The 54398-nt window shown below is 61.9% G+C and carries 65 protein-coding genes, 1 tRNA gene and 1 pseudogene (1 of these 67 running past the window's edge); 15 read left to right on the top strand and 52 right to left on the bottom strand.

All coding sequences use genetic code 11. The features are described from left to right. The 4 genes in view from ribBA to nrdR are tightly spaced (at most 42 nt apart) and all read right to left on the bottom strand, a layout consistent with a single transcriptional unit that may run on beyond the window. A protein-coding gene (gene ribBA / locus J7573_RS25920) for a bifunctional 3,4-dihydroxy-2-butanone-4-phosphate synthase/GTP cyclohydrolase II (protein ID WP_294341500.1) crosses the window boundary here: on the bottom strand, positions 1-1013 show its 5' portion. The gene continues 79 nt to the left of window position 1, outside the view; only the first 1013 of its 1092 coding nucleotides appear in the window; it begins with the start codon at positions 1011-1013; its stop codon lies beyond the left edge, outside the window. A gap of 18 nt (positions 1014-1031) precedes the next feature. Next, the gene (locus J7573_RS25915; protein ID WP_016497780.1) at positions 1032-1697 is read right to left on the bottom strand and encodes a riboflavin synthase; all 666 of its coding nucleotides are present in this window, start codon (positions 1695-1697) and stop codon (positions 1032-1034) included. Between the two features lie 42 nt (positions 1698-1739). After that, positions 1740-2870, bottom strand: a complete 1131-nt coding sequence (gene ribD, locus J7573_RS25910) for a bifunctional diaminohydroxyphosphoribosylaminopyrimidine deaminase/5-amino-6-(5-phosphoribosylamino)uracil reductase RibD (RefSeq protein ID WP_294341491.1) — start codon at positions 2868-2870, stop codon at positions 1740-1742. A 2-nt stretch (positions 2871-2872) separates the two neighbouring features. Then, a complete protein-coding gene (nrdR, locus tag J7573_RS25905; protein WP_003255402.1) occupies positions 2873-3337 on the bottom strand; it encodes a transcriptional regulator NrdR in 465 nt (154 codons plus the stop codon). A gap of 105 nt (positions 3338-3442) precedes the next feature. Here nrdR and J7573_RS25900 point away from each other — a divergent pair, with 105 nt between their 5' ends. From J7573_RS25900 to trxA, 3 genes are read left to right on the top strand one after another with little or no spacing between them, the layout of a single operon-like run. Further along, on the top strand, positions 3443-3895 hold the full coding sequence (locus tag J7573_RS25900) for a YbaY family lipoprotein (protein WP_294341479.1): 453 nt from the start codon (positions 3443-3445) through the stop codon (positions 3893-3895). Next, a complete protein-coding gene (locus J7573_RS25895) occupies positions 3896-4555 on the top strand; it encodes a 50S ribosomal protein L11 methyltransferase (RefSeq protein WP_294341476.1) in 660 nt (219 codons plus the stop codon). It abuts the gene before it with no gap. Between the two features lie 31 nt (positions 4556-4586). Further along, on the top strand, positions 4587-5459 hold the full coding sequence (gene trxA, locus J7573_RS25890) for a thioredoxin (RefSeq protein WP_294341474.1): 873 nt from the start codon (positions 4587-4589) through the stop codon (positions 5457-5459). Positions 5460-5592: 133 nt separating this feature from the next. On the opposite strand, the gene J7573_RS25885 is transcribed toward trxA, so the two are convergent. Beyond that, on the bottom strand, positions 5593-5928 hold the full coding sequence (locus J7573_RS25885; protein WP_294341472.1) for a hypothetical protein: 336 nt from the start codon (positions 5926-5928) through the stop codon (positions 5593-5595). A gap of 131 nt (positions 5929-6059) precedes the next feature. Between J7573_RS25885 and J7573_RS25880 the strand changes: the two genes are divergently transcribed. From J7573_RS25880 to J7573_RS25860, 5 genes are all read left to right on the top strand, one after another. Beyond that, positions 6060-6635 (top strand): DUF2796 domain-containing protein, encoded by a 576-nt coding sequence (locus J7573_RS25880; protein ID WP_103448789.1) that lies wholly within the window; start codon positions 6060-6062, stop codon positions 6633-6635. Between the two features lies 1 nt (position 6636). Continuing rightward, positions 6637-7347, top strand: a complete 711-nt coding sequence (locus J7573_RS25875) for an ABC transporter ATP-binding protein (RefSeq protein ID WP_294341468.1) — start codon at positions 6637-6639, stop codon at positions 7345-7347. After that, entirely contained in the window at positions 7347-8612 is a 1266-nt protein-coding gene (locus J7573_RS25870; protein WP_294341465.1) for an ABC transporter permease, read from the top strand. The genes J7573_RS25875 and J7573_RS25870 overlap by 1 nt, the downstream gene beginning before the upstream one ends. Before the next feature lie 9 nt (positions 8613-8621). Continuing rightward, complete coding sequence (locus J7573_RS25865) at positions 8622-9188, top strand: DUF3299 domain-containing protein (protein ID WP_294341462.1); 567 nt, start codon at positions 8622-8624, stop codon at positions 9186-9188. A gap of 109 nt (positions 9189-9297) precedes the next feature. Then, positions 9298-9981: an OmpW family outer membrane protein gene (locus J7573_RS25860; protein WP_110637796.1), complete on the top strand. Its 684-nt coding sequence runs from the start codon at positions 9298-9300 to the stop codon at positions 9979-9981. On the opposite strand, the gene J7573_RS25855 is transcribed toward J7573_RS25860, so the two are convergent. Continuing rightward, on the bottom strand, positions 9969-11162 hold the full coding sequence (locus tag J7573_RS25855; protein ID WP_294341458.1) for an MFS transporter: 1194 nt from the start codon (positions 11160-11162) through the stop codon (positions 9969-9971). The genes J7573_RS25860 and J7573_RS25855 overlap by 13 nt on opposite strands. A gap of 103 nt (positions 11163-11265) precedes the next feature. Here J7573_RS25855 and J7573_RS25850 point away from each other — a divergent pair, with 103 nt between their 5' ends. Further along, entirely contained in the window at positions 11266-11709 is a 444-nt protein-coding gene (locus J7573_RS25850; protein WP_294341457.1) for a helix-turn-helix domain-containing protein, read from the top strand. 134 nt (positions 11710-11843) lie between these two features. Here the strand turns inward: J7573_RS25850 and J7573_RS25845 are convergent, their stop codons facing one another. Together J7573_RS25845 and J7573_RS25840 are read right to left on the bottom strand one after the other, a co-directional pair. Beyond that, positions 11844-12776 carry an NAD-dependent epimerase/dehydratase family protein gene (locus tag J7573_RS25845; RefSeq protein ID WP_294341454.1) on the bottom strand — a complete coding sequence of 311 codons (933 nt, stop codon included), beginning with the start codon at positions 12774-12776 and terminating at the stop codon, positions 11844-11846. Then, a complete protein-coding gene (locus tag J7573_RS25840) occupies positions 12769-13653 on the bottom strand; it encodes a sugar nucleotide-binding protein (protein ID WP_294341451.1) in 885 nt (294 codons plus the stop codon). The genes J7573_RS25845 and J7573_RS25840 overlap by 8 nt, the downstream gene beginning before the upstream one ends. 236 nt (positions 13654-13889) lie before the next feature. Between J7573_RS25840 and J7573_RS25835 the strand changes: the two genes are divergently transcribed. Both J7573_RS25835 and J7573_RS25830 read left to right on the top strand, forming a co-directional pair. Continuing rightward, positions 13890-14951 carry a hypothetical protein gene (locus J7573_RS25835; protein WP_294341448.1) on the top strand — a complete coding sequence of 354 codons (1062 nt, stop codon included), beginning with the start codon at positions 13890-13892 and terminating at the stop codon, positions 14949-14951. Positions 14952-14967: 16 nt separating this feature from the next. Further along, on the top strand, positions 14968-15765 hold the full coding sequence (locus tag J7573_RS25830) for a TSUP family transporter (RefSeq protein ID WP_294341446.1): 798 nt from the start codon (positions 14968-14970) through the stop codon (positions 15763-15765). 5 nt (positions 15766-15770) lie between these two features. Here the strand turns inward: J7573_RS25830 and J7573_RS25825 are convergent, their stop codons facing one another. After that, positions 15771-16580, bottom strand: coding sequence for a helix-turn-helix transcriptional regulator (locus J7573_RS25825; protein ID WP_294341443.1), 810 nt, complete (start codon positions 16578-16580; stop codon positions 15771-15773). 178 nt (positions 16581-16758) lie between these two features. On the opposite strand from J7573_RS25825, the gene J7573_RS25820 reads away from it, so the two are divergent. Both J7573_RS25820 and J7573_RS25815 read left to right on the top strand, forming a co-directional pair. Then, positions 16759-18201, top strand: a complete 1443-nt coding sequence (locus tag J7573_RS25820) for a sodium:alanine symporter family protein (RefSeq protein ID WP_159408693.1) — start codon at positions 16759-16761, stop codon at positions 18199-18201. Between the two features lie 72 nt (positions 18202-18273). Continuing rightward, on the top strand, positions 18274-19260 hold the full coding sequence (locus tag J7573_RS25815) for an asparaginase (RefSeq protein WP_294341437.1): 987 nt from the start codon (positions 18274-18276) through the stop codon (positions 19258-19260). Between the two features lie 66 nt (positions 19261-19326). Here J7573_RS25815 and J7573_RS25810 read toward each other — a convergent pair. The 10 genes from J7573_RS25810 to J7573_RS25765 all read right to left on the bottom strand — a co-directional run bounded on the left by J7573_RS25810 (position 19327) and on the right by J7573_RS25765 (position 31302). Continuing rightward, positions 19327-19422, bottom strand: a tRNA-Sec gene (locus tag J7573_RS25810). Positions 19423-19428: 6 nt separating this feature from the next. After that, positions 19429-21351 carry a selenocysteine-specific translation elongation factor gene (gene selB, locus J7573_RS25805; RefSeq protein ID WP_294341435.1) on the bottom strand — a complete coding sequence of 641 codons (1923 nt, stop codon included), beginning with the start codon at positions 21349-21351 and terminating at the stop codon, positions 19429-19431. Then, the gene (selA, locus tag J7573_RS25800; protein ID WP_294341430.1) at positions 21348-22775 is read right to left on the bottom strand and encodes an L-seryl-tRNA(Sec) selenium transferase; all 1428 of its coding nucleotides are present in this window, start codon (positions 22773-22775) and stop codon (positions 21348-21350) included. The genes selB and selA overlap by 4 nt, the downstream gene beginning before the upstream one ends. A gap of 160 nt (positions 22776-22935) precedes the next feature. After that, on the bottom strand, positions 22936-23856 hold the full coding sequence (gene fdhE / locus J7573_RS25795) for a formate dehydrogenase accessory protein FdhE (RefSeq protein ID WP_294341428.1): 921 nt from the start codon (positions 23854-23856) through the stop codon (positions 22936-22938). 4 nt (positions 23857-23860) lie between these two features. Further along, a complete protein-coding gene (locus J7573_RS25790) occupies positions 23861-24517 on the bottom strand; it encodes a formate dehydrogenase subunit gamma (protein WP_294341427.1) in 657 nt (218 codons plus the stop codon). After that, positions 24514-25464, bottom strand: coding sequence for a formate dehydrogenase subunit beta (gene fdxH, locus J7573_RS25785; RefSeq protein ID WP_294341426.1), 951 nt, complete (start codon positions 25462-25464; stop codon positions 24514-24516). The genes J7573_RS25790 and fdxH overlap by 4 nt, the downstream gene beginning before the upstream one ends. Continuing rightward, on the bottom strand, positions 25464-28532 hold the full coding sequence (gene fdnG, locus J7573_RS25780; RefSeq protein WP_294341425.1) for a formate dehydrogenase-N subunit alpha: 3069 nt from the start codon (positions 28530-28532) through the stop codon (positions 25464-25466). The genes fdxH and fdnG overlap by 1 nt, the downstream gene beginning before the upstream one ends. Positions 28533-28677: 145 nt before the next feature. Continuing rightward, positions 28678-29439, bottom strand: a complete 762-nt coding sequence (locus tag J7573_RS25775) for an SDR family NAD(P)-dependent oxidoreductase (RefSeq protein WP_294341423.1) — start codon at positions 29437-29439, stop codon at positions 28678-28680. A gap of 22 nt (positions 29440-29461) precedes the next feature. After that, positions 29462-30247 (bottom strand): TSUP family transporter, encoded by a 786-nt coding sequence (locus J7573_RS25770; RefSeq protein ID WP_099814604.1) that lies wholly within the window; start codon positions 30245-30247, stop codon positions 29462-29464. A 29-nt stretch (positions 30248-30276) separates the two neighbouring features. Continuing rightward, positions 30277-31302 (bottom strand): TauD/TfdA family dioxygenase, encoded by a 1026-nt coding sequence (locus J7573_RS25765; protein ID WP_294341413.1) that lies wholly within the window; start codon positions 31300-31302, stop codon positions 30277-30279. Positions 31303-31728: 426 nt separating this feature from the next. Between J7573_RS25765 and J7573_RS25760 the strand changes: the two genes are divergently transcribed. Then, complete coding sequence (locus J7573_RS25760; RefSeq protein ID WP_294341412.1) at positions 31729-33129, top strand: PLP-dependent aminotransferase family protein; 1401 nt, start codon at positions 31729-31731, stop codon at positions 33127-33129. A gap of 79 nt (positions 33130-33208) precedes the next feature. On the opposite strand, the gene J7573_RS25755 is transcribed toward J7573_RS25760, so the two are convergent. After that, on the bottom strand, positions 33209-33751 hold the full coding sequence (locus tag J7573_RS25755; protein WP_085677073.1) for a single-stranded DNA-binding protein: 543 nt from the start codon (positions 33749-33751) through the stop codon (positions 33209-33211). A gap of 9 nt (positions 33752-33760) precedes the next feature. Continuing rightward, on the bottom strand, positions 33761-35155 hold the full coding sequence (locus J7573_RS25750) for an MFS transporter (RefSeq protein ID WP_294341409.1): 1395 nt from the start codon (positions 35153-35155) through the stop codon (positions 33761-33763). A 129-nt stretch (positions 35156-35284) separates the two neighbouring features. On the opposite strand from J7573_RS25750, the gene uvrA reads away from it, so the two are divergent. Then, a complete protein-coding gene (gene uvrA / locus J7573_RS25745) occupies positions 35285-38119 on the top strand; it encodes an excinuclease ABC subunit UvrA (protein WP_294341407.1) in 2835 nt (944 codons plus the stop codon). A 72-nt stretch (positions 38120-38191) separates the two neighbouring features. On the opposite strand, the gene bfr is transcribed toward uvrA, so the two are convergent. From bfr to J7573_RS25590, 31 genes and pseudogenes are all read right to left on the bottom strand, one after another. Beyond that, complete coding sequence (bfr, locus tag J7573_RS25740) at positions 38192-38656, bottom strand: bacterioferritin (RefSeq protein WP_003257116.1); 465 nt, start codon at positions 38654-38656, stop codon at positions 38192-38194. Positions 38657-38820: 164 nt separating this feature from the next. Beyond that, positions 38821-40260, bottom strand: a complete 1440-nt coding sequence (locus J7573_RS25735; RefSeq protein WP_294341404.1) for a catalase — start codon at positions 40258-40260, stop codon at positions 38821-38823. Between the two features lie 172 nt (positions 40261-40432). Next, the gene (gene rplQ / locus J7573_RS25730; protein ID WP_003255451.1) at positions 40433-40819 is read right to left on the bottom strand and encodes a 50S ribosomal protein L17; all 387 of its coding nucleotides are present in this window, start codon (positions 40817-40819) and stop codon (positions 40433-40435) included. A gap of 42 nt (positions 40820-40861) precedes the next feature. After that, positions 40862-41863, bottom strand: coding sequence for a DNA-directed RNA polymerase subunit alpha (rpoA, locus tag J7573_RS25725; RefSeq protein ID WP_003255452.1), 1002 nt, complete (start codon positions 41861-41863; stop codon positions 40862-40864). 22 nt (positions 41864-41885) lie between these two features. After that, positions 41886-42506, bottom strand: a complete 621-nt coding sequence (gene rpsD / locus J7573_RS25720; RefSeq protein ID WP_027917844.1) for a 30S ribosomal protein S4 — start codon at positions 42504-42506, stop codon at positions 41886-41888. 15 nt (positions 42507-42521) lie between these two features. Further along, positions 42522-42911 carry a 30S ribosomal protein S11 gene (gene rpsK / locus J7573_RS25715; RefSeq protein WP_003255454.1) on the bottom strand — a complete coding sequence of 130 codons (390 nt, stop codon included), beginning with the start codon at positions 42909-42911 and terminating at the stop codon, positions 42522-42524. An 18-nt stretch (positions 42912-42929) separates the two neighbouring features. After that, positions 42930-43286: a 30S ribosomal protein S13 gene (gene rpsM / locus J7573_RS25710; protein ID WP_003255457.1), complete on the bottom strand. Its 357-nt coding sequence runs from the start codon at positions 43284-43286 to the stop codon at positions 42930-42932. A gap of 131 nt (positions 43287-43417) precedes the next feature. Continuing rightward, positions 43418-43534 carry a 50S ribosomal protein L36 gene (gene rpmJ, locus J7573_RS25705; protein WP_002555468.1) on the bottom strand — a complete coding sequence of 39 codons (117 nt, stop codon included), beginning with the start codon at positions 43532-43534 and terminating at the stop codon, positions 43418-43420. Between the two features lie 28 nt (positions 43535-43562). Beyond that, positions 43563-44894 (bottom strand): preprotein translocase subunit SecY, encoded by a 1332-nt coding sequence (gene secY / locus J7573_RS25700; RefSeq protein WP_016393394.1) that lies wholly within the window; start codon positions 44892-44894, stop codon positions 43563-43565. After that, positions 44895-45329: a 50S ribosomal protein L15 gene (gene rplO / locus J7573_RS25695; RefSeq protein ID WP_023382625.1), complete on the bottom strand. Its 435-nt coding sequence runs from the start codon at positions 45327-45329 to the stop codon at positions 44895-44897. A 3-nt stretch (positions 45330-45332) separates the two neighbouring features. Further along, positions 45333-45509 (bottom strand): 50S ribosomal protein L30, encoded by a 177-nt coding sequence (gene rpmD / locus J7573_RS25690; protein WP_003255463.1) that lies wholly within the window; start codon positions 45507-45509, stop codon positions 45333-45335. Positions 45510-45511: 2 nt separating this feature from the next. Further along, positions 45512-46012 carry a 30S ribosomal protein S5 gene (gene rpsE, locus J7573_RS25685; RefSeq protein ID WP_003255465.1) on the bottom strand — a complete coding sequence of 167 codons (501 nt, stop codon included), beginning with the start codon at positions 46010-46012 and terminating at the stop codon, positions 45512-45514. A gap of 3 nt (positions 46013-46015) precedes the next feature. Beyond that, positions 46016-46366: a 50S ribosomal protein L18 gene (rplR, locus tag J7573_RS25680; protein ID WP_003255467.1), complete on the bottom strand. Its 351-nt coding sequence runs from the start codon at positions 46364-46366 to the stop codon at positions 46016-46018. 10 nt (positions 46367-46376) lie between these two features. After that, positions 46377-46910 carry a 50S ribosomal protein L6 gene (gene rplF / locus J7573_RS25675; protein WP_294341383.1) on the bottom strand — a complete coding sequence of 178 codons (534 nt, stop codon included), beginning with the start codon at positions 46908-46910 and terminating at the stop codon, positions 46377-46379. Positions 46911-46922: 12 nt separating this feature from the next. After that, a complete protein-coding gene (gene rpsH, locus J7573_RS25670; protein ID WP_003255471.1) occupies positions 46923-47315 on the bottom strand; it encodes a 30S ribosomal protein S8 in 393 nt (130 codons plus the stop codon). 209 nt (positions 47316-47524) lie between these two features. Beyond that, entirely contained in the window at positions 47525-47830 is a 306-nt protein-coding gene (rpsN, locus tag J7573_RS25665) for a 30S ribosomal protein S14 (RefSeq protein ID WP_009681970.1), read from the bottom strand. Between the two features lie 13 nt (positions 47831-47843). Further along, the gene (gene rplE, locus J7573_RS25660; protein ID WP_003255474.1) at positions 47844-48383 is read right to left on the bottom strand and encodes a 50S ribosomal protein L5; all 540 of its coding nucleotides are present in this window, start codon (positions 48381-48383) and stop codon (positions 47844-47846) included. Between the two features lie 20 nt (positions 48384-48403). Continuing rightward, positions 48404-48718, bottom strand: a complete 315-nt coding sequence (rplX, locus tag J7573_RS25655) for a 50S ribosomal protein L24 (RefSeq protein WP_003255476.1) — start codon at positions 48716-48718, stop codon at positions 48404-48406. An 11-nt stretch (positions 48719-48729) separates the two neighbouring features. Beyond that, the gene (gene rplN / locus J7573_RS25650) at positions 48730-49098 is read right to left on the bottom strand and encodes a 50S ribosomal protein L14 (protein ID WP_008089810.1); all 369 of its coding nucleotides are present in this window, start codon (positions 49096-49098) and stop codon (positions 48730-48732) included. Between the two features lie 23 nt (positions 49099-49121). Then, positions 49122-49388: a 30S ribosomal protein S17 gene (gene rpsQ, locus J7573_RS25645; protein ID WP_008089812.1), complete on the bottom strand. Its 267-nt coding sequence runs from the start codon at positions 49386-49388 to the stop codon at positions 49122-49124. A gap of 2 nt (positions 49389-49390) precedes the next feature. Next, positions 49391-49582, bottom strand: a complete 192-nt coding sequence (gene rpmC, locus J7573_RS25640) for a 50S ribosomal protein L29 (RefSeq protein WP_002555481.1) — start codon at positions 49580-49582, stop codon at positions 49391-49393. Beyond that, positions 49582-49995: a 50S ribosomal protein L16 gene (gene rplP / locus J7573_RS25635; RefSeq protein ID WP_003255479.1), complete on the bottom strand. Its 414-nt coding sequence runs from the start codon at positions 49993-49995 to the stop codon at positions 49582-49584. Before rplP ends, rpmC begins: the two co-directional genes overlap by 1 nt. Positions 49996-50007: 12 nt before the next feature. Beyond that, complete coding sequence (gene rpsC, locus J7573_RS25630; protein ID WP_003255481.1) at positions 50008-50694, bottom strand: 30S ribosomal protein S3; 687 nt, start codon at positions 50692-50694, stop codon at positions 50008-50010. 13 nt (positions 50695-50707) lie between these two features. Further along, on the bottom strand, positions 50708-51040 hold the full coding sequence (rplV, locus tag J7573_RS25625; RefSeq protein WP_003103908.1) for a 50S ribosomal protein L22: 333 nt from the start codon (positions 51038-51040) through the stop codon (positions 50708-50710). A gap of 11 nt (positions 51041-51051) precedes the next feature. Then, entirely contained in the window at positions 51052-51327 is a 276-nt protein-coding gene (gene rpsS / locus J7573_RS25620) for a 30S ribosomal protein S19 (RefSeq protein ID WP_003255482.1), read from the bottom strand. 16 nt (positions 51328-51343) lie between these two features. Next, the gene (gene rplB, locus J7573_RS25615; RefSeq protein ID WP_003255483.1) at positions 51344-52168 is read right to left on the bottom strand and encodes a 50S ribosomal protein L2; all 825 of its coding nucleotides are present in this window, start codon (positions 52166-52168) and stop codon (positions 51344-51346) included. 14 nt (positions 52169-52182) lie between these two features. Continuing rightward, complete coding sequence (rplW, locus tag J7573_RS25610) at positions 52183-52482, bottom strand: 50S ribosomal protein L23 (protein ID WP_003255484.1); 300 nt, start codon at positions 52480-52482, stop codon at positions 52183-52185. Next, a complete protein-coding gene (gene rplD, locus J7573_RS25605) occupies positions 52479-53081 on the bottom strand; it encodes a 50S ribosomal protein L4 (RefSeq protein ID WP_027917846.1) in 603 nt (200 codons plus the stop codon). Before rplD ends, rplW begins: the two co-directional genes overlap by 4 nt. 12 nt (positions 53082-53093) lie before the next feature. Then, positions 53094-53729 (bottom strand): 50S ribosomal protein L3, encoded by a 636-nt coding sequence (rplC, locus tag J7573_RS25600; protein ID WP_027917847.1) that lies wholly within the window; start codon positions 53727-53729, stop codon positions 53094-53096. A gap of 80 nt (positions 53730-53809) precedes the next feature. Beyond that, entirely contained in the window at positions 53810-54121 is a 312-nt protein-coding gene (rpsJ, locus tag J7573_RS25595; RefSeq protein WP_003186070.1) for a 30S ribosomal protein S10, read from the bottom strand. 142 nt (positions 54122-54263) lie between these two features. Next, positions 54264-54398 (bottom strand): annotated as a pseudogene (locus J7573_RS25590) (elongation factor Tu); the annotation flags it as partial.

Below are 54398 nucleotides of genomic sequence, written 5' to 3'. Positions count from 1 at the left end.
CGCATCTTGCGCACGCCGAGGTCGCGCAGGATCTGCGAACCGGCACCGACGGTGCTGTAGGTGGTCGGCGCCTTGGTCGGTGCATCGCCCGCGCTTTCGCGGATGTGCGCCAGCAGCACGTCGCCGTCCAGTGGGTGGCCCAGCAGCAATACCACGCCGCTGCCCGCCTCGGCCACGGCGGCCATGGCCGCGCGCAGGCTCCAGCGGCCCGGCTGCTTGACCAGCAGCAGGTCGCGCAGCGGGTCCATGTTGTGCACGCGTACCAGGGTCGGCTCTTCGGCGCAGATGTTGCCCAGGGTCAGGGCCATGTGCACGTCGCCTTCCACCGCGTCACGGTAGGTGACCAGGTTGAACTCGCCCAGTTCGCTCTCGATCGGCTGCTCGGAAACGCGCTGCACGGTGCGCTCGTGGATCATGCGGTAGTGGATCAGGTCGGCGATGGTGCCGATCTTCAGGCCGTGCTCGGCGGCGAACACTTCCAGCTCGGCGCGGCGCGACATGGTGCCGTCGTCGTTCATCACTTCGCAGATCACGCCGCTCGGCTCGAAGCCGGCCATACGCGCCAGGTCGCAGGCCGCTTCGGTGTGGCCGGCGCGGGCCAGGGTGCCGCCCGGCTGGGCCATCAGCGGGAAGATGTGGCCAGGGCTGACGATGTCTTCGGCCTTGGCGTCCTTGACAGCGGCAGCCTGCACGGTGCGCGCACGGTCAGCGGCGGAGATGCCGGTGGTGACGCCCTCGGCGGCTTCGATCGACACGGTGAACTTGGTGCCGAAGCCCGAACCGTTGCGCGGCGCCATCAGCGGCAGCTTCAGGGTTTCGCAGCGCTCGCGGGTCATCGGCATGCAGATCAGGCCGCGGGCGTGCTTGGCCATGAAGTTGATGTGCTCAGGCAGGCAGCACTCGGCCGCCATGATGATGTCGCCTTCGTTCTCGCGGTCTTCGTCATCCATGAGGATGACCATTTTGCCCTGGCGGATGTCTTCGACCAGTTCTTCGATGCTGTTGAGCGCCACTCGGCACCCCCTTCTCAATCAGGATTTCAAGAAGCCGTTGGCGGCCAGGAAGCTTTCGGTGATGCCACTGCCCTTGCTCGGTTCGGCAGCCTTGTCGCCCAGCAGCAGACGCTCCAGGTAACGGGCCAGCAAGTCGACCTCAAGGTTGACCCGACGCCCTGCGCGGTAGTCGGCCATGATGGTTTCGGACAGGGTGTGCGGGACAATGGTCAGCTCGAATTCAGCGCCATTGACCTCGTTGACCGTCAGGCTGGTGCCGTCGACGGTGATCGAACCCTTGTGGGCGATGTACTTGGCCAGCTCCTTGGGTGCACGCACACGGAACTGGATGGCGCGGGCGTTATCGCTGCGCGAGATGATTTCGCCGACGCCGTCGACGTGGCCGCTGACCAGGTGGCCGCCGAGGCGGGTGGTCGGGGTCAGGGCTTTTTCCAGGTTGACCTTGCTGCCGCTCTTGAGGTCGATGAACGCGGTGCGCTTGAGGGTCTCGACGCTGACGTCGGCCCAGAACCCGTTGCCCGGCAGCTCGACGGCGGTCAGGCACACGCCGTTGACGGCGATGCTGTCGCCGAGCTTGACGTCACCCAGGTCGAGCTTGCCGGTTTCGACGTAGACGCGCACGTCACCGCCCTTGGGGGTCAGGCTGCGGATGGTGCCGATGGATTCGATGATGCCGGTGAACATGGGGACTTCCTCAAAAACGGGTTGCGCGGGGCAAGCCCGGCATTATACGCCGGGCGCCGGCAGAGGGATGGCCGTGACCCGCCAGTCATCGCCCACTGCGCGCATTTCGGTGATTTTCAGCCGCGGTGCCTGGCTCATCTTGTCCAGCGGCCAGTCCAGCAACGGCCGGGCCTGGGAGCCGAGGAAGGTGCCGGCGACAAACAATTGGTACTCATCGATCAGGCCCAGCTGGGCAAAGGCGCCGACCAGGCCGGCACCGGCCTCCAGCAGGATTTCGTTGGCGCCGCGTGCGGCCAGTGCCTGCAACAGTGCCAGCAGGTCTACCTGGCCATTGTCGCCCGGCAGGCTGAGCAGTTCATGGCCCGCAGCGGCATAGCGCGGGTCATCTGCGACGGCGGTGACCACCAGTGCCGGGCCGGCCTGGAAGAACGGCGCGTCCAGCGGCAAACGCAGGCGGCCGTCGACCAGCACGCGCAACGGCGTGCGGCTCAGCGCCAGGGCGGTGGTTTCGGCATCCAGGCCCAGCTCGGCGCCACGCACGGTCATCCGCGCGTTGTCGGCCAGCACACTGGCTGCACTGGTCAGCACCACGCCGGAGCGGGCGCGCAGGCGCTGCACCGCCGAGCGCGCAGCGGGCCCGGTGATCCACTGGCTTTCGCCGCTGGCCATGGCGGTGCGGCCGTCCAGGCTCATGGCCAGCTTGGCGCGAACGAACGGCAGGCCGTGTTCCATGCGCTTGAGGAAGCCGGGGTTGAGGGCACGGGCCTCAGCTTCGAGCACGCCGCTGGCGACTTCGATGCCGGCATCTGCCAAGCGCCGCAAGCCTTGGCCTGCGACTTGCGGGTTGGGGTCCTGCATGGCGGCGACCACCCGAGCAACGCCAGCCTTGACCAGCGCCTCGGCGCACGGCGGGGTGCGGCCATGGTGGCTGCACGGTTCCAGGGTCACGTAGGCGCAGGCGCCGCGGGCCAGTTCGCCGGCCTGACGCAGGGCATGCACTTCGGCATGCGGCTCGCCGGCACGCACGTGCCAGCCTTCACCGACCACCTCGCCATCGCGGACGATCACGCAACCTACACGTGGGTTGGGGTGTGTGGTGTACACGCCCTTGCGCGCCAGCTCCAGCGCGCGGGCCATGTAATGGGCGTCGAGGATCGCGGTCTGGCTGGGCATGCTCACTCTTTAGCCGGCTCGCGGGCCAGGCGGTCGATTTCTTCGCGGAATTCGTCGAGGTCCTGGAAGCGCCGGTACACCGAGGCGAAGCGGATGTAGGCCACTTCATCGAGCTTGCGCAGCTCGGCCATGACCATTTCGCCTACCACCAGCGACTTGACCTCGCGCTCGCCGGTGGCACGCAGGCGGCTCTTGATATGGGCCAGTGCCGCTTCCAGGCGCTCGACGCTGACCGGGCGCTTCTCCAGCGCACGCTGCATGCCGGCGCGCAGCTTCTCTTCGTCGAAGGGCTGGCGCGTGCCGTCCTGCTTGATCAGCCGGGGCAGCACCAGCTCGGCGGTTTCGAAGGTAGTGAAGCGCTCGCCGCAGGCAACGCATTCACGGCGACGGCGCACCTGTTCGCCCTCGGCGACCAGACGCGAGTCGATGACCTTGGTGTCGTTGGCACCGCAAAAGGGACAGTGCATGGTGGCAGGCAACAAAAAAAGGGAGGGCCATGGTAGCGCATTGCACTGGCAAGACAAGCCAAAGGGGTTAACATCCATACAATTCTGCCCGTGAAGGACCCACCCATGCATCTTCGTGCGCTCGTCGTGCTGTGCTGCGCTTCCCTGCTCGCCGCCTGCGGCAGTGACCGCCCCAAGACCGAAGCAGTCCCCGCGCCAGCAGCGGCCAAGGTGGCGAAAAACGCCGAACCGCTTGGCCCGCTGCCGGCCTATCAGCGTGAGCTGAGCGGCACCTTGCTGGAAATCCCCGCCGGCGCCGACGTGGAGCTGGCACTGCTGGTCATCGACGACCGCGACCGCCCGCAACAGCTGCTGGCCAGCAGCAACCTGACCGGCACCGGCCAGGCCCTGCCCTATCACCTGCGCTTCAACCCCGAAGCCTTCCCGGCCGGTGCCCGCGTCGAGCTGCGCGGCCGTGCCAGCAGTTCCGGCCAGCTGATCATGCACTTGCCCCCCGTGCGCATCACTCAGGCACAGACCCAGGCCACCGGCCCACTGCGCTTCGAGAAGACGCCGTAAGTGGCGCCGCTTGCCCTGCAACAGGCCCTCAGCGGCCTGATCGGTGAAGCGCGCCTGGTGGTCAGCGACTTGCCCGAGTGCGAGCTGAAGCTGTGGCTGATCGATGATCAGAACATGGACCGCGCCTTCAGCAGCGAGGAAACCCGGCGCATCCTCGAAGAGCCGCCGTACTGGAGCTTCTGCTGGGCCAGTGGCCTGGCCATGGCCCGCTACCTGGCGGCGCACCCCGAGTGGGTCGCCGGCAAGCGCGTGCTGGATTTTGGCGCTGGCTCCGGCATCGCCGGAATCGCGGCGGCCCGTGCCGGGGCGCTGGAAGTGGTCGCCTGTGATCTCGACCCGCTGGCCCTGGAGGCCTGCCGTGCCAATGCCCAACTCAACGATGTCGAACTGGGCTACAGCAGCGACTTCTTCGCCGAAGCCGACCGTTTCGACCTGATCCTGGTCGCCGACGTGCTCTATGACCGCGCCAACCTGCCGTTGCTCGATGCCTTCCTGGGTCGTGGCCGCCAGGCACTGGTGGCCGACTCGCGTGTGCGTGATTTCAGCCACCCGCTGTACCGCCAGCTTGGCGTGCTCGAAGCCTTGACCCTGCCGGACCTGGCCGAACCGCACGAATTCCGCCGGGTCAGCCTGTACCACGCCAGCCGCGAGCCTTTATAGTGGTGCCATTCACGGATTTGCGAGAGTCGCGATGACCCAGGACACCCCATACATCTTCGATGCAACCGATGCCACCTTCCAGCAACTGGTGATCGAGAACTCCTTCCACAAGCCGGTACTGGTGGATTTCTGGGCCGAGTGGTGCGCGCCGTGCAAGGCGCTGATGCCGCTGCTGGCGAAGATCGCCGAGGGCTATCAGGGCGAGCTGCTGCTGGCCAAGATCAACTGCGACGTCGAGCAGCAGGTGGTGGCCCAGTTCGGCATCCGCAGCCTGCCGACCGTGGTGCTGTTCAAGGATGGCCAACCGGTTGACGGCTTTGCCGGTGCGCAGCCGGAGTCGGCGATCCGCGCGATGCTCGAGCCCCATGTACAGATGCCGGCCGCGCCAGCCGCTTCGCCGCTGGAACAGGCCAAGGCGCTATTTGCCGAAAGCCGCTTCGCCGAAGCCGAGGCTGCACTGAAGGCACTGCTGGGTGAAGACAACAGCAATGCCGAGGCACTGATCCTGTATGCTCGCTGCCTGGCCGAGCGCGGCGAACTGGGTGAAGCCCAAGTGGTGCTGGACGCGGTCAAGACCGACGAGCACAAGGCTGCACTGGCCGGCGCCAAGGCGCAGCTGACCTTCCTGCGCCAGGCCGCGAGCCTGCCGGAAGTGGCCGACCTGAAGAGCCGCCTGGCGCAGAACCCGCAGGATGATGAGGCGACCTACCAGCTGAGCATTCAGCAGTTGGCGCGACAGCAGTATGAAGCGGCACTGGACGGGTTGCTGAAGCTGTTCCAGCGTAATCGTGGGTATGAGAACGGCTTGCCGCAGAAGGCGATGCTGCAGGTGTTCGAGCTGCTGGGCAGTGATCATCCGCTGGTGAGCGTGTATCGCCGCCGCTTGTCTTCGGCCATGTTCTGACCTGCCGGTTTTTGCGAGGGCTTTGCCCTCGTTCGCGGGCACGCCCGCTCCCACAGGGATCGCGCAGCACTTGGGAGCTGTGCAGTACCTGTGGGAGCGGGTTTACCCGCGAAGAGGCCCTAACAGGCAACGTTCACCCCACCCAGTGATACACCGGCGCATCCACGCCACTTTCCACCCTTACCTCACTGCTGTGCCGCAAGCGCACTAGCAGCCGCTTGCCCGCCGCCGTACTCCCGGCCAGCCCTTCCAGCCGGTCGAGCAACTCAGGCCCGCTCATCTGCCCTGCCAGGCGCAGCACCTCACGCGCGGCATGCCACTGCCCATCATCCTGGCGCGGTGCCGCTGCCACGGCTACCGTCTCAGCCACTGGCACCTCGATCTGCCGCCCCAACTGCGCCCACTCCTGCGGCTCCAGCTCGATGGTCAGGTCCACCGGCCAGTCACCAATCTGTCCACGAATTCTCACGATGCGTTCCTTGAGCTCAGGTCAATGCAACCATGCTACCGCAACATGAAACCTGCGCCACGCAGGCTGGCGGCGCGAAGAAAAGTTGTTATAACATAACCGAATCTTCCAGCCCGCTTCCGGAGTCGTCCATGCGTCGTCTGCTGCTCGCCCTGCCCTTCGCCCTGTTGCCCCTGGCCGTGGCCCATGCCCACGACGAACATGACCACGATCACGCCCACGGCACCCTTGGTGCTCACGAGCATGGCGTGGCCAAGCTCAATGCCGTGCTCGATGGCAACACCCTGGAGCTGGAGCTGGACAGCCCGGCGATGAACCTGGTCGGCTTCGAGCACATGGCCAGCAGCGATGCCGACAAGGCCAAGGTCGCTGCCGTGCGCCAGCAGCTCGAACAACCGCTGAAGCTGTTCGCCCTGGCCTCGGCCGCTGGCTGCAAGGAAGACCAGCAAGAACTGGAAAGCCCGCTGTTCGGCGACGCAGCCAAGGCTGATGACGACGGTGACGAGCATGAGAAAGGCCACGTGCACAGTGACATCAATGCCCACTACCAGCTGACCTGCGCCACCCCGGAAAAACTCGCCCAGATCGACCTCTCCCCGCTGTACAAGGCCTTCCCGGCCACCCAGAAGATCAACGTGCAGTTGATCGGCCCGAATGGCCAGAAAGGCGTAGAGACCTCGCCTGCCAAGGCCGTGGTCGCGTTCTGAAATGAGCCAGGCGTTGATTGAACTGCAGGACCTGGTGTTCGCCTGGCCTGGCCAGGCGCCGCTGCTGGATATTCCGGCCTTCCAACTGCAAGCGGGTGAAGCATTGTTCCTCAAGGGGCCCAGCGGCAGTGGCAAGACTACCCTGCTGGGCCTGCTCGGCGGGGTCAACCGGCCGGGTCAGGGGCGTATCCAGCTGCTCGGGCAGGATCTCGCCGTGCTCGGCCAGGGTGCGCGTGACCGCTTCCGAGTGGACCACACCGGATACATCTTCCAGCAGTTCAACCTGCTGCCGTTCCTATCGGTGCGCGAGAACGTCGAGCTGCCGTGCCGTTTCTCGCGCAGCCGCGCCGAACGTGCCAGCCAGCGCCACGGTAGCGTCGACCAGGCCGCCAGCGAGCTGCTCGCGCACCTGGGCCTGGGCGACCCGGCCCTGCTTGCACGGCGTGCCGACAGCCTGTCGATCGGCCAACAGCAACGCGTTGCCGCTGCACGTGCGCTGATCGGCCAGCCGGAGCTGGTGATCGCCGACGAGCCGACCTCGGCGCTGGATGCCGACAGCCGCGAAGCGTTCATCCGCCTGCTGTTCGACGAATGCCGGGCGGCCGGTTCCAGCCTGCTGTTCGTCAGCCATGACCAGAGCCTGGCACCGCTGTTCGACCGTCACCTGTCCCTGGCCGAACTCAACCGCGCCGCCAAGCCCCGGGAGGCCTGATGTACCTGCTCCGCCTTGCCCTGGCCAGCCTGGCCAACCGCCGCTTCACCGCATTCCTCACCGCCTTCGCCATCGCCCTGTCGGTGTGCCTGCTACTGGCCGTCGAACGCGTGCGCACCGAAGCGCGTGCCAGCTTTGCCAGCACTATCAGCGGTACCGACCTGATCGTCGGCGCCCGCTCCGGTTCGGTGAACCTGCTGCTGTACTCGGTATTCCGCATCGGCAATGCCACCAACAACATCCGCTGGGACAGCTTCCAGCACTATGCCCAGGACCCACGGGTGAAGTGGGCGATCCCGATCTCGCTGGGTGACTCGCACCGCGGCTACCGGGTGATGGGCACCACCACCGATTACTTCGACCATTATCAGTACGGCCGCAAGCAGCACCTGGAACTGAGCCAGGGCCGTGAATTCGCCAGCGACCCGTTCGAAGTGGTGCTCGGCGCCGAAGTGGCCGACGCGCTGCACTACAAGCTGGGCGACAAGCTGGTACTGGCGCACGGTGTCGCCGCGATCAGCCTGGTCAAGCATGACGACAAGCCGTTCACCGTGGTCGGTGTGCTCAAGCGCACCGGCACACCGGTGGACCGCACCCTGCACATCAGCCTCGGCGGCATGGAGGCCATCCACATCGACTGGCACAACGGCGTGCCGGCCCGCGGTGCCGGGCGCATCAGCGCCGACCAGGCACGGACCATGAACCTGCAGCCAACGGCCATCACGGCGTTCATGCTTGGCCTGAACAGCAAGATCGCCACCTTCAGCCTGCAGCGCGAGATCAACGAGTACCGCAGCGAACCGTTGCTGGCGATCCTGCCTGGGGTTGCCCTGCAAGAACTGTGGAGCCTGATGGGCACCGCCGAACAGGCGTTGTTCGTGGTGTCGCTGTTCGTGGTGCTGACCGGCTTGATCGGCATGCTCACGGCAATCCTCACGAGCCTCAACGAGCGCCGCCGGGAGATGGCGATCCTGCGCTCGGTGGGCGCACGGCCGTGGCATATCGCCGGGCTGCTGGTGCTTGAAGCACTGGCACTGGCGGTGACGGGCATCGCGGCGGGGCTTGGCTTGCTCTATGCGAGCATCGCCCTGGCCCAAGGTTACGTGCAGGCCAACTACGGCCTGTACCTGCCCTTGGCCTTGCCCACTGCACATGAATGGACGCTGCTGGCTATCATCCTTGGCGCAGCGCTGCTGATGGGCAGCGTACCGGCCTGGCGCGCCTATCGGCAGTCGCTGGCCGATGGCCTGTCCATTCATCTCTGAGTGCGTGTAATGATCCAGTACCTCACTGCCTTTTTCGCGGGTAAACCCGCGAAGGGGCCAGCATTGCTGACGTTGATCATCCTGCTGCTGACAGTGTCAATGCCCTTGTGGGCCGCCGAACCCAAAGAGCTGGACTGGCCTGCGCTCATTCCTGAAGGCGCACCGGTCATCCCGCCACAACTGACGCCGCTGCACGACATGTCGCAGCTGAGCGATGCGCTGTCAGCCGAGTCGGCCCCACCGGCACGCCAGCAAGGGCCCGATGCCCCGGTGGTCAAAAGCCTCGATGGCCAACAAGTGAAGATCCCGGGCTACATCGTGCCGCTGGAGGTGAGCGAAGAAGGCCGCACCACGGAGTTCCTGCTGGTGCCTTACTACGGTGCCTGCATCCATGTGCCACCCCCGCCGTCGAACCAGATCGTGCACATTTTCAGCGAAATGGGCGTGCGTGTGGAGGACCTCTACCAGCCCTACTGGATCGAGGGAAAGATGCAGGTTAGAGCCTCCAGCAGCGAATTGGCCGACGCCGGCTACCAGATGGAAGCGGAGAAAATATACGCTTATGTGCTCAAGTGAGAACTGTTTCGAATTCGTGACGATGCTTCTTTGAGCTGGGTCAAACTTTCGTCTTAGACGCATCCGTACCATTGGACTACTCGATTACTCACGTCCTTTGGGAGCTTCCATGAACAAGTCCTTGCTCGGCGCCTCGCTTGTGGCCCTTGCGCTCGCCGCCCCTGTTGCCCACGCCCACAAGGCGGGTGATGTCATCGTCCGCGCCGGTGCCATCACCACTGCACCCAACGAAAACAGCGGCGACCTGAAATTCGACGGCAACAAGGTGTCGGGCACCAAGGCGACCCTGGACAGCGACACCCAGCTGGGCCTGACCTTCGCCTACATGCTCACCGACCACATCGGCCTGGAGCTGCTGGCCGCAACCCCGTTCAAGCACAGCGTAGGCGTCAAAGGCCTGGGCGGCGGGCTGGACGGCAAGCTGGCCGATATCAAACAGCTGCCACCGACCCTGTCCGTGCAGTACTACCCGATGGAGCCTAACTCCAAGTTCCAGCCCTATGCTGGCGTCGGCATCAACTACACCCTGTTCTTCGACGAAGACCTGACCAGCGAGCGCAAGCAACAGGGCTTCAGCAACCTCAAGCTGCAGGATTCGGTGGGTATCGCCGGCCAGTTGGGCATGGACTACATGATCACCGACAACCTGCTGGTCAACGCCTCGGTCTGGTACGTCGACATCGACACCAAGGCCAGCGTCAACGGCCCGACCGCATTGGGCTACAGCAAGACCAAGGTCGACGTCGATGTCGACCCTTGGGTGTACATGGTCGGCCTTGGCTACAAGTTCTGACCTGAGCACGGCAGGGCGGCTTCGGTCGCCCTTTGTCGTTGCCCCCAAGACCAGTACCCCAGTGCCAGCCCACTGATCGCCATCCCCAGCCCGCATACTGCGGTCCAGCCCCAGCGGGCATACACCCAGCTCGCCAGCACTGCACCCAGGCCGCTACCGATCGAGTAGCAACACATGTAGGCGCCGATCAAGCGGCTAGCCATTGCACCACGACCCGCCAGCAGCAGGCTCTGGTTGGTGACATGCACCGCCTGCACGGCGAAATCCAGCATCAGCACACCCAGCACGAAGACCGTCAGCGAGTGCCCGACGAAAGCTGTCGGCAGCCATGACAGCGTCAACAAGGCCAGCGCCAGCCCGGTGGTGCGCTCGCCCAGTCCTCGATCAGCCAGCCGACCGGCCCGCGACGCCGCCAGGGTGCCGGCGATACCCGCCAGGCCGAACAGGCCGATCTCGGTATGGCTGAGCGCCAGCGGTGGTGCACTCAAGGGCAGCACCATGGCACTCCACAGCACGCTGAACGCAGCGAAGATCAGCAGGCCGAACAGCCCGCGCCGGCGCAGCAGGCTGTCGTTTCGATACAAGGTGAACAAAGAGCCGATCAACTGCAGGTAACCAGACCGTTGCGTGGTAACCCGGCTCGCTGGCAGCCAGCGCCAGAGCACCACAGCCATCAGCATGAGCAGTACCGCCGCCACGAAGTACACGCTGCGCCATCCGGCCAGGTCGGCGAGCGCCCCCGAGACCAGACGCGCCAGCAAGATGCCCAGCACGACCCCGCTGGTGACCGTACCCACCGCCTGGCCCTGGCTGGCTGGGGTAGCGAGGGTGGCGGCGTGGGCGACCATCACCTGCACCATGACCGCCATCAGCCCGACCAGGGCCAGGGCTGCCAGCAGCACCCGCCAGTCCTGTGCCAGGCCAACGCCGATCAGGGCCAGAGCGGCAACCATCAACTGCGCCAGCAACAGGCGTTTGCGCTCGAACAGGTCGCCAAGGGGCACGATCAGTATCAACCCAACGGCATAGCCTGCCTGGGTCGCACCGACCACCCAACCGACCTGCTGCTGCGCCACCCCCAGCTCGCTGGCCATCGACTCGAGCAAAGGCTGGGCGAAATAGACCGTGGCCACGGCCATGGCGCAGGTGGCGGCAAGCAACAGGGTTATCCAGCGATTCATCGGGCTGACTCCTTCGCACCTGGTTTCAAATTGAAACCACATGCTGGATATTTAGCAAATGTGGTTTTAATCTGCAACCAGATAAACCCTACAGGTGCTGCCAATGCTCGATGAAGTGAACGCTCAATGCCCCGTAGCCCGGGCGCTGGAAGTGCTGGGCGACCGTTGGGCGCTGATGATCCTGCGCGATGCCTTCGATGGCCTGCGCCGTTTCAGCGAGTTCCAGAAGAACCTGGGGCTGGCGAAGAACATCCTGGCGTCGCGGCTGAAGCTGCTGGTGGAGAGTGGGTTGCTGGCGTTGCAGCCGGCGTCCGATGGCAGCGCCTACAAGGAATATGTGCTGACCGAGAAAGGGCGCTCGGTGTTTCCGGTCGTGGTGGGGTTGCGCCAGTGGGGGGAGCGGTTTCTGTTCGAGACGGGGGAAACGCGTTCGGAGCTGGTGGACAGTGCCAAGGGGCGGCCGGTCGGGATTCTGCAGGTGCGTTCCGAGGATGGCAGGCTTCTGGCAGCGGAGGATTGCCTGCGCAAGGTTGTGCGGCATTCATGAACCTGGGGCCGCTTTGCGGCCCTTTCGCGACTCAAGGCCGCTCCCACAGGGTTTGCGCAAGTTTTGATATTTGCGCAGATCAATGTGGGAGCGGCCTTGAGTCGCGAAAGGGCTGCGAAGCAGCCCCGGCTATCTCAAGCCCTACCGAGCAGCTTGGCCAAAGCCTCGACCATCGGGGTCGGCTGCGGGAAATCAAAGCGCGCCAGCAAGCGTTGGTTGTCTGCCCGCGAATGGCGAATGTCACCCGAGCGCGCCTGGCCGTAGCTGATCGCCGGCAAGCTGCCCACCACCTGCTCCAGTGCCTTGAGCATCTGGTTCAGCGAAGTTGCCTGGTTCAGGCCGACGTTCACCGCGCCCTCTTCCACCTGCGGCTGCTCCAGCGCCTGCACCATCACCTGCACCAAATCGCCGACGTAGAGGAAGTCACGGGTCTGCTCGCCATCGCCGAATACGGTGATCGGCAGCCCTTGAACGGCCCGTTCGCTGAAGATGCTGATCACCCCGGAGTACGGCGAGGACGGGTCCTGGCGCGGGCCGAAGATGTTGAAGAAGCGGAATACCACCGGCTCCAGGCCATGCTGGCGGCGATAGAAATCCAGGTACTGCTCGCTGGCCAGCTTGTCCACCGCATAGGGCGTCAGCGGCGCCTTCGGCGTGTCCTCGGCAATCGACTCGCCTTCGCCATTGTTGCCGTACACCGCCGCACTCGATGCAAAGAGCACGCGGCGCACGCCATGCACGCGCATGGCCTCGGCCACGTTGAGGGTGCCGATGAAGTTGCTCTGGTGGGTCTTCACCGGATCTTCGACCGACGCCTGCACCGACGCCACCGCAGCCAGATGAACCACGGCAGCGCAACCGGCGGCGGCACGCTGAACCAGCGCAGCGTCGGCCACATCGCCTTCGATCAGTTCGAGGCGCGGGTTATCCAGTTGCAGATTGTCGCGCTTGCCGGTGGAAAGGTCGTCGAGAATACGTACGGCATAGCCCTTGGCCAGCAACGCATCGCACAGGTGGGAGCCAATGAAGCCGGCGCCGCCGGTGATCAGGATGGGGGCATCAGCCATGGCGGTAGAATCGATCCAGTAGTGGCGGCAAGCCCGCGCGCCAGGCACGCGGCTTGATGCCGAAAGTGTGAAGTATTTTCTTGCAGGCCAGCACCGCGTGCTGCGGCTCCTCGCTGGCATCCGGCCGTGCGGCGTGGGCCTGCGCGGTTGGCGCCTGTACGGCCAGCTGACGGTATTGCCCGGCCTCGCTGAGAATCGCCTGGCCCAGCGCCAGCGGCGTGGTCGCCTCGTTGCCGGCGTAATGGTAGGTGCCCCACAGCGGCGCGCTGCAATCCAGCTGCTTGAGCACCGAGAGGATCACCCGTGCAGCATCGTCGACTGGCGTCGGGTTGCCGCGGCGGTCATCGGCCAGCAGCAGCTCCTGCGGTTGCTCGGCGCGGGTCAGGAAGCGGCCCAGGGCACCGTCGATGCTTTCGTCCAGCAACCAGCCGAAGCGCAGCAGCACATGCTGCGGGCACGCCGCGCGCACGCTCTGCTCGATACGCCACAAGGCCTGGCCACGCTGGCCCAACGGTACCGGTTCGTCCTTTTCGGAGTAGGCCGTGGCCCGCGAACCATCGAATACCCGGTAGCTGGAAGGCTGCACCAGGGTGATCTGGTGGTGCTGGCACAACTCCGCCAGCCGCTCCACCGCCCGCTCTTGCAGGGCCAGGCGCTGGTCGCTGACCGCCTCGGCCTGGAACCAGTCGAAGTAGTAGGCCAGGTTGACCAGGGCATCGGGGCGATGATCGTCAAGCAGCTGAGTGAGGCTGGCCGGGGCCCAGCCGTTCTCCGGCGGGCGCGGTGCCAGGAATGCGATGTCCTCCTCGGCCCCGAGACGAATCAGCGCTTGCCCGAGGGCATTGCCACCACCCAACAGCATCAGGCGCATACGCATAGAGTCAGCAGATCCGAACAGGTTGATAGAAGGAAAGGAGTCATTTTGCGGTTTCCGGGCGGGGAAGTCCAACCCTAGGGTGCGCTGCTACCAATGCGCCTCAGAGCCACCACCTCGCAGGAAAATTCCTACGCCTTCGACTGGCCAAGTCCTGCATCCAATATCAAAAATAATTGCCTAAATAGCTCCCGTATCTTCGGAAAGTTCACAACATCCCTACAGACAAGGACAAAACAATGACAGGGAGCTATAGCGAAGCATTACACGATATTGCTCATTTTAACTTCGACCAGGGTCAAGCTCGTAGGCTGGACGAGGCGTGCCTTCGCGTGGCCGCTGAGGGGGGACCTGATGCTTCAGGCACTGCTGCGTTATCCAGGCACTATGCTGAGCGGCTGAAACAGGAGATCACAGCTCAACAGCAGGCACTTCTTGATGCGTTCACATCCGGCCAGGTTTGTGCAATTGAGTTCAGCAACATGCTGCCATTGCCCAGTGACCCTCCCCCAGATGTAATGCCGCCACAGGAAAATCTGAGCACGGCGCCTGCAGTGATTTATTTGGCGTCCAGACATCAGATTCTGCTGAGTCTAGTCGGATACCGATCCTTCGCATTTGATATCGACAACGAGGGGAAACAAACGCGACTTGTGGGTAACTTCAAAGGTGGTGGAAAGGTCCCGCTTGTTGAGGAAAAACAAGACCGAACGGCCGAATTGAACTCCCATGCAGGCGTTAGCCTTGGTCCCCATACGGAGCCCCCTTACAACTGTTCGGTCAAAGCTGAAGACGAACACTCACCAGCACCGAGCGCGCTAATCCTGACCGCAAGATGGAACCCACAGCGAGAACCGACACGGTTGACACCCATGCGCGCAGCCATCAGAAAACTGAACGGTATCGAAGCACTGGCGCTCACATCACGCTCGTTTCGCTTCAGCCGAAGCGAATGCTTCATCAAGGATGACAGCCCGCCTCCTCGTCCAAGTTCCATATTGCAGTTCGACAGAATGGAAGGGTTTACCTTGCGCTACAGCACTTACCGCTATTCGTTGGACTCAGAGGCCTCAGTCCCTGCGCAGCATGCATTCAAGGCATTAGAGGGATTAGTCAGCGAAATAGAACCCACAGTATTTGTGCTGGACTCAAGTTCAGCGCTTTTGATCAACAACAGCCAGGCCCTGCATTCTCGGGACACCATTCTTGATAACAGAAGGCTTCTGGTTCGGTTGTTTGCATATGCACCTCACACGGAGCCTCTGGTACTTCAACCAGACCCACTCGTCGTTCGCGGATAAGACTGGATAACCAAGTATGGAAATCGAAATTTCAACTTTGTTGATCCTTGCCGCCACTGCATTGCTGGCAGGCTTCTTCGACGCCATCGCAGGCGGCGGTGGTTTACTCACGCTTCCGGCGCTATTCATTGCCGGAGTCGATCCGCTAGCGGCAATGGCTACCAACAAGTTCCAGGCCTCCTCGGCCAGTTCTTCAGCAGTCTGGGCGTTCGCCCGCAAGCGAATGATCCAATGGCGAACAGACTGGCCAATGGCTTTGCTGTCATTCGCAGGTGGTTTTGCAGGGGCCTTGTCGATCAGCTTGCTCGACAGAGCGGTCCTTGAATCAACTGTGCCGTTCTTGCTGATTGCGGTCGCTACCTACTTTGCACTCAGCCCCAAGCTCGAGGATCAGGACCGCAAGCGGCGGCTGTCGTATTTCTGCTTTGCGCTCTTGGTTGCTCCAGGCATTGGCTTCTATGACGGCATTTTTGGCCCGGGTACCGGTTCATTCTTCATGGTCGCCTTCACACTGCTGCTGGGGCAGCACCTCATGCAGGCAATCAGTAGCAGCAAACTGCTCAACGCATCCTGCAACCTTGGAGCATTGTCGGTATTTGCCTACGGTGGAGCCATCATATGGCCTTTGGCGCTGGCCATGGCGGCCTGCGCCATCATCGGCGCTCAACTCGGCGCTCGTTGCGCCCTCTACTTCGGACCGCAACTGGTCAAGCCACTGTTGATCACGGTGTGTTGCCTGATGGCGGCGAAGTTGTTGCTTGGTGATGGTCATCCGGTAGGTGAATGGCTGCGCGCTTACACGGTGCTGCGCTAAATATTTCATTCAATCTCGAACAAGCTGTTCCGCAACGGCCCCACACTCAACCGCTCACGCACATCGTCATCGATCCGTGGATCATCCGGCCGGTACAGCCTGACCTGCCGATAGGCATTGATGCGGTTGATCTCCTCCCCCAGGTATTCCCACACCACCCGGGTGCAGGCCGGGTTGCGCCGGTCGCCGCTGGACACCCCGGACTTCAGGCCGTTGAGGCGGGTGATGCGGCTCTTGAAGCTGGGGATGAGGATGGTCTGGCTCATCTCGTTGAAGGTCAGCGACTCGTAGTCGATGAGGAACACCCGGTCCTGCAACTGGAACGCCGCGCCCAGGTAGCGGCAGCGCACCTCGGCATGCTGGTCGGTGGCGCTGGAGCGCTCCTGGCGTTCCTGGCGCTCGAACAGGAAGCGGCCGCGTTCTTCCCACAGGTGCACCAGCGACACCAGGATGGTGCCGGGTACCGACATGCAGTTGGAATACTCGAAGTAATAGCCGCAATAGCGCGACAGATTGCCGGCGTGTTCGTGGAGCGGGCGGAACAGTTCGCTGATCGGGTCATCGGGCTGGTCGGAGACTGTCGACACGCGCGCGCCGATCAGTCGGGCAAACTGTTCGGCCGGCAAATTCAGTTCGTAATCCTCGACGCCGAAGAAATCACCGATGCGCTTGAGGTTGAACGGCGTCGGGCGGCTCTGGCCGCTCAGGTACTTGTTGAATTGTGCGCGGTTGATCGACAGCTGGCGGCAAACTTCCGAAATAGAGCGGTAGTGACTGCAGGCCAGTTTCAGGTTGGTAGCGAAGTGATCGCTCATGGCAGGGGGCTCAGGTGACGCGAATGATGCCAGTCTAGCATCAAGTCGCGCCAACTCAGAGCAACACGCGAAATTGTAACCACCCTTGTCATGGCCAACCATGCGCCCCAACGCATAGCGGTGCGCCTGCCGTCCGCTGTCTTTTCACACGAAGAATAAGAATCGAGGTCATTTTCCAATGCTCGAAGCACTCAACGATTTCCTTTCGGGGAAACTCCTCATCGTGCTGATCGTCGGTCTCGGCGGTTACTTCACCATCCGTTCGCGGTTCGTTCAGTTCCGCCATTTCGGCCACATGTTCGCCGTATTCAAGGAGTCGCTGCGTGGCCAGGCAGGCCAGCTGAGCTCCTTCCAGGCCCTGATGCTGAGCCTCGCCGGCCGCGTGGGTGCCGGTAACATCGCCGGTGTCGGCATTGCCGTGACCCTGGGTGGCCCAGGCGCGGTGTTCTGGATGTGGGTCACTGCCCTGGTCGGCATGGCCAGCAGCTTCTTCGAATGCACCCTGGCCCAGGTCTACAAGCGCGCCGACGGCGACGGCCTGTACCGTGGCGGCCCGGCCTACTACATCCAGCACGGCCTGAAGCGCAAAAGCATGGCCATCGTGTTCTCGATCCTGCTGCTGGTCACCTACGGCTTCGCCTTCATCGGCCTGCAGTCGTACACCGTGACCCACTCGCTGCAGAACGCCTTCGCCTTCGACCCGCGCCACACCGGCATCGTCCTGGCCGTGCTGCTGGCCATCACCTTCCTCGGTGGCATCAAGCGCATCGCGGCGGTGTCGGACCTGCTGGTACCGATCAAGACCCTGGCCTACATCGGCGTGACCCTGTACGTGATCGGCACCCAGATCGAGCACGTACCGGCCATGCTGGAAACCATCTTCAAGAGCGCCTTCGGCCTCGACCCGGCATTCGGCGGCCTGCTCGGCAGCGCCATCGTCATGGGCGTGAAGCGTGGCGTGTTCGCCAACGAGGCGGGCCTGGGCAGTGCGCCGAACGTGGCTGCCGTGGCCGCCGTGAAGCACCCGGGCGCCCAGGGCGTGGTCCAGGCGTTCAGCGTGTTCCTCGACACCTTCGTGATCTGCACCTGCACCGCGTTGCTGATCCTGCTGTCGGGCTTCTACACCCCGGGCTTCGAAGGTGACGGCATCGTCCTGACCCAGAACTCGCTGGCCGCCGTGGTCGGTGACTGGGGCCGCCTGTTCGTCAGCGTGGCACTGTCGCTGTTCGTGTTCACCTGCATCCTCTACAACTACTACCTGGGCGAGAACAGCCTGCAGTTCCTCAGCCGCAACCGCGTGGTGCTGCTGGCGTTCCGCGCCCTGGTACTGGCGCTGGTGGTGTGGGGTTCGATGCAGGACCTGTCGACCGTGTTCGCCTTCGCCGACATCACCATGACTTGCCTGGCCTTCGTCAACCTGGTGGCCCTGGCCCTGCTGTTCAAGGTCGGCCTGCGGGTGATGCGCGACTACGATGACCAGCGCAAGGCCGGCATCAAGCAGCCGGTGTTCGACTCGTCGAAGTTCGCCGACCTGGACCTGGACCGCAACGCCTGGCCTGCCAATCCACAGGCGGAAACAGCCACTGACAAAGCCGTCGGCCAAGCTCAGCCGCAGCGCTGATATCCTGCCCTGCCCAGCCGCCCCGTCCGTGGGCGGCTGCTCTACCTCCGCTCACCGCTACGGATGATTTCCATGCGTGCAGTCAAGAATCTCCTCGTCCTCTACACCGGTGGCACCATCGGCATGCTCGAAACCGCCGAAGGCCTGGCGCCGGCCGGTGGTTTCGACGCGCGGATGCGCGAACACCTCGCCCAGCTGACCGATGCGCCCCAGGTGCAATGGACGCTGCAGGAAATGAACCCGCTGCTCGATAGCGCCAACATGCAGCAGCACAACTGGCTGGCGATGCGCGATGCCATCGTCGCGGCGGTGGACGCTGGCCATGACGGCGTGCTGGTGCTGCATGGCACCGACAGCCTGGCCTACAGCGCCGCGGCGCTGTCGTTCCTGCTGCTGGGCCTGCCGGTGCCGGTGCTGCTGACCGGCTCGATGCTGCCGGCCGGCGCACCGGGCAGCGATGCCTGGGACAACCTGTGCGGGGCCTTGCGCCTGGTCGAACAGGGCCTGGAAGCTGGCGTGCAGCTGTACTTCCACGGCCAGCTGCTGCATGGCTGCCGGGCCTCGAAGCTGCGCAGCGAAGCCTTCGATGCCTTTGCCGCGCTGCCGCGCCATCGTGAAGGCGAGCGTGCCGCCGAACTGCCTGCCGCCCTGGGTTATCGCCAGCAGCGCCAGCCGGTCAACCTGGCGGTGATGCCGGTGTTCCCGGGCCTGCAGGCCGGGCATCTGAAGGGACTGCTCGACAGCGGCGTGCAAGGGCTGCTGCTGGAGTGCTATGGCAGCGGTACCGGGCCGTCGGATGACCAGGCATTGCTGGAAGTGCTGCGTGAAGCGCGCCAGCGTGGTGTGCTGTTGGCTGCCATCAGCCAGTGTCCGGAAGGGTCGGTGGTTTTCGATACCTATGCGGCGGGCAATCGCCTGCGTGGGGCCGGGCTGGTGAGTGGTGGCGGCATGACCCGTGAGGCGGCGCTGGGCAAGATGTTTGCGCTGCTGGGGGCGGGGCTGGATGTGGATGCTGCAGAGCAATGGTTTGCTCTGGACCTGTGCGGGGAGCGGGCCTAGGTTTCAGCCTGACAGGGGCCCCTTCGCGGGTAAACCCGCGAAGAGGCCCTGATAGGTAGAAAGAAATGGCGGAAGGCAGCGGGAGTCGAACCTGCCCGGGAACGGCTGCCGTCCCCAACCGGGTTTGAAGCCCGGCCGCGCCACCGGGCGCGATTGCCTTCCTTGAACTCAGTGCCTGGCCTGCTGTTGGGCCAGGGCGCTGTCGGCGCGGATGTAGCGCTGGTCGGCCACCCGCCGGGTCAAGCCGATGCGGTCGAAGTATTCGAGAATCTGCACACTGCGCTTGCGACCGATGCCCAACATATCGCGAAACGCCGCAACCTGCACTATCGACGTCTCGCTGGCCTGCCCCAGCAGCAGCTCTGCCATGCGCCCTAGCGTCACCTCAGGGTAGAACAGGTCGCGCACCACCTGATGCACCAGGCCCAACCGGGCCAGCTTGCGCAGCAGCAGGCGCACATCCGCCTCCGCACAGTTTTCTTCAGTGGCCAACGTCCGGACCCAGGGTGGGTCATATTGCCCTGCCAGCAACTTCGGCTGCAGTCGTTCCCACAGCGCACTGTCGGCGGCGCTCAGCTGCACCTTGTGATCAGGCAAATGCAGCCATGGCCCGCTGCTGGCTATCACCTGCTCATTGAGCAGTTCATCGAGCAGGCTGACAAACGCCGGGCGCTCCAGCGGCAAGGCGGCGAAGCGGCGCAGACGGTCGCGGTCCGGGCCGAGCTGGTCGGGCTCCTGTTCGTGAAAACGCGCCAGTTGCTCCAGCACCTGATGCCGCAGTGCAAGCCATTGGCCTTTGGCAAACAGCAGCGGGCCCTGGCGCGTGGCCACCACCAGCACATCATTGGGCAACAGCCAGGTTTCGCGCTGGCGATTGAACTGGCGCTCCAGGCGCTGCGGGTCGAGGCCACCGAGCGCGCTGGCGAGCAAGGCCGGCAGTGCCTCCTCCAGGCCCTCTGCATCACGCAGCACCTGCAGCTGGCGCAGGCGTTCTTCACTGCGGCGCTGCCGACTCGGCGCGAACGGGTCGAGCACCTTGCCGCCACCAAGGGTGCGCTGGGCACGCTGGTCCCGTAGCACCAGGCGGTCACCGTGCACCGCCTGCAACGGCGCGTTGAGCAGCAACTGGGCAAACATGCGCTGGCCGGCGGCCAGGGTTTCGCCTTCGAGCAAGGCCACCCGGGCCGTTACATCCTGGGTGCCGAGGTGCACGTGAACGGCACTGAAATGCTCGAACATGCGGGTTTCACCGGGTAGCAGGCACAGTTCAATGTCCACCCGCACGCTGGGCGCATGCAGCCATTCGGGCACCAGCCAGTCGCCTCGGTGCACCTGCTCTACCGCAAGGCGTTCGGCGACGATGTTCAACGCCACCCGCTGGCCGGCCTCGGCCACCAAAGCCACCTGGTTCTGCGCGTGCAAGCCACGCACCCGTACTGGCTTGCCAGCCTTGCCCAGCAGCAAGGTGTCGCCGGTACTGACACGCCCGGCCAGTGCCGTGCCGGTCACGACTATCCCGGCGCCGGTCACGGCGAAGGCGCGATCGACCGCCAGGCGAAAGCCACCGCGCACGCTGCGCTGACGCACCCGTACTTCGGCCTCCAGCAAGGCCCGGCGCAACACCTCGATACCCTGCCCGGTGACGCTCGACACGGGGAATTGCCGAGCCTTGGCATAAGGCCCCTCTGCCATTAACGCCCTGACTTGCGCCTGCACCTCGGCCAGCCGTTCGGGCTCGACCCGGTCGCATTTGCTGATCACCACCAATGCCTGGGGAATACCCAGCAGCTCGATGATTGCCAGGTGCTCGCGAGTCTGCGGCATCACCCCGTCGTCGGCGGCCACCACCAGCAGCACCAGGTCGATGCCGTGGGCGCCGGCCAGCATGTTGTGGATAAACCGCTCATGGCCCGGCACATCGATGAAACCGGTCAACGCCGCCCCTTCGGCCAGCGCCGCGTAGCGGTAGCCGAGGTCGATGGTCATGCCACGGGCGCGTTCTTCCTGGCGCTGGTCACCGGCCTGGCCAGTGAGGGCCTGAAGCAGCGCGGTCTTGCCGTGGTCGATGTGGCCGGCGGTGCCGACGATCATTGCACGGGCCCCAATTGCAAGGCCGGCAACTGCGCCAGCCATTGGGCCTCATCGTCGAGCTGGCGCAGGTCGAGCCACAGGGCGTCGTCAGCGATGCGCCCGAGCACCGGCACCGGCAGGTCGCGCAGGGCCCGCTCCAGCACATGCAGGCTGCGCCCGCGCAGCTTCTTCGACACCTGCGGGCGCAGGCACAGCGCCGCACTGGGCAGGCGCGCCACCGGCTGGCTGCCGCTGCCGATCATGCCCAGCGCTGGCTCGGCGCTGACCCGCCATTGCTCACCCAGGTGTGCCTTGAGCTCGGGGGCCAGCCGCTCGGCCTGGGCCTGGATCTCGGCCTGGCTGCGGGTCAGCAGACGCAGGCTCGGCAGGCGTTCGGCCAGGCGATCGGGGTTGCGGTACAGCGCCAGCACTGCCTCGAGTGCCGCGAGGGTGATCTTGTCGACGCGCAGTGCGCGCTTGAGCGGGTTTTTCTTGATCCTGGTAATCAGCTCCTTGCGACCCACGATGATCCCGGCCTGAGGGCCGCCCAGCAGTTTGTCACCGCTGAAGGTGACGATATCGGCGCCATCGCCCAGAGCCTGGCGCACCGTCGGTTCGGCGGGCAGCCCCCAGCGCGTGAGATCAAGCAGGCTGCCGCTGCCGAGGTCTTCAAGCAGTGGCAGTTCATGCTGGTGGGCGATACGCGCCAGTTCGCCAGTCGGTACCTGATGGGTGAAGCCCTGAATGCTGTAGTTGCTGCAGTGCACGCGCATCAGCAGGCCGGTGCGCGGGCCGATGGCGGCTTCATAGTCACGGGCATGGGTGCGGTTGGTGGTGCCGACCTCGTGCAGTTTCACCCCGGCCCTGGCCATGATGTCGGGGATGCGGAACGCACCGCCGATCTCGATCAGTTCGCCACGGCTGATGATGCCCTCCTTGCGCGTGCCCAGGCTGTTGAGCGCCAGCAGCACGGCGGCGGCATTGTTGTTGACCACGGTGACGGCCTCGGCGCCGGTCAGCTCGCGGATCAGGCCTTCGATCAAGTCATCACGGTCGCCGCGCTTGCCGGTGGCCAGGTCGAATTCCAGGTTGAGCGGGTAGCGGGCGGCAGTCTGCATCGCCTCGACCGCTTCCTCGGGCAGCAGCGCACGGCCGAGGTTGGTGTGCAGCACGGTGCCGGTGAGGTTGAACACGCGGCGGACCTGGCTGCGTTGCTGGATCGACAGGCGTTCGCCAGTACGGCCAAGGAGGATTTCAGCAGCCAGTTCGGCGCTGCTGAGTTCGCCGTTGCGGGCGGGGTCACGCAGGTCGTCAAGCAACTGGCGCAAGGTGTTCAGGACGGCGTCGCGGCCGTGACGGTCGATCAGCGGGAGGCAGGCCGGGTGGCGCAGGAGGGTGTCGATGGAGGGCAGGCGTGGGGTGTCGCTGGCTAGGCTGGAGGACATGCAGTACTACCTTGGACTGATCCGTTGTCTGTGCTGGCCCTTTCGCGGGCTCGCCCGCTCCCACAAGGTCCGCGCAGCTTTTGAGGCTTGTGCAGTACCTGTAGGAGCGGGCGAGCCCGCGAAGCAGGCGACTCGGTATTACAGTGTAGACACTCAGCCACTACCCGGGCGCGAGCATCAGGTTGGGTGCCAGGCGATGGAAGCCCTCCTCGTCCAGGCGGATATCCAGCGCCAGGCTGGCCAGGTCGTCGGCCAGCGGCTCGGCCGCCGCATCGTTTTCCAGGTAATTCTGCTTCAGGTAGCTCTCGCATGCCGGACAGCACTCGGCGCGCAGCGGCGCCTTGCCCGGTGCATGGCGGTCGTCTTCAAGGCTGGTATAGCGCAAATCCTTGCTCGACTCGCAATACACGCACTTGACCCGCACCACATGCCACTCACAGGCACACAGCGAACAGGCCAGATAACGCAGGCCGTTGTGCTTGCCACGGTTGCGCACCACCCCGGCCATCGCTGGCGAACCACAGGCCGGGCATTGCGCCAGGCTACCGGCGGGCTTCAGTTCAGGGGCAGGCAGCGCCAGCAACCAACTCGACCAGGCGGCCTGCAAGGCGGCGCCAATGAACGGTACCAGCGCCGCCGGCACCGCATCGTATTGCCCGGCGAGCAAGGCGATACCCCAGCCCTTGCGCTGGCTGTCGTCACTGTCGCGCAGGGTTTGCAACGCCTCGCCCAGCGCGCCACTGGCCTCGCTATCGAAGTGCATGAGCAAGGCCTGCAACCAGACCAGCCATGGCCCTTCACGCACCAGGCTGTCGGCTGCCAACGGTGGCAGGCCATGACTTATGCACAGGCGCTGACGCTCCTCGGCTACCGGCAACCCGCCGGGAGGGTTATCCACAAGCTGCTGCTGGACGCGGCACAACTGGGCGATCAGCCGCAGGTAATCACCCAGGGCATTGCCCTCGGCCAGGTGTTCCAGGCGCGCTGCGCGCAGTGCAAACAGATTGGCAGGCGGCAGGTGCAGAAACGGCGGCATCACTGCCGACGCTTCGATCTGCCCGGGTTCGAGTATCGTGCTCAAGCGCTCATCCTTCTTTTCGTCCGTGATTGCCCGGCGTCTTGTCGCCGGTCACTTCGCGGTACCACAGCTCATGGTGCTTGCGTGCCCAGGCGCGGCTGACCCAGCCATGCAGCATGGCGCCGATCGAGCCCTTGATCCAGATACCGGCGTAGATGTGCACGATGATGCTGAGGATCAGCACGAACGCCGCCAGGGCATGGGCCAGCGCCGACAGGCGAATGACCTCGATACCGAACAGCTGGCTGAAATACGCACGCCAGATCACCACGCCGCTGAGCAGCAGCACCAGCATGCACGCCAGCAGGGTCCAGAACAGCAGCTTCTGCCCGGCGTTGTACTTGCCGATCGGTGGCACGCCCTCCTCCTTGTTCAGCATCACCCGGTCCACGCGGCGCAGCCACAGGCGGTCGTTGGCGGTGATGAAGTTGGCGCGCCAGAAGCGGAACACCAGGCCGAGGAAGAACACGAACATCGCCACGCCCAGGAACGGATGCAGGATGCGCGTCCATGGCCCGCCGCCGAACAGGTGGCTGAGCCAGAACAGTGCCGGGTGGAACAGCGCAAGCCCCGAGAGCCCCGCCGTCATGAACAGGATCGCGACGATCCAGTGGTTGGTCCGCTCGTTGGCGTTGTAGCGCAGGATGGGTTTGTTGTCGTTCATGGCCGCTGCTCCCCTTGCCCACCGGGCTTGGTCGGGTCATAGACATGCACCGACGGGTCCACCTGATGCACACTGTCGTCCGGCGGTGTGGGGTGTTCGTCCTCCTCCACCCGCTGTGGGCCAACCCGCACGTAGTGGAAGAACCCGGCCAGTACCGCCGCGCCCATGGCCAGCAGCGCCAGCGGCTTGGTGAAGCCTTTCCACAAGCCCACCAGCGGGCTGATCACCGGCTGGTCCGGCAGGCCGGCATACAGCTTTGGCGTGTCGGCATGGTGCAGCACATACATCACGTGGGTGCCGCCAACGCCGTCCGGGTCGTACAGCCCGGCCTGGTCGAAGCCGCGCGACTTGAGGTCGACGATGCGCTCGGCGGCATGCACTTTCATCTCTTCCTTGCTGCCGAACACGATCGCCCCGGTCGGGCAGGTCTTCACGCAGGCCGGTTCCAGGCCCACGCTCACGCGGTCGGAACACAGGGTGCACTTGTACGCCTTGTGGTCCTTCTGCGAGATACGCGGAATGTTGAACGGGCAGCCGGTGATGCAGTAGCCGCAGCCGATGCAGTGGTCCTGGTTGAAGTCGACGATACCGTTGGCGTGCTTGATGATCGCGCCCGGGCTCGGGCAGGCCTTCAGGCAGCCGGGGTCGGCGCAGTGCATGCAGCCGTCCTTGCGGATCAGCCACTCCAGGTTGCCGTCGTCGCGCTCGTGCTCGGTGAAGCGCATCAGGGTCCAGGTCTCGGCGCTGAGGTCCTGGGGGTTGTCGTAGGTGCCGTGGTTGTGGCCGACCTCGTCACGCAGTTCGTTCCACTCCGAGCACGCCACCTGGCAGGCCTTGCAGCCGATGCACTTGGTGGTGTCGATCAGCTTGGCGACCTCTTCCAGCTGGCGTACCGAAGGCGGAACGGTGGTGGTGGCCGAGCGGGCGATGATGTCTTGGCTGGCCATCAGAGTTTCTCCACTTTGACGAGGAACGACTTGGACTCTGGCGTCTGGGTGTTGCCGTCACCGAGGAACGGCACCAGGGTGTTGGTCAGGTAGCCATGCCGCGTGGTCCCGGTGAAACCCCAGTGCAGCGGGATGCCGATCTGGTGCACGGTCTGGTTGTTGACCTGCAGCGGGCGAATCCGCTTGGTCACCACCGCCACCGCATCGATGTGGCCCCGCTTGCTCGACACCCGTACCCGGTCACCGGCCTTGATGCCTTTCTCATTGGCCAGCACCTCGCCGATCTCGACGAACTGCTCGGGCTGGGCGATGGCATTGAGGCGGCAATGCTTGCTCCAGAAGTGGAAGTGCTCGGTCAGCCGGTAGGTGGTCGCCGCGTAGGGGAACTCGTCGTGCTTGCCGAGGGTGTCCCACACCGAATCGAAGATCCGCCCGGCCGGGTTGCTGGTGGCCTTCTTGTTCTGCGGGTGCAGCGGGTTGATGCCAATCGGCGTCTCGAACGGCTCGTAGTGCTCGGGGAACGGCCCTTCGGCCATCTTGTCGATGGCGAAGAAACGCGCCACCCCTTCGGGGTTCATGATGAACGGGTTCATCCCCGCTTCCGGTGGCGAGTCGACCTTGAAGTCGGGCACGTCGGTGCCGGTCCAGGCCTTGCCGTTCCACCACACCAGGCGCTTCTTCTCCGGGTCCCACGGTTTGCCTTGCGGGTCGCTGGAGGCGCGGTTGTAGAGGATGCGGCGGTTGGCCGGCCAGGCCCAGGCCCAGTTCTGCACCTGGTGCATGCCGTACGGGTCGCTGTTGTCGCGGCGGGCCATCTGGTTGCCCTGTTCGGTCCAGCAACCGGCGAAGATCCAGCAGCCGGACGCAGTGCTGCCGTCGTCCTTCATCTGGGCGAAACCTGCCAGCTGCTGACCGGCCTTGAGCGTGGCACCGGTGGCGTCGGTGAGGTCGGTGACCGCCCAGCCGTTCATCTCCTTGGCCAGCTCCTCGGGCGATGGCTCTTCAGGGATCTTGTACGGCCAGTGGATGTTCATCATCGCATCGGGGTAGGCACCGCCCTCGGTCTGGTAGCGATGACGCAGGCGCAGGAACAGCTCGCTCATGATCTGCACGTCGGTGCGGGTCTCGCCCGGGCCGTCGGCGCCCTTCCAGTGCCACTGGAGCCAGCGGCTGCTGTTGACCAGCGAGCCATCCTCCTCGGCGAAACAGGTGGTGGGCAGGCGGATCACCTCGGTCTGGATATTGGCCGTGTCGACATCGTTGAACGGCCCGGCGTTGCGCCAGAACTCCGAGGTTTCGGTGGCCAGCGGGTCCATGATCACCAGCCACTTGAGCTTGCCCAAGGCGGCAGTGACGCGGTTCTTGTCCGGGAGTGCGGCGATCGGGTTGAAGCCCTGGCACATGTAGCCGTTGACCTTGCCCTGGCTCATCATTTCGAACATGCGCAGCACGTCGTAGGCCGGTACATCCAGCTTGGGCAGCCAGTCATAGCCCCAGTTGTTTTCCGCGGTCGCGTTGGGACCGTACCAGGATTTCATCAGGCTGACGTGGAACTTGCCGTAGTTCTGCCAGTACGACAACTGCCCCGGGCGCAGCGGCTTCGACGCACGCTTGTCGATGTAGGTGGCGTAGTCCTGCTCGGCATCACCAGCCAGGGTCAGGTAACCCGGCAGCGAGTTGGACAGCAGGCCGAGGTCGGTCAGGCCCTGGATGTTGGAGTGCCCGCGCAGGGCGTTGACCCCGCCACCCGGCATGCCGACGTTGCCCAGCAGCAGCTGGACCATGGCCGCACTGCGGATGATCTGCGCGCCGATGGAATGCTGCGTCCAGCCGAGTGCGTAGAGGATCGTCATGGTCTTGCCCGGTACCGAGCAGGTGGCGATCTCTTCCCAGACCTTCATCATCGCGTCCTGCGGCATGCCGCAGGTCATGCTGGCCAGTTCCGGGGTGTAGCGGCTGTAGTGCTGCTTCATCAGCTGGTACACGCAGCGCGGGTGCTGCAGGGTCGGGTCGACCTTGGCGAAGCCGTCCTCGCCGAGCTCGTAGCCCCAGCCGGATTTATCCGCATACACGCGCTTGGCCTCGTCGTAGCCGCTGAACAGCCCGTCCTCGAAGCCATAGTTCTCTTTGACGATGAACGACACGTCGGTGTAGTTGCGCACGTACTCGTGCTGGATCTTGTCGTTGCTCAGCAGGTAATTGATCAACCCGCCCATGAAAGCGATGTCGGTACCGGTACGGATCGGCGCGTAGTAGTCCGCCACCGAAGCGGTACGGGTAAACCGCGGGTCGACCACGATCAGCCGCGCCTGGTTGTGCGCCTTGGCTTCGGTCACCCATTTGAAGCCGCACGGATGCGCCTCTGCTGCGTTGCCACCCATCACCAGGACCAGATTCGCGTTGGCGATATCGGACCAGTGGTTGGTCATGGCGCCACGGCCGTACGTCGGGGCAAGACTTGCCACCGTCGGGCCATGTCAGACACGTGCCTGGTTATCGAACCCCAGCATGCCTGTTGCGCGGACGACCTTGTGGGTCAGGTAGCCAGCCTCGCTGGAGGCGGCGGAAGCAGCGAGGAAACCGGTGGTGAGCCAGCGGTTTACCGTTTGCCCCTGGGCGTTCTTCTCGATGAAGTTGGCATCGCGGTCCTGCTTCATCAGGTCGGCGACGCGGTCGAGCGCCTCGTCCCAGCTGACCCGCACCCACTCCTTGCTGCCCGGCTTGCGCACCTCGGGGTACTTGAGGCGGCTCGGGCTGTGGATAAAGTCGAGCAGCCCGGCACCTTTCGGGCACAGGGTGCCGCGGTTGACCGGGTGATCGGCATCGCCTTCGATGTGGATGATGCTCTGTTTGACGTTCTTGCCCGCATCGCCCTGGCTGTACAGGATCAGGCCGCAGCCGACCGAGCAGTAGGGGCAGGTGTTGCGGGTTTCTTTGGTGTGCGCCAGCTTGAAGTGACGCACCTGCTCGGCGAAGGCCGGCGTCGGGGCCATGCCCAACGCCGCCAGGCTCGAGCCTCCAAGGCCCACTGCGGCGACCTTGAAGAACTGCCGACGGTTGAGATCCATCGTGCACTCCTGATCAGGTGGTGGACGCACGGAACATGGCCGGCGCCTCTTGGTAGTCACGGTGGCGGCTAATTGATGGCCGCCAATAGATAAGACTAGTCAAGAAACGAGAAGGTGCGATGACATGGGTCAGGGGGTGAGCCAATCAACAGCGCGGCAGGTTACGCGCCACATTGAGTGCCGCGCTGCTCTGGGCCACTGGCATGATCTCGACGGTATTGATGTTCACATGCCCCGGCTGCTCGGCAATCCACGCCACTGTGGCGGCGATGTCCTCCGGCAAGATGGCTTCCACGTCGCGGTAGAGGGCTTGCACGGCATCCAGGTCGCCGTTCAGGCGCACCACCGAAAAGTCGGTGCCCGAGCACAAGCCTGGTTCGATATTGCTCACCCGCACACGGGTGCCCGCCAGGTCGGCGCGCAGGTTGAGGCTGAACTGGCGGACAAACGCCTTGCTGGCGCCATACACGTTGCCGCCCGGGTAGGGATAAGTGCCAGCGATGGACCCCATGTTGATGATCATCCCGCTGTCGGCCTCCACCATCTGCGGCAGGACTTTGTGGGTCACCATCGCCAGGCCAGTGACGTTGGTGTCGATCATCTGCTGCCAGTTCTCGCTGCTGCTGGCCTGGGCGCGGTCGACACCCAGCGCCAGCCCAGCATTGTTTACCAGCAGGTCAATTTGCAGTGAGGCGTCGCGGACTTGTTCGAACGCCGACTCGATCGACAGCGGATCGGTGACATCCAGCGCCAGCGCAATGAAATTGTCGCCCAGTTCGGCCTCCAGCACTTGCAGCTTGTCCATGCGCCGGGCGGCGCCGATCACACGGTAGCCCTTGCCGATCAGGGTGCGGCAGATGGCCCGGCCAAAGCCCGAAGAAGCGCCGGTCACGAATGCAGTTTTCATCAGTTATCTCCTTTGAAGGGGGTCAAGCCAGGTACTTCACACCCAGGCTGGTAAACAGGCAGAGCATCGAGAACACCAACGCCTTGCGCACCACTTCATTGCCTTTGCGCAGGGCCAGGGCGCTGCCCAGGTGGTTGCCGAGGATGTTGCAGGCCACCAGCGGTAGCGCCAGCAGGTAAACGACCTTGCCCGCCATGACGAACGCCACCAGGGCGCCGATGTTGGAGGCGAAGTTGAAGGTCTTGGAGTTGGCGGAGCTGGAGACCAGGTCCATGCGCAGCAGGTAGTGGAACGCGATGATGAACATGCTGCCGGTGCCGGGGCCGAAGAAGCCGTCGTAGAAGCCGATGGCCAGGCAGGTCAGCGGCACCACGGTGAACAGCATGCGCGGCGACAGTTCGCGCTCCTCCACCGGGCGGTCTTTGGGGGTGAGGAAGATGAGAATGCCGAACGGGATCAGCGCCAGGATGATCTTGCCCACGGTTTCCTGGGGGATCGACACGATCAAGTGCGCGCCCAGATAAGCCCCGAGCAATGAAAACGGCACCCCGACCAGCGCCACCTGCCAGACCATCTTGCTGTTGGCCAGGAAGTTGCGGATGGCCGCGAGTGTGCCGAGGGTGCTGACCAGCTTCTCCTGCCCCAGGGCAACCTGCGGTGGCATGCCCACCAGCAGGAAGCCGGGCACCAGAAACAGCCCGCCACCCCCGGCGATGCTGTCGACAAAGCCTGCAACGAATGCGATAGCGCCCAGCATCAGGATCGCCAACAACCAGTGTTCCGCCCAGAAGGCGCCTAACAGTTCCATATCGGTACGTCCGTCGAGTCAGTAAAAAATCAGGAGAGCACTTCGTAAAGGTGGTCGGCCCGGGCGAAATGCACGCGGTTCAGGTCGTTGACCGCGAACAGGCGCAGCAGCCAGCGGTCAGCGCCATCGTTCTGCGGCTCGAAGCCATCGCGGGCGTGCAGCACACGCTGGTTCTTGAAGACCATGAAGTCGCCTGGCAGAAGCAGGTGGGGTTCGTCGAAGCGGCGGGTTTCCAGCACGCTGCGCAGGCTGGCCAGCGCCTGCTCGGCCCGCAGGTTGAGACCGTGGGTGTTCTCGCTGTCGAAACGGCACAACCACTCACCGGCCTGGCCGCGCACCAGCACCGGGAGTTCGGCCGTGCAGCGGCGGTTGCCGCTAAAGGAGTCCGGGCGGCGGATCTCGAACTGAGGCAGGCACAGTTCGCGCACGGTGGTAGCGGGCAGTGCCGCCACCACGGCATCGAGGCTCACCAGTGTGGTGCTGATGCGCGGGTCACAGCGCATGCCGAAGAACGACAGGTATTCCGGGCAGCAGGAGGTGTCGCCGAGCGGCTCGGATGACAGCGGCAGGTCCGGGTTGTCCACGTGATAGGAGAAGCGCAGCTTCGAGCCATGGGAGCTCTTGTGGCTGGAGGAATGGCGCGAAGGAATGACATGGCGGAACAGCCGGCCATCGTTCTCACCCTCGTAGACCACCGGGTTGATCCCCATCAGGCTCTGCATGGTCAGGCTGACCAGGCAGGCAACCGGCGTGCTGCGCGGGCTGAGCACGCCCGAATAAGGCGTGGGTGGGATGTCACGGTCACGCGGGCAATTGCGCACGATCATGCTGGTCAGGTAAGGGTCCGTGACAAAGCCACGGATCTGTTGGCACAGCGCCTTGCCCAGCACGTCCTGGGCCTGGTCCTTGAGCTGTGGATAAAGCTCCTTGCTCGTCTCGAAGTCGAGGGGTGTGTTGTTCAGCAGGGTTTGCCAGGCGCTGGAGATGACCCAGGGCAGACGGATCTCCAGTGAGGCTTGAAGCTCGGCGCCTTGATGCAGGTGTGCACTTTCCATTTGCAGTGATATTCCATGTTGCTGGCTTGAGGCCAGTCGGTGTCGGCGGCAGATGATTATGTTTTTTGAAGCCGGTCACAGCGGGACGATGCCAGCGGCTGAAGGCAGCGAGAGGCCAGCGAATTGCATCGACGCAATCATTGTAATTACAAAAATAACGTCGATTCAATCCATTTTCAAAAACACGCAGACAGAGGATTGAGTCGATCAAATCAACTTATTGATTTCAAAAGATTTCTGGTAACCGTGGCGAAACGGCGCCGGATGCAGGTTCGATTTTTCTCAATCAAGACCCTGCTTCATGGTCAGCGATCGACTGATCGATGCGATTCAATCAAGGCAATTTGCACGTAGGAAAACACAATTACCTCCATCAGACCTTTCGTGCTAGGCTTCCGCGTTCTCGCAGACTCTGGTGCCATTTCTATGTGGGTTCCTCACTACAGCGACCTGGCGCAGCCGGTCTACCTGATGATCGCCGACGCCCTGGAGCAGGACATCGGCAGTGGCCGGCTGGTGGCTGGCGAACGTTTGCCAACCCTCAAGGACCTGGCCGAGTCACTGGACGTGACACCCGGCACCATTGGCCGAGCCTATGACGAAGCTGCCAAGCGTGGCCTGGTGGTGGGAGAAGTCGGGCGCGGGACTTTCGTGTTGCCGCAACGCCAGGCGCAGCCCCCTGCCCCGCTTGCGTCTGCACGGCCCAGCCCCGGCAGTGCCGAGCGCGAGAGCGGGCAGATCGACCTGTCGATCATCAAGCCCAATGACGCCCACATGACCGATTGGCTGCGCGGCGCCATCAACGAACTGGCCCAGTCGCCCGACCTGGCCCAGGTGCTGGACTATGTCACCGAGGGCGGCCATGCGACCCACAAGCAAGCCGGCGCGGCCTGGATCCAGCGCTGGCTGCCCGAAGCCCGCTGGCAGCAGGTGGTGCTGACGTCCGGCGCCCAGCATGGCTTGCTGGTGGCCATCAGCAGCCTGTCGAAGAGCGACGACGTGGTGTTGTGCGAATCGTTCTGCTATCCAGGCATCATCTCCCTGGCCCACAGCATGGGACGTCGCCTGCGTGGCGTGGCCATGGACGAGTTCGGGCTGATTCCCGAGGCGCTGCGTGCGGCATGCCTGGAACATCGCCCCTCGCTGCTGGTGTGCGTCACCACGCACCAGAACCCGACCAACTCGATCATGCCCCATGCGCGGCGCGAGGCCATCGCCCAAATCGCTCGCGAGTTCGACCTGTTCATCGTCGATGACGACATCTACGGTTTTCTCGAACCGGCCCCGGACTACAAGCCGCTTGCCGCCTATGCCCCTGAACGTTCGGTGTACCTCACCAGCCTGTCCAAGAGCGTGCTGCCGGCACTGCGTATCGGCTACCTGTATGCCCCGCCGCAAACCCTCTCGCGGCTATCGTCGATGGTACGCAGCAGCGTCTGGATGCCATCGCCATTGATGGCGCAGCTGGCCAGCAACTTGATCAACAGCGGCATGGCCGACCAGTTGGTGCAGGTGCAGCAGGAGGAAGCGGCTGCGCGTCAGCACATGGCGCGAGAGATTCTGGGCAAGTACAGGATCCGCAGCCAGCCCAACAGCTTCCATATCTGGCTAGAATTGCCCGAGCCCTGGACCAGCGACGAGTTCGCCAATCTGGCGCGCAACAATGGCGTCACGGTGGTCAGTGGCAGCCAGTTCCTGTCCGAGCGCAGCCATGCCACCTGTGGTGTGCGCATTGCCTTGATGTCCCCCAGCCGCCAGGAGCTGGGCTTTGCCCTGACTAAATTGGTGAGCCTGCTGGATTCGCCGGAACCGCGGTTGTTTTATTGAGCGGGGTTGTGGGAAGGACATAAAAAAACCCAGGGCAACTGCCCTGGGTTTTTGTTTCAGCTAGACGCTTACCGCTCGATCAGAACGGAATATCGTCATCGAAGCTGTCAAAGTCAGCCGCCGGCTGTGGCGCTGGCTGCTGTGGCGCCGGGCGCTGTTGCTGCTGCGGGCGCTGAGCCTGCTGGCGTGGCGGAGCCTGGTTGTACTGTTGCTGCTGGCCACCACCGTAGTTGCCGCCACCCTGGTTGTACGGGTCACCGCCCTGCTGCTGGCCCTGCGGACGACCGCCGAGCAGCTGCATGGTGCCGTTGATGTCGACGATGATCTCGGTGGTGTAGCGCTTGATGCCGTCTTTTTCCCACTCGCGGGTCTGCAGTTTGCCTTCGATGTAGCACTGCGAACCTTTGCGCAGGTATTCGCCGGCGATCTCGGCAACCTTGCCGAACAGCGACACACGGTGCCACTCGGTACGCTCGACCTTCTGGCCCGACTGCTTGTCGGTCCACTGCTCGCTGGTAGCCAGGCTCAGGTTGGTCACGGCGTTACCGTTGGGCAGGTAGCGGACTTCGGGATCCTGGCCACAGGTGCCGACCAGAATGACTTTGTTAACCCCACGGGCCATAACGTTCTCCTAGGCTTCGCACGCCGAAGAGGCTGGATTCACCAGTCGCTCGAGGGTCGCACGGTCCAAAATTTTCGTATCCAGTTTGATATAGATGGCGGCTTCATCTGCCACCACCACGGCGTCGGTCACACCCGGCACGGCCATCAGGCGCTCGGTCAAGCCGGCTTCCCGAACTGCCTCTGGCGTCAGCGGCATGCGCAGGCTGGTCACATAGGGCGGCTCGTTCATGCGCAAGGCGACGACCAACCAGATGGCACACAGGATTGCGCAACCAAGGAACACCATGTTCAGCCCGCCGTGCTGGAACAGCCAGCCACCGAGGATTCCTCCCAGGGCGGCGCCGAGGAACTGGCTGGTGGAATACACCCCCATCGCCGTCCCCTTGCCACCAGCAGGCGACACCTTGCTCACCAGCGAAGGCAACGAAGCCTCCAGCAGGTTGAATGCGGTAAAGAATACCACGGTGCCAATCACCAGTCCGCGCAAACCGTCAGCCCACTGCCAGAAGAACACTTCCGTCAGCAGCAGGACACTGACCGCACCGGCCAACACACGTTTCATCTTGCGCTTTTTTTCGCCGTAGATGATGAACGGGATCATTGCAAAAAATGAGATCAGCAGCGCGGTCAGGTACACCCACCAGTGCTGCTCCTTGGGCAGGCCGCCGCGCTCGACGAACGCCAGGGGCAGCGCGACGAAGCTGGCCATGAGGATGGCGTGGAGGATGAAAATGCCCACGTCCAGGCGCAGAAGGTCCGGGTGACGCAGGGTCGGGCCGAGGGCCTGGCGCGCCACACCCGACTCGCGGTGCTGCAAGGTGCTGTGGGTATTGGGTACGACGAAGGCAATCAACAGGATGCCGACCAGGGCAAGTCCTGCGGTGGCCAGGAACAATCCTGACAACCCGAAGTGGCTTGTGAGCAGTGGGCCGATGACCATGGCCACGGCAAACGACAGGCCGATGCTCATGCCGATCATCGCCATCGCCTTGGTCCGGTGCTGCTCGCGGGTCAGGTCCGAGAGCAAGGCCATGACCGCCGCGGAAATCGCCCCGGCGCCCTGCAGGACACGCCCGGCGATCACGCCCCAGATGGAATCAGCCTGGGCCGCCAGCAGGCTGCCCAGGGCGAAGACCACCAGCCCCAGGTAAATCACCGGCCGGCGGCCGATGCGGTCGGAAATCATCCCGAACGGGATCTGCAATACTGCCTGGGTAAGGCCATAGGCGCCAATGGCCAGGCCGATCAGCGCGGGGGTGGCGCCGGCCAGGTCCATGCCGTAGGTGGCCAGCACCGGCAAGACCATGAACATGCCCAGCATACGAAAGGCAAAGACCAGGGCCAGGCCGCTAGCAGCGCGGGTTTCGCCGCTGCTCATGCGCTCGTTGTGGGTGTCGTGCATGGATAAACCTCGTGTGAACCGGCGGCGATTCTATCAGTCCGACAGCCTGACGGCATCTACGCGACGCTTTGCCGCGTACTGGCAGCGCGCCGTATACTTCCTTGTTTATGCCCGCCGAGCGAGGCCGCAGTGGACAAGATCCTGATTCGTGGGGCCCGTACCCACAACCTGAAGAACATCGACCTGACCCTGCCGCGGGACAAGCTGATCGTGATTACCGGCCTGTCCGGATCCGGCAAGTCGTCCCTGGCGTTCGACACCCTCTACGCCGAAGGCCAGCGCCGCTATGTGGAGTCGCTGTCGGCCTATGCCCGGCAATTCCTGTCGATGATGGAAAAGCCCGACGTCGACACCATCGAAGGCCTGTCGCCGGCCATTTCCATCGAACAGAAATCGACGTCGCACAACCCCCGCTCCACCGTCGGCACCATCACCGAAATCTACGACTACCTGCGCCTGCTGTATGCCCGCGTCGGTACGCCACGCTGCCCGGACCACGATATTCCGCTGGAAGCGCAAACGATCAGCCAGATGGTCGACCTGGTGCTGGAGCGCCCGGAAGGCAGCAAGCTGATGCTGCTGGCACCGGTGGTGCGCGAGCGCAAGGGTGAGCACCTGGCGGTGTTCGATGAGCTGCGCGCCCAGGGCTTCGTCCGTGCACGGGTCAACGGCAAGCTCTATGAGCTGGACGAACTGCCCAAGCTGGACAAGCAGAAAAAGCACAGCATCGACGTGGTGGTGGACCGTTTCAAGGTCCGCGCCGACCTGCAGCAGCGCCTGGCCGAGTCGTTCGAGACCGCGCTGAAGCTGGCCGACGGCATCGCCCTGGTCGCGCCCATGGACGACGAGCCCGGCGAAGAGATGATCTTCTCAGCGCGCTTCGCCTGCCCCGTGTGCGGCCACGCGATCAGCGAGCTGGAGCCGAAGCTGTTCTCCTTCAACAACCCGGCCGGTGCCTGCCCGACCTGCGACGGCCTGGGGGTTAAGCAGTTCTTCGATACCAAGCGCCTGGTCAACAGCGAGCTGACCCTGGCCGAAGGTGCGATTCGCGGCTGGGACCGGCGCAACGTGTACTACTTCCAGATGCTCGGCTCGCTGGCCGCGCATTACGGCTTCAGCCTGGAGGAGCCGTTCGGTGAACTGTCAGCCGAGCACCAGAAGGTGATCCTGCAGGGCAGCGGCAAGCAGAGCGTCGACTTCAAGTACCTCAACGACCGCGGCGATATCGTCAAGCGCTCGCACCCGTTCGAAGGCATCGTGCCGAACCTCGAACGCCGCTACCGCGAAACCGAGTCGGCCACCGTGCGTGAAGAGCTGGCCAAGTTCCTCGGCACCCAGCCCTGCCCGGATTGCCGTGGTACCCGCTTGCGCCGCGAAGCCCGCCACGTGTGGGTTGGCGAGAAGACCCTGCCGGCGGTGACCAACCTGCCGATCGGTGAAGCCAGCAGCTACTTCGGCGAGCTGACCCTGACCGGCCGCCGCGGCGAGATCGCGGCGAAGATCCTCAAGGAGATCTGCGAGCGCCTGCAGTTCCTGGTCAACGTCGGCCTCGACTACCTGACCCTCGACCGCAGTGCCGACACGTTGTCTGGCGGTGAAGCCCAGCGCATCCGCCTGGCCAGCCAGATCGGTGCCGGCCTGGTCGGGGTGATGTATATCCTCGATGAACCGTCCATCGGCCTTCATCAACGGGACAACGACCGCCTGCTGGCCACTCTCAACCACCTGCGCGACCTGGGCAACACGGTGATCGTGGTGGAACACGACGAGGACGCCATCCGCCTGGCCGACTACGTGGTCGACATCGGCCCGGGTGCCGGCGTGCACGGTGGCCAGATCGTCGCCGAGGGCTCGCCGCAGGAGGTCATGGACCACCCAGACTCGCTGACGGGCAAGTACCTGTCCGGGCGCAAGAAGATTGTCGTGCCGGCCCAGCGCACCCCCCGCAACAAGAAGCTGCAGCTCAAGCTCAAGGGCGCACGTGGCAATAACCTGCAGAACGTCGACCTGGAGCTCCCGATCGGCCTGCTGACCTGCGTGACCGGTGTGTCCGGCTCGGGCAAGTCGACGCTGATCAACAATACCCTGTTCCCCCTCGCCGCCACCGCCCTCAACGGCGCGAGCAGCCTGGAAGCCGCACCGCACAGCAGCATGGACGGCCTGCAGCACCTGGACAAGGTGGTGGACATCGACCAGAGCCCGATCGGCCGCACGCCGCGCTCGAACCCGGCGACCTACACCGGCATCTTCACACCGATTCGCGAGCTGTTCTCCGGCGTGCCGGAATCGCGCTCGCGCGGCTACGGCCCGGGGCGTTTCTCGTTCAACGTCAAGGGCGGCCGTTGCGAGGCCTGCCAGGGCGACGGCCTGATCAAGGTCGAAATGCACTTCCTGCCGGACATCTACGTGCCCTGCGACGTGTGCAAGAGCAAGCGCTACAACCGCGAAACCCTGGAGATCAAGTACAAGGGCAAGAACATCCACGAGGTGCTGGAAATGACCATCGAGGATGCCCGTGAGTTCTTCGATGCGGTGCCGGCGCTGGCGCGCAAGCTGCAGACGCTGATGGACGTGGGGCTTTCGTACATCAAGCTGGGACAATCGGCGACCACCTTGTCCGGTGGCGAAGCGCAACGGGTGAAGCTGTCCCGTGAGCTGTCCAAGCGCGACACCGGCAAGACCTTGTACATCCTCGACGAGCCGACCACCGGCCTGCACTTCGCCGACATCCAGCAGCTGCTGGACGTTCTGCATCGCCTGCGTGACCACGGCAACACCGTAGTGGTGATCGAGCACAACCTGGATGTGATCAAGACCGCCGACTGGCTGGTGGACCTGGGGCCGGAAGGCGGTTCCAAGGGTGGGCAGATCATTGCCTGCGGTACACCGGAAGAGCTGACCAAGATGAAGCAGTCGTATACCGGGCATTACCTCAAGCCGCTGCTGGAGCGTGACCGGGCCTGAGGTTTGTCGGTGACATGAAAAAGCCCCTGGTACTGTTGGTACCAGGGGCTTTTTCGTGAAGCTGTGGATAACTTACATCTGCGACTGCAGGTAGTTCTCCAGGCCGATGGCCTTGATCAGGCCCTGCTGCTTCTCCAGCCAGTAGGTGTGATCTTCTTCGGTGTCAGCCAGCTGCGCGCGCAGGATGTCGCGGCTGATGTAGTCCTTGTGCAATTCGCACAGCTCGATGCCTTTGCACAGTGCGCCACGCACCTTGTACTCGAGCTTGAGGTCGGCCTCGATCATTTCCGGCACGGTGCTGCCCACTTCGAGGTCGTCCGCACGCATGTCGGGAGTGCCTTCGAGCATGAGGATACGGCGCATCAGGGCATCAGCGTGCTGCGTCTCTTCTTCCATCTCGTGGTTGATACGCTCGTAGAGCTTGGACAGGCCCCAGTCTTCGTACATGCGCGAGTGGATGAAGTACTGGTCGCGTGCGGCCAGTTCGCCCTTCAGCAACGTGACGAGGTAGTTGATTACGTCCGGGTGACCTTGCATCGCCCTGATTCTCCCTGTGAAAACGGCTTGATGCACATAGTGTGAACCAGCTTTTGCGCGCGGTCACTGAAAAACGCGCAATTAGATGCAAAAAATCGGTTAAACAGTAGTGATATTCATTGAAAAACCGCCCAAATGAGGGCGGTTCTTCTTATCACTTCGACTTAGGCGAGCGTCACGCTCAATGCCTTGGCGATGCCTTCGCCATAGGCCGGGTCGGCCTTGAAGAAGTACTGCAATTGGCGCTGAATCACGTCTTCACTGACGCCCGCCATGGTGCCGGCGATGTTGCTGATCAGCAGTGCCTTCTGCTCGTCACTCATCAGGCGGAACAACGCACCGGCATGGCTGTAGTAGTCGTTATCCTCACGGTGGTCGTGGCGGTCCGCTGCGCCGCTGAGGGCCAGAGCGGGTTCAGCGTGGCGTGGCGACTGCTTCGGCGCATCGGCATAGCTGTTGGGTTCATAGTTCGGCGCACTGCCGTAGCTGCCCATGGCCATCGAACCATCGCGCTGGTAGCTGTTCACCGGGCTGCGCGGGGCGTTCACCGGCAGCTGCTGGTGGTTGGTACCCACACGGTAGCGGTGTGCATCGGCGTAAGCGAATACGCGGCCCTGCAGCATGCGGTCAGGCGACAGGCCGACACCCGGGACCATGTTGCTCGGGCCGAACGCCGCCTGTTCCACTTCGGCAAAGTAGTTCAGTGGATTGCGGTTGAGCTCCAGCACACCCACTTCGATCAGCGGGTAGTCCTTCTGCGACCAGGTCTTGGTCACGTCGAACGGGTTCTCGTCGCGGTTGGCCGCCTCGGCCTCGCTCATCACCTGGATACACACGGTCCAGCGCGGGAAGTCGCCACGTTCGATGGCTTCGAACAGGTCACGCTGGGCGTAGTCCGGGTCGGTACCGGCCAGGCGTGCTGCGTCGGCCGGAGCCAGGTTCTTGATGCCTTGTTGGGTCTTGAAGTGCCATTTGACCCAGGTGCGTTCGCCTTGGGCATTGATCAGGCTGTAGGTGTGGCTGCCGAAGCCGTGCATGTGCCGGTATCCGTCCGGGATACCGCGGTCGGAGAACAGGATGGTGACCTGGTGCAGTGCTTCGGGCGAGTGCGACCAGAAGTCCCACATCATCTGGGCGTTCTTCAGGTTGGTTTGCGGGTGGCGCTTCTGGGTGTGGATAAAGTCCGGGAACTTGAGCGGGTCGCGGATAAAGAACACCGGCGTATTGTTGCCAACGATGTCCCAGTTGCCTTCCTCGGTGTAGAACTTCACCGCAAAGCCACGCGGGTCGCGCTCGGTATCCGCCGAGCCGCGCTCGCCACCGACCGTCGAGAATCGCAGGAAGGTCTCGGTTTGCTTGCCGATCTGTTCGAACAGCTTGGCGCTGGTGTGCGACGTAATATCGCGGGTGACGGTGAAGGTACCGTAGGCACCCGAGCCTTTGGCGTGCACACGGCGCTCAGGGATGTTCTCACGGTTGAAGTGGGCGAGCTTCTCGATCAGGTGGAAGTCGTCGAGCAGCAGCGGGCCGCGTGGGCCGGCGGAGCGGGAATTCTGGTTATCAGCTACAGGTGCACCGCTGGCGGTGGTGAGAATCTTGCTCATGGGCTCTCCTTATCGGTCTTCAGGCGCCGGCTAAACGGCTTGAGAAGGAGTATCGACGAGCGGTTGTTTCAGAACAAATTCATTACATGACTTGTATCAATAGAAATAAACAATACCTTCAGACACAAAAAACCGGGCACTAGGCCCGGTTCTTTGTAGCAGACAGAACGTCTTACTCAGCAGCTTCTACAGCACCGCCGACCGGACGATCAACCAGCTCGACGTACGCCATAGGCGCGTTGTCGCCAGCGCGGAAACCGCACTTCAGGATGCGCAGGTAGCCGCCCTGACGGGTGGCGTAACGCTTGCCCAGGTCGTTGAACAGTTTGCCAACAGCGGACTTCGAACGGGTACGGTCGAAGGCCAGACGACGGTTAGCAACGCTGTCTTCCTTGGCCAGGGTGATCAGCGGCTCGGCAACGCGGCGCAGTTCCTTGGCTTTCGGCAGGGTGGTTTTGATCAGCTCGTGCTCGATCAGCGACACTGCCATGTTCTGGAACATAGCCTTGCGGTGAGAGCTGGTACGGCTCAGGTGACGTCCACTTTTACGATGACGCATGATTCATTCCTTACCAAACACTACGTTCGGTGATTACGACGATCAGGCGGTCGCCTTGTCGTCTTTCTTAAGACTTGCAGGCGGCCAGTTGTCGAGGCGCATGCCGAGAGACAGACCACGAGAGGCCAGAACGTCCTTGATTTCAGTCAGGGACTTCTTGCCAAGGTTAGGAGTCTTCAACAACTCTACTTCGGTACGCTGAATCAGGTCGCCGATGTAGTAGATGTTCTCCGCCTTGAGGCAGTTGGCCGAACGTACAGTCAGTTCCAGGTCGTCAACCGGGCGCAGCAGGATCGGATCGATCTCGTCTTCCTGCTCGACTACGACAGGCTCACTGTCACCTTTGAGGTCGACGAACGCGGCCAGCTGCTGTTGCAGGATGGTCGCAGCGCGGCGGATAGCCTCTTCAGGATCCAGGGTGCCGTTGGTTTCCAGATCAATGACCAGCTTGTCCAGGTTGGTACGCTGTTCAACACGGGCGTTCTCGACCACATAGGCGATACGACGCACCGGGCTGAACGAAGCGTCCAGCTGCAGACGGCCAATGCTACGGCTTTCGTCTTCGTCGGTTTGACGGGAGTCAGCCGGCTCGTAACCACGACCACGAGCTACGGTGAGCTTCATGTTCAGGGCGCCGTTGGACGCCAGGTTCGCGATTACGTGATCGGGGTTGACGATCTCGACATCGTGATCCAGCTGAATATCGGCAGCGGTAACCACCCCCGAACCCTTTTTCGACAAGGTCAGCGTAACTTCGTCACGACCGTGCAGTTTGATAGCCAGGCCTTTCAGGTTCAACAGGATTTCAATTACGTCTTCCTGAACACCTTCGATCGCGGAGTACTCATGGAGTACGCCATCGATCTCGGCCTCGACTACTGCACAGCCAGGCATGGAGGACAACAGGATGCGGCGCAGCGCGTTGCCCAGGGTATGGCCGAAACCACGCTCGAGAGGCTCGAGCGTAATCTTGGCGCGGGTCGGACTGACTACCTGCACATCAATATGGCGGGGAGTCAGGAACTCATTTACCGAAATCTGCATGGATGCACCTATTTTCTAGCCCTTACTTGGAGTAGAGCTCGACAATCAGGTTTTCGTTGATGTCGGCAGACAGATCGCCACGAGCTGGAACGTTCTTGAAAACGCCCGACTTCTTAGCGGAATCTACGTCTACCCACTCAACGCGGCCACGCTGGGCGCACAGTTCAAGGGCTTGAACAATGCGCAGCTGGTTCAGCGACTTCTCGCGAACCGCGACCACGTCACCCGGACGAACTTGGTAGGATGGAATGTTTACAGTCTTACCGTTGACGCTGATAGCCTTGTGGGAAACCAGCTGACGCGACTCGGAACGAGTCGAGCCGAAGCCCATACGGTAAACGACGTTATCCAGACGGCACTCGAGCAGTTGCAGCAGGTTCTCACCGGTTGCGCCTTTTTTCGAGGCAGCAGCTTGGTAGTAACCGCGGAACTGACGCTCCAGAACACCGTAGATACGACGGACTTTTTGTTTCTCGCGCAGCTGGGTACCGTAGTCGGACTGACGGCCACGGCGCTGGCCGTGGATACCTGGGGCTGCTTCGATGTTGCACTTCGATTCCAGAGCGCGAACGCCGCTCTTCAGGAACAGGTCGGTGCCTTCACGACGAGACAGTTTGCATTTTGGACCAATGTAACGTGCCATTCTTCTGTCTCCTGATTACACGCGACGCTTCTTCGGCGGACGGCACCCGTTATGCGGGATTGGCGTCACGTCGGTGATGCTGGCGATCTTGTAGCCGCAGCTGTTCAGTGCACGAACGGCGGATTCACGACCTGGACCTGGACCCTTGACGTTGACGTCGAGGTTCTTCAGACCATATTCCAGCGCAGCTTGACCAGCACGCTCAGCAGCAATCTGGGCTGCGAACGGGGTGGATTTGCGCGAACCACGGAAACCCGAACCACCGGAAGTAGCCCAGGACAGTGCGTTGCCCTGACGGTCGGTGATGGTCACGATGGTGTTGTTGAAAGACGCATGGATGTGGGCGATGCCATCAACCACTGTCTTTTTGACTTTCTTACGAGGACGAGCAGCAGGTTTTGCCATGTCTATATTCCTGGGCGATTACTTGCGGATCGGCTTACGCGGGCCCTTACGGGTGCGTGCGTTGGTCTTGGTGCGCTGACCGCGAACCGGCAGACCTTTACGATGACGCAGGCCACGGTAGCAGCCCAGGTCCATCAAGCGTTTGATCTTCATGTTGATGTCACGACGCAGGTCACCTTCGGTGGTGAACTTCGCGACTTCGCCACGCAGGGTTTCGATTTGCTCGTCGCTCAGATCCTTGATCTTTGCGGCTGGGTTGACACCAGCGTCTGCACAGATCTTCTGTGCAGTTGTGCGACCGACACCATAGATGTAGGTCAGCGAGATAACAGTATGCTTGTTATCTGGAATGTTGACGCCTGCAATACGGGCCATTCAGTGGGACTCCAATTGACAGCTACCTACGCCCCGGAAGCCAAGAAATAGGGCGCGAGATAATATCGCTGTAGAAACGAATAATCAACCCAGCAGCACACTAGCTGCTGGGTTTGAAGCGCAGATCACACTCAGCCTTGGCGCTGTTTGTGACGCGGTTCCGCGCTGCAGATCACTCGTACGACGCCTTCGCGACGGATGATCTTGCAGTTACGGCACAGCTTTTTCACCGATGCACGAACTTTCATTACCGACTCCTCGAACCTTAGGGGCGTATCAGCGCAGCAGACCGCTGCCGCCGTAGCCTTTCAGGTTGGCTTTCTTCATCAGGGATTCGTACTGGTGCGAAACGAGGTGCGATTGTACTTGGGACATGAAGTCCATCACAACCACTACCACAATCAGCAACGAGGTCCCGCCAAGGTAGAACGGCACATTTGCTGCCACCACCAGGAACTGGGGCAGAAGGCAGACGGCCATCATGTAAAGAGCACCGAACATGGTCAGACGAGTCAGAACGCCATCAATGTAGCGTGCGGACTGCTCACCAGGACGGATACCCGGAATAAAGGCACCGGACTTCTTCAGGTTTTCCGCTACGTCTTTCGGGTTGAACATCAACGCTGTGTAGAAGAAGCAGAAGAAAATGATCCCTGCACTAAACAGCAGAATGTTCAACGGCTGACCAGGAGCGATCGACTGCGAGATGTCCTGCAGCCAGCCCATACCTTCGGACTGACCGAACCAGGCACCCAGCGAAGCCGGGAACAGCAGAATGCTGCTCGCGAAAATGGCCGGGATAACCCCCGCCATGTTCACCTTCAGCGGCAAGTGGCTGGTCTGCGCAGCGAAGACCTTGCGGCCCTGCTGACGCTTGGCGTAGTGAACGGCGATACGACGCTGACCACGCTCAATGAACACCACGAAACCGATGATCGCTACTGCAAGCAAACCGATTGCGACCAGGGCGAAAATATTGATATCGCCTGTGCGTGCAGACTCGAAAGACTGCCCGATTGCTCTCGGAAGACCGGCAACGATACCTGCGAAGATCAACATCGAGATACCGTTGCCCACACCGCGCTCGGTGATCTGCTCGCCCAGCCACATCATGAACATCGCGCCTGCCACGAAGGTGGAGACGGCAACGACATAGAAGCCGAGACCTACAGAAAACGCCACGCCCTGGTTGGCCAGGCCAATGGACATGCCAATGGCTTGAACCAGTGCCAGGATAACGGTGCCGTAGCGGGTGTACTGGCTGATCTTGCGACGGCCAGCTTCACCTTCCTTCTTCAACTGCTCCAGTTGCGGGCTGACCGCCGTCATCAGCTGCATGATGATCGATGCCGAGATGTACGGCATGATCCCCAGTGCAAAGATGCTCATGCGCTCAAGCGCGCCACCGGAAAACATGTTGAACAAGCTAAGAATGGTCCCCTCATTCTGCCGAAACAGATCCGCCAGACGGTCTGGATTGATGCCAGGAACCGGGATATGCGCACCTATCCGATAGACGATGATCGCCATGAACAGAAAACGCAGACGAGCCCAGAGTTCCGACATCCCGCCCTTACCGAGCGAAGAGAGAGCACCTTGCTTAGCCATTTATTCCTCGAACTTGCCGCCAGCTGCTTCGATAGCCGCACGCGCACCCTTGGTGGCTGCGATGCCCTTGATGGTGACTGCGCGAGTGACTTCGCCAGACAGCATGATTTTCACACGCTGTACGTTCTGGCCAATCACGTTGGCGTCCTTCAGGGACTGTACGGAAACCACGTCGCCTTCCACTTTGGCCAGCTCGGACAGACGCACTTCAGCGCGGTCCATGGCTTTCAGGGAAACGAAGCCGAACTTCGGCAGACGACGGTGCAGCGGCTGTTGACCGCCTTCGAAGCCAGGAGCGATCGAACCACCGGAACGGGAGGTCTGACCTTTGTGGCCACGGCCGCCGGTCTTACCCAGACCGCTACCGATACCACGACCTGGACGATGCTTCTCGCGACGGGAACCCGGCGCTGGACTCAGATCATTGAGTTTCATCGATTAACCCTCGACCTTCAGCATGTAGTAAGCCTTGTTGATCATCCCGCGGTTCTCGGGAGTATCCTGGACTTCTACAGTGTGACCGATGCGACGCAGACCCAGACCTTTAACGCACAGTTTGTGGTTAGGCAGGCGGCCCGAGACGCTCTTGATCAGCGTTACTTTTACGGTTGCCATGATTAGAAGATCTCCTCAACGCTCTTGCCGCGCTTGGCAGCAATGGACTCAGGAGATTGCATGGCTTTCAGACCCTTGAAGGTGGCGTAAACCACGTTCACTGGGTTGGTCGAACCGTAGCACTTGGCCAGGACGTTCTGAACACCAGCAACTTCCAGGACGGCACGCATGGCGCCGCCGGCGATGATACCGGTACCTTCCGAGGCAGGCTGCATGTAAACCTTCGAGGCGCCGTGGGCAGCCTTGGTGGCGTACTGCAGGGTGGTGCCCTTCAGGTCAACCTGGATCATGTTGCGACGAGCAGCTTCCATGGCTTTCTGGATCGCAGCAGGTACTTCGCGCGACTTGCCACGGCCGAAACCAACGCGACCCTTGCCATCACCCACCACGGTCAGCGCGGTGAAGGTGAAGATACGGCCGCCTTTAACGGTTTTAGCTACGCGGTTAACTTGAACCAGCTTCTCGATGTAGCCTTCGTCGCGCTTTTGATCGTTATTTGCCATAACTTAGAACTCCAGCCCGCCTTCACGAGCAGCATCAGCCAGCGCTTTGACGCGGCCGTGGTACTTGAAGCCGGAACGGTCAAAGGCAACTTGAGATACACCGGCGGCTTTCGCACGCTCAGCTACCAGCTTGCCAACCTTAGTGGCCGCGTCGATGTTGCCAGTGGCGCCATCACGCAGGTCTTTGTCCAAGGTCGAGGCGCTTGCCAGAACCTTGCTGCCGTCGGCCGAAATGACCTGGGCGTAGATGTGCTGCGAGGAGCGGAACACGCACAGGCGCACGACTTCGAGTTCGTGCATCTTGAGGCGTGCTTTGCGAGCGCGACGCAGTCGAATAACTTTTTTGTCGGTCATTTGCTAGGCCCTACTTCTTCTTGGCTTCTTTACGACGGACTGCTTCGTCCGCGTAACGCACACCCTTGCCCTTGTAAGGCTCTGGCGGACGGAACCCGCGGATTTCAGCGGCCACCTGACCTACCAGCTGCTTGTCGATACCCTTGATCAGGATGTCGGTCTGGCTAGGAGTTTCAGCGGTGATGCCGGCTGGCAGTTCGTAGTCCACTGGGTGAGAGAAGCCCAGGGCCAGGTTCAGGATTTCGCCTTTGGCCTGCGCCTTGTAACCAACACCGACCAGCTGGAGCTTGCGCTCGAAGCCTTGGCTTACGCCGTGGACCATGTTGTTCACCAGGGCACGGGTAGTACCGGCCATGGCGCGAGCTTGCTGGTCACCGTTGCGAGCGACGAAACGCAGCTCGCCAGACTCTTCGGTAACTTCAACAGACGAGTGAACGTTCAGTTCGAGAGTGCCTTTGGCACCCTTCACCGAAAGCTGCTGACCGGCGAATTTGACTTCGACACCGGATGGCAGCTTAACGGGGTTCTTAGCGACGCGAGACATGCCTATCTCCCCTTAGAACACTGTGCACAGAACTTCGCCGCCGACACCGGCAGCGCGCGCAGCGCGGTCAGTCATCACACCTTTGTTGGTGGAGACAATAGACACGCCCAGACCGCCACGTACTTTCGGCAGGTCGGTGACGGCCTTGTACTGGCGCAGGCCAGGACGGCTGGAACGCTTCAGTTCCTCGATGACCGGACGGCCTTCGAAGTACTTCAGTTCGATCGAAAGGGAAGGCTTGGCCTCACCAGTTACCTGGTAACCGGCAATGTAACCTTCGTCTTTCAGAACTTTGGCAACCGCGACCTTCAGGGTGGAGGAAGGCATGCTTACGACGGACTTTTCAGCCATCTGGGCATTACGGATGCGAGTTAGCATGTCCGCTAACGGGTCCTGCATACTCATGGGCTAGATGCTCCTGATACAAGAAATATTAGCCTTGCGGCTATCACAACCACCCAAGCGGGCAGGGTAAAAAACCCAGGCTCGGGTGAGCCGGTCATTCTAGACACAAGGCAGAAACGAAACAAGCCCCATGAAGGGGCTTGTTTGTTGGCGAGGTCACCGGTGGTCGGAAGATTGCTCCCCTTCCACCGGGATCACACCTGCAGCGATTACCAGGAGGCTTTGACCAGGCCTGGTACGTCGCCGCGCATTGCAGCTTGACGCAGCATGTTACGGCCCAGGCCGAACTTACGGTATACACCGTGAGGACGACCGGTCAGGCGGCAACGGTTGCGCAGGCGCGAAGCGCTAGCGTCACGTGGCTGCTTCTGCAGAGCGACTACGGCAGCGAAACGCTCTTCTGGAGAGGCGTTCACGTTGACGATGGTCGCTTTCAGCTCAGCACGCTTCTTAGCGAACTTGGCTACCGTGAGCTGACGCTTCAGCTCGCGGTTTTTCATGCTCTTCTTGGCCATTTTCCTACTCCAATCAGTTGCGGAACGGGAATTTGAATGCACGCAGCAGAGCGCGGCCTTCGTCATCCGAACGAGCAGTGGTGGTCAGGGTGATGTCCAAACCGCGCAGAGCATCGATCTTGTCGTAATCGATTTCCGGGAAGATGATCTGCTCTTTCACGCCCATGCTGTAGTTGCCACGGCCATCGAAGGACTTGGCATTCAGGCCGCGGAAGTCGCGTACCCGAGGCAGGGAGATCGCCAGCAGGCGGTCCAGGAATTCGTACATCTTGTCGCTACGCAGGGTCACTTTGACGCCGATCGGCCATCCCTCACGGACTTTGAAGCCCGCGATGGATTTACGAGCGAAAGTCACGACCGGCTTTTGACCGGTGATCTTTTCCAGGTCAGCAACAGCGTGCTCGATGACTTTCTTGTCGCCGATCGCTTCGCCCAGACCCATGTTCAGGGTGATCTTGGTAACGCGCGGAACTTCCATCACGTTCGACAGCTTAAGTTCTTCCTTAAGCTTAGGAGCGATTTCGTTCCGGTAAATCTCTTTCAGTCGTGCCATGGTCTTCTACCTAGCAGTGTTCAAGCATCAACCGCTTTTTGGGTCGACTTGAAGACACGAATTTTCTTACCGTCTTCTACTTTGAAACCAACGCGGTCAGCCTTGTTGGTTTCGCCGTTGAAGATGGCAACGTTGGAAGCGTGCAGAGGCGCTTCTTTTTCGACGATACCGCCCTGAACGCCCGCCATCGGGTTAGGCTTGGTATGACGCTTGACCAGGTTCACGCCACCGATGACCAGACGGTCATCAGCCAGAACCTTCAGCACCTTACCGCGCTTACCTTTGTCTTTGCCGGCGATCACGATGATCTCGTCGTCACGACGAATCTTTTGCATGTCGGATCTCCTTACAGCACTTCAGGGGCGAGCGAGACGATCTTCATGAACTTCTCAGTACGAAGTTCACGGGTCACTGGCCCGAAGATGCGAGTGCCGATCGGCTCTTGCTTGGTGTTCAGCAGAACAGCAGCGTTGCCGTCGAAACGAATGATGGAACCGTCAGCGCGACGTACACCGTGACGGGTACGGACGACAACAGCAGTCATCACCTGGCCTTTTTTGACCTTACCGCGCGGAATTGCTTCCTTGACGGTTACTTTGATGATGTCACCGATGCCGGCGTAACGGCGGTGCGAACCGCCGAGCACCTTGATGCACATGACGCGACGAGCGCCGCTGTTATCGGCCACATCGAGCATGGATTGAGTCTGAATCATAAAATTTCTCCGACCCCTAGCCCTTAGACTTCAACAGCGCGTTCGAGGACTTCAACCAGTGCCCAGGACTTGGTCTTGGCCAGCGGACGGGTTTCACGGATGGAAACCTTGTCGCCGATTTTGCACTGGTTGGATTCGTCGTGCGCGTGCAGCTTAGTCGAACGCTTAACGTATTTACCGTAGATCGGGTGCTTTACGCGACGCTCGATCAGAACGGTGATGGTCTTGTCCATTTTGTCGCTGACGACACGGCCAGTCAGCGTACGGACGGTTTTTTCAGCTTCAGCCATGATCACTTACCTGCCTGCTGGTTAAGCACAGTTTTCACGCGAGCAATGTCACGCTTAACTTGCGAGAGCAGGTGCGACTGCCCCAACTGGCCAGTTGCTTTCTGCATACGCAGATTGAACTGGTCGCGCAGCAAGCCGAGCAGTTGCTCATTCAGTTGCTGTGCAGATTTTTCACGAAGTTCATTCGCTTTCATCACATCACCGTCCGCTTAACAAAGGAGGTGGCGAGAGGCAGCTTTGCAGCAGCCAGGGCGAAAGCTTCGCGCGCCAGCTCTTCAGAAACACCCTCGATCTCGTACAGGACTTTGCCTGGCTGGATCTGGGCAACCCAGTATTCCACGGAGCCCTTACCTTTACCCATACGAACCTCGAGAGGCTTCTTGGAGATCGGCTTGTCCGGGAACACACGGATCCAGATCTTACCGCCACGCTTAACGTGACGGGTCAGCGCACGACGTGCGGACTCGATCTGGCGAGCGGTGAGGCGACCGCGAGCAACAGCTTTCAGGGCGAATTCGCCGAAGCTGACTTTGCTACCGCGCAGTGCCAGACCACGGTTGTGGCCAGTCATCTGCTTGCGGAATTTTGTACGCTTTGGTTGCAACATTTGGCGTACCCCTTACTTAGCAGCTTTTTTACGAGGCGCTGGTGCTTGTGGTTTCAGTTCTTCTTGGCGACCACCAATAACTTCGCCTTTGAAGATCCAAACCTTCACACCGATCACACCGTAAGTGGTGTGAGCTTCGTAGGTGTTGTAGTCGATATCGGCACGCAGGGTGTGCAGAGGCACACGACCTTCGCGATACCACTCGGTACGAGCAATCTCAGCACCGCCGAGACGACCGCTCACCTGGATCTTGATGCCCTTGGCACCAATACGCATGGCGTTCTGTACGGCGCGCTTCATGGCGCGACGGAACATTACGCGGCGTTCCAGCTGCTGAGCTACGCTCTGCGCAACCAGCATAGCGTCGAGTTCCGGCTTGCGGATCTCTTCGATGTTGATGTGCACAGGCACACCCATCTGCTTGGTCAGGTCCTGACGCAGCTTCTCGACATCTTCACCTTTCTTCCCGATAACGATACCTGGACGAGCGGTGTGGATGGTGATGCGTGCAGTTTGAGCCGGACGATGAATATCGATACGGCTTACGGACGCGCTTTTTAGTTTGTCTTGGAGGTACTCACGCGTTTTCAGATCCTTCAACAGGTAATCTGCGTAAGTAGCACCGTCTGCGTACCAGACGGAGGTGTGCTCCTTGACGATTCCCAGGCGAATGCCAGTGGGATGTACTTTCTGACCCATCTGATCGACTCCGTTACTTGTCCGCAACCTTGACAGTGATATGGCAAGACCGCTTGACGATGCGATCAGCACGGCCTTTGGCACGTGGCATGATGCGCTTCAGCGAACGCCCTTCGTTGACGAAGACGGTGGAGACCTTCAGGTCATCAACGTCTGCGCCTTCGTTGTGTTCGGCGTTGGCTACGGCCGACTCGAGGACTTTCTTCATGATTTCAGCGGCTTTTTTGCTGCTGAAGGCCAACAGGTTGAGCGCTTCGCCCACCTTCTTCCCGCGGATCTGGTCGGCGACCAAGCGGGCTTTCTGGGCGGAGATGCGAGCGCCCGACAACTTAGCGGCTACTTCCATTTCCTTACCCCTTAACGCTTGGCTTTCTTGTCAGCCACGTGCCCGCGATAGGTGCGGGTACCGGCGAACTCGCCCAGTTTGTGGCCGACCATGTCTTCGTTCACGAGAACTGGGACATGCTGGCGACCGTTGTGAACCGCGATGGTCAGACCGACCATTTGTGGCAGGATCATCGAGCGACGCGACCAGGTTTTAACTGGCTTGCGATCGTTCTTCTCCACCGCCACTTCGACCTTCTTCAACAGGTGAAGATCGATAAAAGGACCTTTTTTCAGAGAACGTGGCACTGTCGTATCCCTCTAGTTACTTGCGACGACGGACGATCATGTTGTCGGTACGCTTATTACCGCGGGTCTTCGCACCCTTGGTTGGGAAGCCCCATGGCGATACCGGATGACGACCACCGGAGGTACGACCTTCACCACCACCATGTGGGTGGTCAACCGGGTTCATGGCAACACCACGAACGGTTGGGCGAACGCCGCGCCAGCGTTTGGCACCAGCTTTACCCAGCGAACGCAGGCTGTGCTCGGAGTTCGAGACTTCGCCCAGGGTCGCACGGCACTCAGCCAGGACTTTACGCATTTCACCAGAGCGCAGACGCAGGGTCACGTAGACACCTTCGCGGGCGATCAGCTGAGCCGAAGCACCAGCGGAACGTGCGATCTGAGCACCTTTACCCGGCTTCAGTTCGATGCCGTGAATGGTGCTACCTACTGGAATGTTGCGCAGCTGCAGGGAGTTACCGGCCTTGATTGGGGCCAGGGCACCTGCGATCAGCTGGTCGCCAGCGCTCACGCCTTTAGGGGCGATGATGTAGCGACGCTCACCGTCTGCGTAGCACAGCAGGGCGATGTGAGCAGTACGGTTTGGATCGTATTCGATACGCTCGACAGTGGCTGGAATGCCATCTTTGTCGTTGCGACGGAAGTCGACCAGACGGTAATGCTGCTTGTGACCACCACCAACGTGACGAGTGGTAATGCGGCCATTGTTGTTACGACCACCAGACTTCGATTTTTTCTCGATCAGCGGTGCGTGAGGAGCGCCTTTGTGCAGCTCCTTGTTGACCACCTTGACCACGAAACGGCGGCCAGGGGAAGTCGGTTTGCATTTAACGATTGCCATGATGCACCCCTTCCTTACTCAGCACTGCTGCTGAAATCGAGATCTTGGCCTGGCTGAAGGGAGACGATCGCCTTCTTCCAGTCATTACGCTTGCCCAGACCACGTGCGGTACGCTTGGTTTTACCCAGAACGTTAACAGTCGACACGTTTTCAACTTTTACGTTGAACAGGCCTTCGACAGCTTTCTTGATTTCCAGCTTGGTTGCATCGGTAGCAACCTTGAATACGAACTGGCCTTTTTTCTCAGCCAGAACGGTAGCCTTCTCGGAAACGTGCGGGCCAAGGAGGACTTTGAATACGCGTTCCTGGTTCATCCCAGCAGCTCCTCGAATTTCTTCACGGCCGAGACGGTGATCAACACCTTCTCGTATGCGATCAGACTGACCGGGTCGGAACCTTGAACGTCACGTACATCGACGTGCGGCAGGTTGCGAGCAGCCAGGTACAGGTTCTGATCAACAGCGTCGGAAACGATCAGTACGTCGTTCAGACCCATGCCGTTCAGCTTGTTCAGCAGATCTTTGGTTTTCGGTGCTTCAACAGCGAAGTCCTGAACCACGACCAGACGGTCGCTACGCACCAGCTCGGCGAGGATGGAGCGCAGGGCTGCGCGGTACATCTTCTTGTTGAGCTTCTGCGAGTGATCTTGAGGACGAGCTGCGAAGGTTACACCACCGCCACGCCAGATCGGACCACGGGTGGTACCAGCACGAGCACGGCCAGTACCCTTCTGACGCCATGGGCGCTTACCGCCACCAGCCACGTCGGAACGGGTCTTCTGCTGCTTGGTGCCCTGACGGCCGCCGGCCATGTAGGCCACGACTGCTTGGTGTACCAGCGTCTCGTTGAATTCGCCACCGAAAGCCAGTTCGGAAACTTCGATCGCCTGAGCGTCATTTACATTAAGTTGCATGTCAGTATCCCCTTAACCGCGAGCCTTGACAGCTGGACGTACAACCACGTCGCCGCCAGTAGCGCCAGGAACGGCACCCTTGACGAGCAGCAGGTTGCGCTCAGCGTCTACGCGAACTACTTCCAGGGACTGAACAGTCACGCGCTCGGCGCCCATGTGACCGGACATTTTCTTGCCCTTGAACACACGACCAGGAGTCTGGCACTGGCCGATGGAACCTGGGACACGGTGCGACACGGAGTTACCGTGGGTGTTGTCCTGGCCACGGAAGTTCCAGCGCTTGATGGTACCGGCGAAGCCTTTACCTTTGGACTGACCAGTAACGTCAACCAGCTGGCCTGCAGTGAAGAGTTCAGCTTTGATCGAGTCGCCAGCCTGGAACTCGCCTTCTTCAAGACGGAACTCCCAGACACCGCGACCAGCGGCAACGTTGGCCTTGGCGAAGTGACCTGCCTGAGCGGCAGTCACACGCGAAGCACGACGCTCGCCGACAGTGACTTGCACTGCACGGTAGCCATCGGTTTCTTCAGTTTTGAACTGGGTGACACGATTCGGCTCGATCTCAATGACCGTGACCGGAATGGAGACACCTTCTTCGGTGAAAATGCGGGTCATACCGCACTTGCGACCGATTACACCAATAGTCATGTTGTAAACCTCATGAGTGTACGGGGCTTTCACCCGCTATGGCCGCCCATTTCAGAGCGTTACACGACTAGACCGAAGTCTTAGCCGAGGCTGATCTGTACTTCCACACCTGCCGCCAGATCAAGCTTCATCAGCGCGTCAACGGTTTTATCCGTTGGCTGGACGATGTCCAGAACACGCTTATGAGTGCGAATCTCGTACTGGTCACGCGCGTCTTTGTTGACGTGCGGGGAGACCAGAACGGTGAAACGCTCTTTGCGGGTAGGCAGTGGAATTGGACCACGCACTTGTGCACCAGTACGTTTCGCGGTTTCCACGATTTCCTGGGTGGATTGGTCGATCAGGCGATGGTCGAAAGCCTTCAACCTGATACGGATTTGCTGATTTTGCATTGGATTTCAGACTCCAGGCTGTTCCCAACGGACGCACTACGCCCGCTAAAAGGAGGCGTGATTCTATAGACGCCCCAATTTAGTGTCAACCCAATAAAAAAAACCCCCGCTGAGCGGGGGTTTTTTTCAATCGGTCGAGTGATTACTCGATGATTTTGGCTACGACGCCGGCGCCGACGGTACGACCGCCTTCACGGATAGCGAAGCGCAGACCGTCTTCCATTGCGATGGTCTTGATCAGGGTAACAGTCATCTGAATGTTGTCACCTGGCATTAC

It is taken from the genome of Pseudomonas sp. (genome assembly GCF_017744435.1).
GTDB lineage: Bacteria > Pseudomonadota > Gammaproteobacteria > Pseudomonadales > Pseudomonadaceae > Aquipseudomonas.
This window is presented reverse-complemented; position numbering and strand designations above follow the sequence as displayed.

Excerpts from the sequence above, each read along its gene's own strand:
- J7573_RS25765 (WP_294341413.1), bottom strand. The coding sequence starts at position 31,302 with ATGGAAAGTGCACACCTGCATCAAGGCGCCGAGCTTCAAGCCTCACTG.
- secY (WP_016393394.1), bottom strand. The coding sequence starts at position 44,894 with ATGGCTAAGCAAGGTGCTCTCTCTTCGCTCGGTAAGGGCGGGATGTCG.
- J7573_RS25855 (WP_294341458.1), bottom strand. The coding sequence starts at position 11,162 with ATGAATCGCTGGATAACCCTGTTGCTTGCCGCCACCTGCGCCATGGCC.
- J7573_RS25860 (WP_110637796.1), top strand. The coding sequence starts at position 9,298 with ATGAACAAGTCCTTGCTCGGCGCCTCGCTTGTGGCCCTTGCGCTCGCC.
- rplP (WP_003255479.1), bottom strand. The coding sequence starts at position 49,995 with ATGTTGCAACCAAAGCGTACAAAATTCCGCAAGCAGATGACTGGCCAC.
- J7573_RS25825 (WP_294341443.1), bottom strand. The coding sequence starts at position 16,580 with ATGAGCGATCACTTCGCTACCAACCTGAAACTGGCCTGCAGTCACTAC.
- J7573_RS25770 (WP_099814604.1), bottom strand. The coding sequence starts at position 30,247 with ATGGAACTGTTAGGCGCCTTCTGGGCGGAACACTGGTTGTTGGCGATC.
- rpmD (WP_003255463.1), bottom strand. The coding sequence starts at position 45,509 with ATGGCAACCGTAAAAGTAACGCTGATCAAGAGCGTCTCGGGCCGCCTG.
- selA (WP_294341430.1), bottom strand. The coding sequence starts at position 22,775 with ATGTCCTCCAGCCTAGCCAGCGACACCCCACGCCTGCCCTCCATCGAC.
- rplC (WP_027917847.1), bottom strand. The coding sequence starts at position 53,729 with ATGACTATTGGTGTAATCGGTCGCAAGTGCGGTATGACCCGCATTTTC.
- rpsQ (WP_008089812.1), bottom strand. The coding sequence starts at position 49,388 with ATGGCTGAAGCTGAAAAAACCGTCCGTACGCTGACTGGCCGTGTCGTC.
- rplQ (WP_003255451.1), bottom strand. The coding sequence starts at position 40,819 with ATGCGTCATCGTAAAAGTGGACGTCACCTGAGCCGTACCAGCTCTCAC.
- J7573_RS25870 (WP_294341465.1), top strand. The coding sequence starts at position 7,347 with ATGTACCTGCTCCGCCTTGCCCTGGCCAGCCTGGCCAACCGCCGCTTC.
- rplE (WP_003255474.1), bottom strand. The coding sequence starts at position 48,383 with ATGGCACGACTGAAAGAGATTTACCGGAACGAAATCGCTCCTAAGCTT.
- rplW (WP_003255484.1), bottom strand. The coding sequence starts at position 52,482 with ATGAACCAGGAACGCGTATTCAAAGTCCTCCTTGGCCCGCACGTTTCC.
- rpsN (WP_009681970.1), bottom strand. The coding sequence starts at position 47,830 with ATGGCCAAGAAGAGCATGAAAAACCGCGAGCTGAAGCGTCAGCTCACG.
- rpsJ (WP_003186070.1), bottom strand. The coding sequence starts at position 54,121 with ATGCAAAATCAGCAAATCCGTATCAGGTTGAAGGCTTTCGACCATCGC.
- ribD (WP_294341491.1), bottom strand. The coding sequence starts at position 2,870 with ATGCCCAGCCAGACCGCGATCCTCGACGCCCATTACATGGCCCGCGCG.
- rpsM (WP_003255457.1), bottom strand. The coding sequence starts at position 43,286 with ATGGCCCGTATTGCAGGCGTCAACATTCCAGATAACAAGCATACTGTT.
- J7573_RS25915 (WP_016497780.1), bottom strand. The coding sequence starts at position 1,697 with ATGTTCACCGGCATCATCGAATCCATCGGCACCATCCGCAGCCTGACC.
- J7573_RS25865 (WP_294341462.1), top strand. The coding sequence starts at position 8,622 with ATGATCCAGTACCTCACTGCCTTTTTCGCGGGTAAACCCGCGAAGGGG.
- rpsK (WP_003255454.1), bottom strand. The coding sequence starts at position 42,911 with ATGGCAAAACCTGCTGCTCGTCCTCGTAAGAAAGTCAAAAAGACAGTG.
- rplX (WP_003255476.1), bottom strand. The coding sequence starts at position 48,718 with ATGCAAAAGATTCGTCGTGACGACGAGATCATCGTGATCGCCGGCAAA.
- J7573_RS25790 (WP_294341427.1), bottom strand. The coding sequence starts at position 24,517 with ATGAACGACAACAAACCCATCCTGCGCTACAACGCCAACGAGCGGACC.
- J7573_RS25815 (WP_294341437.1), top strand. The coding sequence starts at position 18,274 with ATGCGTGCAGTCAAGAATCTCCTCGTCCTCTACACCGGTGGCACCATC.
- J7573_RS25735 (WP_294341404.1), bottom strand. The coding sequence starts at position 40,260 with ATGAGCAAGATTCTCACCACCGCCAGCGGTGCACCTGTAGCTGATAAC.
- rplF (WP_294341383.1), bottom strand. The coding sequence starts at position 46,910 with ATGTCTCGCGTCGCTAAGAACCCCGTTAAGCTGCCATCCGGTGTCGAA.
- J7573_RS25760 (WP_294341412.1), top strand. The coding sequence starts at position 31,729 with ATGTGGGTTCCTCACTACAGCGACCTGGCGCAGCCGGTCTACCTGATG.
- J7573_RS25850 (WP_294341457.1), top strand. The coding sequence starts at position 11,266 with ATGCTCGATGAAGTGAACGCTCAATGCCCCGTAGCCCGGGCGCTGGAA.
- rpmJ (WP_002555468.1), bottom strand. The coding sequence starts at position 43,534 with ATGAAAGTTCGTGCATCGGTGAAAAAGCTGTGCCGTAACTGCAAGATC.
- rpmC (WP_002555481.1), bottom strand. The coding sequence starts at position 49,582 with ATGAAAGCGAATGAACTTCGTGAAAAATCTGCACAGCAACTGAATGAG.
- J7573_RS25875 (WP_294341468.1), top strand. The coding sequence starts at position 6,637 with ATGAGCCAGGCGTTGATTGAACTGCAGGACCTGGTGTTCGCCTGGCCT.
- J7573_RS25755 (WP_085677073.1), bottom strand. The coding sequence starts at position 33,751 with ATGGCCCGTGGGGTTAACAAAGTCATTCTGGTCGGCACCTGTGGCCAG.
- J7573_RS25830 (WP_294341446.1), top strand. The coding sequence starts at position 14,968 with ATGGAAATCGAAATTTCAACTTTGTTGATCCTTGCCGCCACTGCATTG.
- rplB (WP_003255483.1), bottom strand. The coding sequence starts at position 52,168 with ATGGCAATCGTTAAATGCAAACCGACTTCCCCTGGCCGCCGTTTCGTG.
- J7573_RS25845 (WP_294341454.1), bottom strand. The coding sequence starts at position 12,776 with ATGGCTGATGCCCCCATCCTGATCACCGGCGGCGCCGGCTTCATTGGC.
- rplN (WP_008089810.1), bottom strand. The coding sequence starts at position 49,098 with ATGATTCAGACTCAATCCATGCTCGATGTGGCCGATAACAGCGGCGCT.
- rpsH (WP_003255471.1), bottom strand. The coding sequence starts at position 47,315 with ATGAGTATGCAGGACCCGTTAGCGGACATGCTAACTCGCATCCGTAAT.
- J7573_RS25835 (WP_294341448.1), top strand. The coding sequence starts at position 13,890 with ATGACAGGGAGCTATAGCGAAGCATTACACGATATTGCTCATTTTAAC.
- rpsD (WP_027917844.1), bottom strand. The coding sequence starts at position 42,506 with ATGGCACGTTACATTGGTCCAAAATGCAAACTGTCTCGTCGTGAAGGC.
- J7573_RS25820 (WP_159408693.1), top strand. The coding sequence starts at position 16,759 with ATGCTCGAAGCACTCAACGATTTCCTTTCGGGGAAACTCCTCATCGTG.
- J7573_RS25775 (WP_294341423.1), bottom strand. The coding sequence starts at position 29,439 with ATGAAAACTGCATTCGTGACCGGCGCTTCTTCGGGCTTTGGCCGGGCC.
- rplV (WP_003103908.1), bottom strand. The coding sequence starts at position 51,040 with ATGGAAGTAGCCGCTAAGTTGTCGGGCGCTCGCATCTCCGCCCAGAAA.
- rpoA (WP_003255452.1), bottom strand. The coding sequence starts at position 41,863 with ATGCAGATTTCGGTAAATGAGTTCCTGACTCCCCGCCATATTGATGTG.
- rpsC (WP_003255481.1), bottom strand. The coding sequence starts at position 50,694 with ATGGGTCAGAAAGTACATCCCACTGGCATTCGCCTGGGAATCGTCAAG.
- rplR (WP_003255467.1), bottom strand. The coding sequence starts at position 46,366 with ATGACCGACAAAAAAGTTATTCGACTGCGTCGCGCTCGCAAAGCACGC.
- J7573_RS25840 (WP_294341451.1), bottom strand. The coding sequence starts at position 13,653 with ATGCGTATGCGCCTGATGCTGTTGGGTGGTGGCAATGCCCTCGGGCAA.
- rpsE (WP_003255465.1), bottom strand. The coding sequence starts at position 46,012 with ATGGCAAATAACGATCAAAAGCGCGACGAAGGCTACATCGAGAAGCTG.
- J7573_RS25750 (WP_294341409.1), bottom strand. The coding sequence starts at position 35,155 with ATGCACGACACCCACAACGAGCGCATGAGCAGCGGCGAAACCCGCGCT.
- nrdR (WP_003255402.1), bottom strand. The coding sequence starts at position 3,337 with ATGCACTGTCCCTTTTGCGGTGCCAACGACACCAAGGTCATCGACTCG.
- fdxH (WP_294341426.1), bottom strand. The coding sequence starts at position 25,464 with ATGGCCAGCCAAGACATCATCGCCCGCTCGGCCACCACCACCGTTCCG.
- rplD (WP_027917846.1), bottom strand. The coding sequence starts at position 53,081 with ATGCAACTTAATGTAAATGACGCTCAGGCGATCGAAGTTTCCGAACTG.
- rplO (WP_023382625.1), bottom strand. The coding sequence starts at position 45,329 with ATGAAACTCAATGATCTGAGTCCAGCGCCGGGTTCCCGTCGCGAGAAG.
- bfr (WP_003257116.1), bottom strand. The coding sequence starts at position 38,656 with ATGCAAGGTCACCCGGACGTAATCAACTACCTCGTCACGTTGCTGAAG.
- J7573_RS25900 (WP_294341479.1), top strand. The coding sequence starts at position 3,443 with ATGCATCTTCGTGCGCTCGTCGTGCTGTGCTGCGCTTCCCTGCTCGCC.
- trxA (WP_294341474.1), top strand. The coding sequence starts at position 4,587 with ATGACCCAGGACACCCCATACATCTTCGATGCAACCGATGCCACCTTC.
- selB (WP_294341435.1), bottom strand. The coding sequence starts at position 21,351 with ATGATCGTCGGCACCGCCGGCCACATCGACCACGGCAAGACCGCGCTG.
- J7573_RS25880 (WP_103448789.1), top strand. The coding sequence starts at position 6,060 with ATGCGTCGTCTGCTGCTCGCCCTGCCCTTCGCCCTGTTGCCCCTGGCC.